The 57,671-nt window shown below is 70.1% G+C and carries 48 protein-coding genes (1 of these 48 running past the window's edge); 28 read left to right on the forward strand and 20 right to left on the reverse strand.

What is annotated here, in order from left to right; genetic code table 11:
• Nucleotides 1-252: 252 nt before the first annotated feature.
• Both Psi02_RS32275 and Psi02_RS32280 read right to left on the reverse strand, forming a co-directional pair.
• Complete coding sequence (locus Psi02_RS32275) at nucleotides 253-885, reverse strand: hypothetical protein (protein ID WP_239095347.1); 633 nt, start codon at nucleotides 883-885, stop codon at nucleotides 253-255.
• Nucleotides 886-1,128: 243 nt separating this feature from the next.
• A complete protein-coding gene (locus tag Psi02_RS32280) occupies nucleotides 1,129-1,908 on the reverse strand; it encodes an HAD-IIA family hydrolase (protein WP_203952009.1) in 780 nt (259 codons plus the stop codon).
• 151 nt (nucleotides 1,909-2,059) lie between these two features.
• Between Psi02_RS32280 and Psi02_RS32285 the strand changes: the two genes are divergently transcribed.
• Nucleotides 2,060-3,103, forward strand: a complete 1,044-nt coding sequence (locus Psi02_RS32285) for an LLM class flavin-dependent oxidoreductase (protein ID WP_203979629.1) — start codon at nucleotides 2,060-2,062, stop codon at nucleotides 3,101-3,103.
• Nucleotides 3,104-3,264: 161 nt separating this feature from the next.
• On the opposite strand, the gene Psi02_RS32290 is transcribed toward Psi02_RS32285, so the two are convergent.
• Nucleotides 3,265-4,161, reverse strand: a complete 897-nt coding sequence (locus Psi02_RS32290; RefSeq protein ID WP_203979630.1) for a TIGR03619 family F420-dependent LLM class oxidoreductase — start codon at nucleotides 4,159-4,161, stop codon at nucleotides 3,265-3,267.
• A 60-nt stretch (nucleotides 4,162-4,221) separates the two neighbouring features.
• On the opposite strand from Psi02_RS32290, the gene Psi02_RS32295 reads away from it, so the two are divergent.
• Nucleotides 4,222-5,199, forward strand: coding sequence for a phosphotransferase family protein (locus tag Psi02_RS32295; RefSeq protein ID WP_203979631.1), 978 nt, complete (start codon nucleotides 4,222-4,224; stop codon nucleotides 5,197-5,199).
• 23 nt (nucleotides 5,200-5,222) lie between these two features.
• Nucleotides 5,223-5,495 (forward strand): TFIIB-type zinc ribbon-containing protein, encoded by a 273-nt coding sequence (locus Psi02_RS32300; protein WP_203952013.1) that lies wholly within the window; start codon nucleotides 5,223-5,225, stop codon nucleotides 5,493-5,495.
• A gap of 184 nt (nucleotides 5,496-5,679) precedes the next feature.
• Here the strand turns inward: Psi02_RS32300 and Psi02_RS32305 are convergent, their stop codons facing one another.
• Nucleotides 5,680-6,654, reverse strand: coding sequence for a hypothetical protein (locus Psi02_RS32305; RefSeq protein ID WP_203979632.1), 975 nt, complete (start codon nucleotides 6,652-6,654; stop codon nucleotides 5,680-5,682).
• A 230-nt stretch (nucleotides 6,655-6,884) separates the two neighbouring features.
• On the opposite strand from Psi02_RS32305, the gene efeU reads away from it, so the two are divergent.
• The 7 genes from efeU (at nucleotide 6,885) to Psi02_RS32340 (ending at nucleotide 14,827) form a co-directional block, all read left to right on the forward strand.
• Complete coding sequence (gene efeU / locus Psi02_RS32310) at nucleotides 6,885-7,736, forward strand: iron uptake transporter permease EfeU (RefSeq protein ID WP_203979633.1); 852 nt, start codon at nucleotides 6,885-6,887, stop codon at nucleotides 7,734-7,736.
• A gap of 31 nt (nucleotides 7,737-7,767) precedes the next feature.
• Nucleotides 7,768-8,907 (forward strand): iron uptake system protein EfeO, encoded by a 1,140-nt coding sequence (gene efeO, locus Psi02_RS32315; RefSeq protein WP_203979634.1) that lies wholly within the window; start codon nucleotides 7,768-7,770, stop codon nucleotides 8,905-8,907.
• Nucleotides 8,904-10,160 (forward strand): iron uptake transporter deferrochelatase/peroxidase subunit, encoded by a 1,257-nt coding sequence (efeB, locus tag Psi02_RS32320; RefSeq protein WP_203979635.1) that lies wholly within the window; start codon nucleotides 8,904-8,906, stop codon nucleotides 10,158-10,160. Before efeO ends, efeB begins: the two co-directional genes overlap by 4 nt.
• 168 nt (nucleotides 10,161-10,328) lie before the next feature.
• Entirely contained in the window at nucleotides 10,329-11,444 is a 1,116-nt protein-coding gene (locus Psi02_RS32325) for a hypothetical protein (protein WP_203979636.1), read from the forward strand.
• Nucleotides 11,445-11,470: 26 nt separating this feature from the next.
• Nucleotides 11,471-12,637, forward strand: coding sequence for a toxic anion resistance protein (locus Psi02_RS32330; RefSeq protein ID WP_239095348.1), 1,167 nt, complete (start codon nucleotides 11,471-11,473; stop codon nucleotides 12,635-12,637).
• Nucleotides 12,634-14,220, forward strand: a complete 1,587-nt coding sequence (locus Psi02_RS32335; protein WP_203979637.1) for a VWA domain-containing protein — start codon at nucleotides 12,634-12,636, stop codon at nucleotides 14,218-14,220. The genes Psi02_RS32330 and Psi02_RS32335 overlap by 4 nt, the downstream gene beginning before the upstream one ends.
• Nucleotides 14,207-14,827, forward strand: a complete 621-nt coding sequence (locus Psi02_RS32340; protein ID WP_203979638.1) for a hypothetical protein — start codon at nucleotides 14,207-14,209, stop codon at nucleotides 14,825-14,827. The genes Psi02_RS32335 and Psi02_RS32340 overlap by 14 nt, the downstream gene beginning before the upstream one ends.
• Before the next feature lie 78 nt (nucleotides 14,828-14,905).
• Here Psi02_RS32340 and Psi02_RS32345 read toward each other — a convergent pair whose 3' ends face one another.
• The 5 genes from Psi02_RS32345 to Psi02_RS32365 all read right to left on the reverse strand — a co-directional run bounded on the left by Psi02_RS32345 (nucleotide 14,906) and on the right by Psi02_RS32365 (nucleotide 23,055).
• Nucleotides 14,906-16,936, reverse strand: a complete 2,031-nt coding sequence (locus tag Psi02_RS32345; RefSeq protein WP_203979639.1) for a CehA/McbA family metallohydrolase — start codon at nucleotides 16,934-16,936, stop codon at nucleotides 14,906-14,908.
• A 154-nt stretch (nucleotides 16,937-17,090) separates the two neighbouring features.
• Nucleotides 17,091-18,053 carry a methylmalonyl Co-A mutase-associated GTPase MeaB gene (gene meaB / locus Psi02_RS32350; protein WP_203979640.1) on the reverse strand — a complete coding sequence of 321 codons (963 nt, stop codon included), beginning with the start codon at nucleotides 18,051-18,053 and terminating at the stop codon, nucleotides 17,091-17,093.
• 20 nt (nucleotides 18,054-18,073) lie between these two features.
• The gene (gene scpA, locus Psi02_RS32355) at nucleotides 18,074-20,254 is read right to left on the reverse strand and encodes a methylmalonyl-CoA mutase (RefSeq protein WP_203979641.1); all 2,181 of its coding nucleotides are present in this window, start codon (nucleotides 20,252-20,254) and stop codon (nucleotides 18,074-18,076) included.
• A complete protein-coding gene (locus Psi02_RS32360; protein WP_203979642.1) occupies nucleotides 20,251-22,083 on the reverse strand; it encodes a methylmalonyl-CoA mutase family protein in 1,833 nt (610 codons plus the stop codon). The genes scpA and Psi02_RS32360 overlap by 4 nt, the downstream gene beginning before the upstream one ends.
• A gap of 189 nt (nucleotides 22,084-22,272) precedes the next feature.
• The gene (locus Psi02_RS32365; RefSeq protein WP_239095349.1) at nucleotides 22,273-23,055 is read right to left on the reverse strand and encodes a peptidoglycan recognition protein family protein; all 783 of its coding nucleotides are present in this window, start codon (nucleotides 23,053-23,055) and stop codon (nucleotides 22,273-22,275) included.
• Nucleotides 23,056-23,205: 150 nt separating this feature from the next.
• Between Psi02_RS32365 and Psi02_RS32370 the strand changes: the two genes are divergently transcribed.
• The 6 genes from Psi02_RS32370 (at nucleotide 23,206) to Psi02_RS32395 (ending at nucleotide 31,065) form a co-directional block, all read left to right on the forward strand.
• Nucleotides 23,206-24,366: a DUF5925 domain-containing protein gene (locus Psi02_RS32370; RefSeq protein ID WP_239095350.1), complete on the forward strand. Its 1,161-nt coding sequence runs from the start codon at nucleotides 23,206-23,208 to the stop codon at nucleotides 24,364-24,366.
• Between the two features lie 268 nt (nucleotides 24,367-24,634).
• Nucleotides 24,635-25,867, forward strand: a complete 1,233-nt coding sequence (gene tuf, locus Psi02_RS32375) for an elongation factor Tu (protein ID WP_203979643.1) — start codon at nucleotides 24,635-24,637, stop codon at nucleotides 25,865-25,867.
• A 264-nt stretch (nucleotides 25,868-26,131) separates the two neighbouring features.
• Nucleotides 26,132-27,256 (forward strand): C39 family peptidase, encoded by a 1,125-nt coding sequence (locus tag Psi02_RS32380; protein WP_239095351.1) that lies wholly within the window; start codon nucleotides 26,132-26,134, stop codon nucleotides 27,254-27,256.
• Nucleotides 27,257-27,372: 116 nt separating this feature from the next.
• Nucleotides 27,373-29,196: a dipeptidyl-peptidase 5 gene (locus tag Psi02_RS32385; protein ID WP_239095352.1), complete on the forward strand. Its 1,824-nt coding sequence runs from the start codon at nucleotides 27,373-27,375 to the stop codon at nucleotides 29,194-29,196.
• Complete coding sequence (locus Psi02_RS32390; RefSeq protein WP_203979645.1) at nucleotides 29,193-30,548, forward strand: M20/M25/M40 family metallo-hydrolase; 1,356 nt, start codon at nucleotides 29,193-29,195, stop codon at nucleotides 30,546-30,548. Before Psi02_RS32385 ends, Psi02_RS32390 begins: the two co-directional genes overlap by 4 nt.
• 22 nt (nucleotides 30,549-30,570) lie before the next feature.
• On the forward strand, nucleotides 30,571-31,065 hold the full coding sequence (locus tag Psi02_RS32395) for a hypothetical protein (RefSeq protein ID WP_203979646.1): 495 nt from the start codon (nucleotides 30,571-30,573) through the stop codon (nucleotides 31,063-31,065).
• Nucleotides 31,066-31,101: 36 nt separating this feature from the next.
• Here Psi02_RS32395 and Psi02_RS32400 read toward each other — a convergent pair whose 3' ends face one another.
• The 4 genes from Psi02_RS32400 to Psi02_RS40365 all read right to left on the reverse strand — a co-directional run bounded on the left by Psi02_RS32400 (nucleotide 31,102) and on the right by Psi02_RS40365 (nucleotide 35,293).
• The gene (locus Psi02_RS32400; protein WP_239095353.1) at nucleotides 31,102-31,941 is read right to left on the reverse strand and encodes an ABC transporter permease; all 840 of its coding nucleotides are present in this window, start codon (nucleotides 31,939-31,941) and stop codon (nucleotides 31,102-31,104) included.
• The gene (locus Psi02_RS32405; protein WP_239095354.1) at nucleotides 31,928-32,857 is read right to left on the reverse strand and encodes an ABC transporter permease; all 930 of its coding nucleotides are present in this window, start codon (nucleotides 32,855-32,857) and stop codon (nucleotides 31,928-31,930) included. The genes Psi02_RS32400 and Psi02_RS32405 overlap by 14 nt, the downstream gene beginning before the upstream one ends.
• Nucleotides 32,854-34,434, reverse strand: a complete 1,581-nt coding sequence (locus Psi02_RS32410; protein ID WP_203979647.1) for a peptide ABC transporter substrate-binding protein — start codon at nucleotides 34,432-34,434, stop codon at nucleotides 32,854-32,856. The genes Psi02_RS32405 and Psi02_RS32410 overlap by 4 nt, the downstream gene beginning before the upstream one ends.
• Nucleotides 34,435-34,921: 487 nt before the next feature.
• Nucleotides 34,922-35,293 carry a hypothetical protein gene (locus Psi02_RS40365; protein WP_239095355.1) on the reverse strand — a complete coding sequence of 124 codons (372 nt, stop codon included), beginning with the start codon at nucleotides 35,291-35,293 and terminating at the stop codon, nucleotides 34,922-34,924.
• Nucleotides 35,294-35,418: 125 nt separating this feature from the next.
• On the opposite strand from Psi02_RS40365, the gene Psi02_RS40370 reads away from it, so the two are divergent.
• From Psi02_RS40370 to Psi02_RS32425, 3 genes are all read left to right on the forward strand, one after another.
• Nucleotides 35,419-35,526 (forward strand): helix-turn-helix domain-containing protein, encoded by a 108-nt coding sequence (locus tag Psi02_RS40370; RefSeq protein WP_239095356.1) that lies wholly within the window; start codon nucleotides 35,419-35,421, stop codon nucleotides 35,524-35,526.
• A gap of 51 nt (nucleotides 35,527-35,577) precedes the next feature.
• A complete protein-coding gene (locus Psi02_RS32420) occupies nucleotides 35,578-36,390 on the forward strand; it encodes a DUF4253 domain-containing protein (protein ID WP_203979648.1) in 813 nt (270 codons plus the stop codon).
• A 76-nt stretch (nucleotides 36,391-36,466) separates the two neighbouring features.
• A complete protein-coding gene (locus Psi02_RS32425) occupies nucleotides 36,467-37,279 on the forward strand; it encodes an SAM-dependent methyltransferase (protein ID WP_203979649.1) in 813 nt (270 codons plus the stop codon).
• 48 nt (nucleotides 37,280-37,327) lie between these two features.
• Here Psi02_RS32425 and Psi02_RS32430 read toward each other — a convergent pair whose 3' ends face one another.
• From Psi02_RS32430 to Psi02_RS32440, 3 genes are all read right to left on the reverse strand, one after another.
• Complete coding sequence (locus Psi02_RS32430) at nucleotides 37,328-38,347, reverse strand: lactonase family protein (protein WP_203979650.1); 1,020 nt, start codon at nucleotides 38,345-38,347, stop codon at nucleotides 37,328-37,330.
• A gap of 183 nt (nucleotides 38,348-38,530) precedes the next feature.
• On the reverse strand, nucleotides 38,531-38,761 hold the full coding sequence (locus Psi02_RS32435; protein WP_203979651.1) for a hypothetical protein: 231 nt from the start codon (nucleotides 38,759-38,761) through the stop codon (nucleotides 38,531-38,533).
• An 88-nt stretch (nucleotides 38,762-38,849) separates the two neighbouring features.
• The gene (locus Psi02_RS32440; RefSeq protein ID WP_203979652.1) at nucleotides 38,850-39,503 is read right to left on the reverse strand and encodes a hypothetical protein; all 654 of its coding nucleotides are present in this window, start codon (nucleotides 39,501-39,503) and stop codon (nucleotides 38,850-38,852) included.
• 26 nt (nucleotides 39,504-39,529) lie between these two features.
• Here Psi02_RS32440 and Psi02_RS32445 point away from each other — a divergent pair, with 26 nt between their 5' ends.
• The gene (locus Psi02_RS32445; RefSeq protein ID WP_203952037.1) at nucleotides 39,530-39,688 is read left to right on the forward strand and encodes a hypothetical protein; all 159 of its coding nucleotides are present in this window, start codon (nucleotides 39,530-39,532) and stop codon (nucleotides 39,686-39,688) included.
• A gap of 45 nt (nucleotides 39,689-39,733) precedes the next feature.
• Here the strand turns inward: Psi02_RS32445 and Psi02_RS32450 are convergent, their stop codons facing one another.
• Nucleotides 39,734-40,480, reverse strand: a complete 747-nt coding sequence (locus tag Psi02_RS32450) for a sulfite exporter TauE/SafE family protein (RefSeq protein ID WP_203979653.1) — start codon at nucleotides 40,478-40,480, stop codon at nucleotides 39,734-39,736.
• Nucleotides 40,481-40,694: 214 nt separating this feature from the next.
• Nucleotides 40,695-41,159: a hypothetical protein gene (locus tag Psi02_RS32455; RefSeq protein ID WP_203979654.1), complete on the reverse strand. Its 465-nt coding sequence runs from the start codon at nucleotides 41,157-41,159 to the stop codon at nucleotides 40,695-40,697.
• A gap of 452 nt (nucleotides 41,160-41,611) precedes the next feature.
• On the opposite strand from Psi02_RS32455, the gene Psi02_RS32460 reads away from it, so the two are divergent.
• The 4 genes from Psi02_RS32460 to Psi02_RS32475 all read left to right on the forward strand — a co-directional run bounded on the left by Psi02_RS32460 (nucleotide 41,612) and on the right by Psi02_RS32475 (nucleotide 46,858).
• Nucleotides 41,612-41,905, forward strand: a complete 294-nt coding sequence (locus Psi02_RS32460; protein WP_203979655.1) for an RCC1 domain-containing protein — start codon at nucleotides 41,612-41,614, stop codon at nucleotides 41,903-41,905.
• Nucleotides 41,906-42,249: 344 nt separating this feature from the next.
• On the forward strand, nucleotides 42,250-43,443 hold the full coding sequence (locus Psi02_RS32465) for an RCC1 domain-containing protein (protein ID WP_203979656.1): 1,194 nt from the start codon (nucleotides 42,250-42,252) through the stop codon (nucleotides 43,441-43,443).
• Nucleotides 43,444-43,847: 404 nt separating this feature from the next.
• Nucleotides 43,848-45,008, forward strand: coding sequence for an RCC1 domain-containing protein (locus tag Psi02_RS32470; RefSeq protein ID WP_203979657.1), 1,161 nt, complete (start codon nucleotides 43,848-43,850; stop codon nucleotides 45,006-45,008).
• 599 nt (nucleotides 45,009-45,607) lie between these two features.
• Nucleotides 45,608-46,858 (forward strand): RCC1 domain-containing protein, encoded by a 1,251-nt coding sequence (locus tag Psi02_RS32475; protein ID WP_203979658.1) that lies wholly within the window; start codon nucleotides 45,608-45,610, stop codon nucleotides 46,856-46,858.
• A gap of 22 nt (nucleotides 46,859-46,880) precedes the next feature.
• Here the strand turns inward: Psi02_RS32475 and Psi02_RS32480 are convergent, their stop codons facing one another.
• A complete protein-coding gene (locus Psi02_RS32480; RefSeq protein ID WP_239095357.1) occupies nucleotides 46,881-50,417 on the reverse strand; it encodes a discoidin domain-containing protein in 3,537 nt (1,178 codons plus the stop codon).
• Between the two features lie 366 nt (nucleotides 50,418-50,783).
• Between Psi02_RS32480 and Psi02_RS32485 the strand changes: the two genes are divergently transcribed.
• The 3 genes from Psi02_RS32485 to Psi02_RS32495 all read left to right on the forward strand — a co-directional run bounded on the left by Psi02_RS32485 (nucleotide 50,784) and on the right by Psi02_RS32495 (nucleotide 56,153).
• Nucleotides 50,784-53,330 (forward strand): glycoside hydrolase family 3 C-terminal domain-containing protein, encoded by a 2,547-nt coding sequence (locus tag Psi02_RS32485; RefSeq protein WP_203979659.1) that lies wholly within the window; start codon nucleotides 50,784-50,786, stop codon nucleotides 53,328-53,330.
• 77 nt (nucleotides 53,331-53,407) lie between these two features.
• The gene (locus Psi02_RS32490) at nucleotides 53,408-54,460 is read left to right on the forward strand and encodes a LacI family DNA-binding transcriptional regulator (RefSeq protein WP_203979660.1); all 1,053 of its coding nucleotides are present in this window, start codon (nucleotides 53,408-53,410) and stop codon (nucleotides 54,458-54,460) included.
• Nucleotides 54,461-54,800: 340 nt separating this feature from the next.
• Complete coding sequence (locus Psi02_RS32495) at nucleotides 54,801-56,153, forward strand: DUF1996 domain-containing protein (protein ID WP_203979661.1); 1,353 nt, start codon at nucleotides 54,801-54,803, stop codon at nucleotides 56,151-56,153.
• 82 nt (nucleotides 56,154-56,235) lie between these two features.
• Here the strand turns inward: Psi02_RS32495 and Psi02_RS32500 are convergent, their stop codons facing one another.
• Complete coding sequence (locus Psi02_RS32500; RefSeq protein ID WP_203979662.1) at nucleotides 56,236-57,180, reverse strand: AraC family transcriptional regulator; 945 nt, start codon at nucleotides 57,178-57,180, stop codon at nucleotides 56,236-56,238.
• A 102-nt stretch (nucleotides 57,181-57,282) separates the two neighbouring features.
• On the opposite strand from Psi02_RS32500, the gene Psi02_RS32505 reads away from it, so the two are divergent.
• Nucleotides 57,283-57,671 carry the 5' portion of an MFS transporter gene (locus Psi02_RS32505; RefSeq protein ID WP_203979663.1) on the forward strand. Its footprint extends 1,090 nt past the window's final position, so only the first 389 of its 1,479 coding nucleotides appear in the window; its start codon is at nucleotides 57,283-57,285; the stop codon falls past the right edge of the window.

Here is a 57,671-nt window from a genome sequence, read left to right on the forward strand (position 1 = left end):
TAATCGACGCTGAGGCGGGCACATGAAGGAATCACCCGTGAGCGAATCCACTCGCGGGCGATCCCCGACCGCACCGATAGGCCGCCACCACGCCAAGGCGTCACAGAGGCCAGCGGATTCAGTGAGGTCATGGGCCAGCGGGATCGGCAGCGCGAGGCCACGCCGCCAACCGGTGCGCGGTCGATCCCGGGCTTCGATCCCGCCGATCCGACCAGTCCAACTGGTCCAACTGGCCCAACTGGCCCAGCAGCCTTAGACGGCCCGATCCTCCATCTCCCAGATGTGGTCGATGACATGCCAGGCGATGCGGCGTGCCGCGTAGCGGGCGGACCAGCCCTGCTCGACCATCAGACCTCCGGACGACGGCCGGCCGAGGACCTCGGCGATCTCCGCCCGCATGGCGGTGAGGGCGGCCCCGTCCTTCAACGGCTTGTGCCGTACGCCGATCTTCTTGGCGTACGCGCGCTCGGCCTCGACCACGTGGGAGACCATCTTGTCGCGGTCCCGGCCGCCTCCTCGCGGGCCCTTGCGCAGCTCCTCGGGCGAGACCGCGGCGACCTCCTCGAACACGGCCCAGGAGGCCTTGATCAGCGCGACGGCGCGAGCCGCCTCGTTCTCTGGGATCGGCTCCTGGTCGAGCTCGGGCATGGCGATGGGCGCGCCGAAGTCGGTGATCGCGTCGCCCTTGACCCGTTCGACCACGACGGGGTCGCCGGGATCGAAGTCCAGGCCGGCCCGTCCCGCGATGACGCGATATCTCTCGACGTAATGCATCAGATTCTCGAGGGCGGCCTCCTCGGACCTGCCGATCCTGCACCAGCCCGGCCAGTCGACCGAGCACGCGAAAACCTTCTTGGGGCCGAGTTCGAGATACACGCGGTTCATACCGCCCAGCATCACACGCGTACCTGCCAGGGCCTGGCAGGTTTCGGCACGGACCAAGGGCGAACCGATCTAAGCCATTTCGATTCAAGCCGGTTCAACAGACCAGCCCAAATCAGACCAGCTCAGACCAGGCCCCGCGCAGATCCGGGCCCAGCGCAGGTCCGGGCTCAGGCCATTCAGGCCGGCTCGGATCAGGCCCAGCCCAGGCCCAGCGCAGATCCGGGCCCAGGCCATTCAGGCCATTCAGACCAGATCGATGAGATCGGCCACCGAGGTGACCACCTGGGACGGCCGGAACGGGTAACGGTCGATCTGCTCCTTCTGGGTGACGCCGGTGAGCACGAGGAACGTGTGCAGGCCCGCCTCGATGCCGCACACGACGTCGGTGTCCATCCGGTCGCCGATCATGGCCGTGCTCTCGCTGTGCGCGTCGATCTGGTTGAGAGCGCTGCGCATCATCATCGGGTTGGGCTTGCCGATGAAGTACGGGTCCACCCCGGTGGCCTTGGTGATCATGGCGGCCACGGCGCCACAGGCGGGCAGCGAACCCTCGTTCGAGGGTCCCACGGCATCGGGGTTGGTCGCGATGAACCGGGCGCCGTTGTCGATCAGCCGGATGGCCCGGGTGATCGCGGTGAAGCTGTACGTCCGCGTCTCGCCCAGGACGACGTAGTCGGGATCGAGATCGGTCAGCACGTACCCCACCTCGTGCAACGCCGTGGTGAGACCCGCCTCGCCGATCACGTAGGCGGATCCCTCGGGCCGCTGAGCGGCCAGGAACTTGGCGGTGGCGAGCGCGGACGTCCAGATCGCCTCTGGCGGCACCTCCAGACCCGCCGCGCGCAGCCGTACGGACAGGTCCCTGGGGGTGTATATCGAGTTGTTCGTGAGAACGAGGAACCGCTTCCCCGACTCGCGCAGACGCTTGATGAACTCGTCGGCGCCCGGCACCGGCTGGCCCTCGTGAACCAGTACTCCGTCCATGTCGGACAGCCAGGATTCGATCGGCTTTCGCTCGCTCATGTGCCCAGCATGTCAGCTCAGCCGTTGTCCGGCATAACCGGAGATCGCCTCGGGAGGCCCGGGAGTGAGCCACCCCGAGAAACAGATGGAAACCGGCTGGAAAACCGGGACTCTCGGAAATAACCGGAGTCAGCCGCCGGTTAGCCCCTCCATGGGCAAGGACAACATCCGCGGTGTGCCGCACGGGTCGGCCGAGGTACCGCTGTCGATTCTGGAGCTCGCGACCGTCAGCGAGGGAAGCTCCCCGTCCGAGTCGCTCGCCGAGGCCACGGAGCTGGCCCGCAGCGCGGAAGAGTGGGGTTACCACCGGATCTGGGTCGCCGAGCACCACGGCATGCCGGGCATCGCGAGCTCGTCACCGGCCGTCGTCATCGCGCACCTCGCGGCGGCGACCCGCTCCATCCGCATCGGGTCCGGCGGGGTGATGTTGCCCAACCACGCTCCGCTGGTCATCGCCGAGCAGTTCGGAACCCTGCACGCGCTGCATCCCGAGCGCATCGACCTCGGGCTCGGCCGTGCCCCCGGCACCGACATGGCGACCGCCAACGCTCTGCGCCGCTCCGCCGAGGTCGATCCGGACGACTTCCCGCGCGCGCTGGCCGAGCTCACCGGCTTCCTCGACGGCTCCTTCCCCGCCGGGCACCCGTACGCGAAGATCCAGGCCGTGCCCGCCTCGTCCACCCGCCCGCCGATCTGGCTTCTCGGCTCGAGTGGCTTCAGCGCGCAACTGGCCGGGATCCTTGGCCTCCCGTTCGCTTTCGCTCACCATTTCAGCGCCGCCAACACCGAGCCCGCGCTGGACCTCTACCGGTCGACGTTCCAGCCGTCCGAGGTGCTCGACGAGCCGTACTCCATGATCGGAGTCGCCGCCATCGCGGCCGACACCGATGAGGAGGCCCTGCGCCAGGCCATGCCCGGCGCGCTGTCGTTCCTGCGCCTGCGGTCCGGCCGTCCGGGCCGGTTCCCGACACCCGAGGCCGCGCAGGAGTACCAGTACTCGCCTCTGGAGGCCGAGTTCGTCCGCGATCGCCTGTCCACCACGGTGTACGGCGACCCCGAGACCGTCAGGAACGGTCTGGAGGAGCTCCGCAAGCGCACCGGCGCCGACGAACTCATGATCACGACCATGGTCCACGGCGCGGCGGAGCGCCGGCGGTCCTACGAGCTCATCGCGAAGGCGTACGGCATGGCGTGAGGCGACACGACGCGAGGCGACACGACGTGAGGCGACACGACGCGAGGCGACACGACGCGAGAGGACATGCCGTACGCCGGCACGATGTGTGACGGGTGAGTGAGCAGGCCGGGTGAGCCGGGTGAGACGTCAGGACGAGAGCCCGGCGAGCACGGCGACACTTACGAAGCCGGGGCGAGTTCCTCCAGCGCCTCCTCCGCACGGCACATCGACTCCCGCGGATCGGCGTCGGGGTTGCCGATCTCGGGATTGAAGTTGAGGTCGTGGAACACCTCGGTCACGCCCTTGGCCGCGAGCATCTCGACGTCCTCACGGATCTTCGCGTACGGCCCGGCCAGCGGTCCCGCGGCGTCATTGCCCGGCTGAGTGACGCCGCGGACGATGAACCGGAGCGCAGCCGGGTCACGCCCGGCCTCGACGGCCGCGTCCTTCACGATGGAGATCTGCTCATCGATCTTCGACAGGTCGGCCCGGCTGGAGCTGATCCACCCTTCCGCCAGCCGCCCCACGCGCCGGAGAGCCACCGGAGCGGCTCCTCCCAGCAGGATCGCCGGCGGCGTGGACGGCCTGGGGGCCTGGTTCACCGGGGGCACCTCGTAGAACTCGCCCTCGTGCTGGACCAGGTCCTCGGTCCAGAACTTCCGGAGCAGCTCGATGGCCTCCTCTGACCGCTTTCCGCGCCGTTCGAGCAGAACGCCCGAGGCGATGAACTCCTCGGGGAGCCAGCCGAGGCCGAAACCCGCGTCCAGCCGGCCGCCGGAGACGATTTGCAGAGTGGCGAGTTGCTTGGCCAGCAGCGCCGGAGAGTAGAAGGGCAGATTCAGCACGGCGACGCCGAGCCGTATCCGCTCGGTGAGCCCGGCCAGGAACGAAAGGACGACGGTGGGGTCCTGCACGCTGCGGTAGGCCGGCGCCAGCGGGTTCTCGGCCGGGTGGAGCAGCCGCTGGAAGGTCCACAGCTCGTTGTAGCCGAGATCCTCGGCCCGGCGCGCGACCCTCTGCATGTTCTCCCGCGTGGACCACGAACCAGAGACCGGAACGGCGAAGCCAATCTTCATACCGGCACCCTAGGCTAGAGCGGTGAACGATCAGCCTCTCCGCGCCCCCACCGGCTGAGCATGTTGAAGGAGGACGCCGCCTCGGCGACGCTCATCGACGAACTCGTACGGCTCGCGCCCGGCGGCGGGGCCGTCACGGTGCTCAAGGAAACCCGCGTGCTGGTCGTGCGCGTCGGCGACGTGGTGATCAAGGCCCACCCGCCCGGAACCGTCGAGCGTGATCTGCGCAGCCGCCTGGACGCCGCCCGCGGGCTGCCGGGAGTGATGCTCGCGCCCCTCGCTCTGGAGCGCCTAGAAAACCTGGAGCGCCGCGAACGCCCGGAGCGCCGCGAGCACCCGGAGCACCCGGTCGGCCGGCTTGTCACGATCTGGCCCGCCGGCGAGGCCCTCTCCCCCGACGACCTCGCCGATGGGACGATGCCGGAGGACGCCTGGGAAGAGGGGGCCCGGCTACTCGCACGGTTGCACGCCACTCCTCCGCCTCGCGGGATGCCGCAGGCCGGCGGCCCCGAACGGCTGGGCAAGGCCATGGCCGAGCTCGCCCGGGTCGCCGACTCGGCGGACACGCGGCAGATCAGGCACGTCATGCGGATCCGGCAGGCGTACCAGACTCTTGCGGGACCGCTACGCGCCGCCGATCAGCGCCTTCTGTCGCCCGGCGCCCGGCTCGCGCTGACGCACGGCGACTGGCACCTCGGGCAACTCGTCCGCCATGAGGGCGCGTGGCTGCTCATCGACCCGGACGATCTGGGCGTGGGCGATCCCGCGTGGGATCTCGCGCGTCCCGCGGCGTGGTTCGCGTCCGGGCTGCTCGACCCCGACCTGTGGCACAGCTTCTTATCCGCATATATCGGTGCGGGTGGAACCGCCGTGTCACACGACGACCCCTGGCGGGAACTCGACCTGCCGGCCCGGGCGTTGACCGTCCAACTGGCCGCGACGGCCGTGGTTACGGCGATGAGGGCGGGAAGCGCCCCCGACGAGGTGGCCGTGGCCCTGGTGTCTTCCTGCGGAAGGATCGTCGCGGCGGCCGGCTAGAGACGAGAGGGAGAGGGTTAGTCATGGAGTGTCCCAAGTGCCGGGGCCACATGCGGATGTTCGACCGCAACGGGATCCACATCGAGCAGTGTGACAACTGCAAGGGGATCTTCCTCGACTACGGCGAGCTGGAGACGCTGACCCGGATGGAGACCCAGTGGGCGCAGCAGCAGTACGCGCCCCCGCCCGCCCCCGGTGGCCCCGCGTGGGGCGCGCCGCATGGCGGGCACGGCGGCCACTATGGCCACCACGGTCACCGCAACCGCAGCTGGGTGGGCATGCTCTTCTCCAGCTGAGCCCCCGAACTTCATGAGAAAGGCCGCGGTCTCCCGACCACGGCCTTTTCACATCCCGCCGCCTCAGATCCGGACCGTCGTCACATCCCGCTCGACGTCACACCCGGACCGTGGTCACATCCCGCCGGACCTCACACCCGGACGGACGTCACGCCCAAGCCCTCGACGGGCTGAGGCGAGCCGGTCAGGACGGGAAGTCGTCCGGGTTCACGGCGCTGGAGCGGGCGTTGCCCCCCTTCACCCGGTTGAGGGTGATCGTCCAGGTGCTCCAGCGGACCTGCGTGGCCGTATACGTCGTCCGGAACGGCAACGAGTCCTCGAACCGCTCGAAGGTGCAGTTGCGGGTGAAGGCGCGCGCCGCCCGGTCGTAGTCGGCCCCGGTGGTGAAGTAGACGCGGTAGCTGCCGTCCTTGATGTTGGAGACCCTGGCGGAGGACTTCTTCCGCACGTACACGCTGACGGCTTTCTGCTTCCCCTTGAGCAGGGTGACGACGCCGTCCTGCGTGCCGCCGTTCTTGATGGTCAAGCTTCCCCGTCCGCCGCGGATGCGCGAGCTCACCACGGTCCCGTTGCCGAGGCGGCGGCTCCGCTCCTTGGGCGGCTTGAGACCGATCTCAGCGCTGCTGTAGTTGCCGTCCTGGTCCGCGAGGGCGGCGCCGGCCTCTTTGAGGCCGGTGAACTCATCCGATTTGCCGAGCCGGGCGAGCACCGCCGCGGAGGTGCAGAGGGTCTGATCGCTGATCGCGTCGCGAATCGTGACCAGTTCGCCGTCCATCCGGCGCAGCGCCTCGACGTAGCCCTGGTGCTGCTGCCTGGTCTCCACGGGCGCCTGGAGGTCGCCGAGCCGGGCCGCGGCGCCGTCGACGGCGTCTTGTGCCTTCTGCATCCGCTGGTCGAGCGACTTGAACGTACGAGCCTTGGCGATGGCCGCGAACGCGGCGCCGACGGGCTTGCCCGCGGTGTCCAGATCGATCTGGTACGCCTCGGGCGTCATCCCCGCGGGGACCGGCGGCGATGAGGGCGGGGAGTCCTGCGAGGCCTGTGATGGAGCGCCTGAGGCCGCCGCCGAGCCGGAGTTGTCAGAGCCGTTGTCTCCGGTGCAGGCCGCCAAGGCGAGCACCGCGGCCAGGGAGACGACCGTGAGCCGAGAGGTGATCACCTACACCACTTTTTACGGATTGATCAGGATGTGTCAATGTACGCGAAGCGTCAATACGGGCACCTCTCGGCCGACATGCCGCACGGCGGCACAGGTGTCTGACGCCCGCGGGCCTCGGGCGACCCTTGAGGTGACAGGTGACTACCCCCGTCACATTCGCCACCGCCTCTTGCGAGTAAGGTAACCCTGACCTAATTTAGGTGAGGCTAACCCCACCCCCGGAGGGCCCTGTGTTCGCGAGCTACCTCATCGGCCTCCGAGAAGGCCTGGAGGCCACCCTTGTGGTCTCCATCTTGGTCGCCTTCCTGGTCAAGAGCGACCGTCGCGACAGGCTCCCCCTCGTGTGGGCGGGCGTCACCGCCGCCGTGGTGCTCTCCGTCGGCTTCGGCGCGCTGCTCACCTTCACCGCCGCGCATCTGGACTCGCGGCAACACGAGTTCTTCGACGCCGTGACGTCCCTGGCCGCCACGGTGTTCGTGACCTTCATGGTCTTCTGGATGCGCACGGCGGCACGCCGGATGTCCGGCGAGCTCCGCGAGAAGCTGAGCGAGGCGCTCCAGCTCGGCGCGGGCGCGGTCGTCGTCATGGCCTTCCTCACCGTCGCGCGTGAGGGGCTGGAGACCGCGCTCCTGTGGTTCGCCGCCGTGCAGGGCGCCACGACGACCGCCACTCCCCTGATCGGCATCAGCCTGGGTCTGCTCACGGCCGTCGCGCTCGGCTGGGGCATCTACCGCAGCGCGCTGCGGATCAACCTCACCAAGTTCTTCACCTGGACCGGCCTCCTGCTGATCCTCGTCGCCGCCGGCATCTTCAAGTACGGCGTGCACGATCTGCAGGAGGCGGGCGTCGTGGGCGGCCTCGCCACCCACGCCTTCGACATCAGCGGCGTCCTCGACCCGAGCGCGTGGTACTCGGCGCTCCTCAGCGGCATGTTCAATATCACCGCTCAGCCGACCGTCCTGGAGACCATCGCCTGGGTCGTCTACGCCGTGCCCGTCCTCGTCCTGTTCCTCCTTCCCGCGGGCCGGCGGCCGGCCAAGCCTGCGGCGAAGTCCCCCACTCCCCCCGTCACCGCCTCCTGAGATTCGTTTCCTTACTTTTCTGGAGTACCTGATGCGCACCACCCCCGCTGTCGCAGTCGCCATCGCTTCCCTTGGCCTTCTCGCCGCGGCGTGCTCCAGTGCTGACAGCCCCACCGCGGCGTCGAGCGGCCAGGCCAAGCCCGGCAAGATCACCGTCGCGGCCAGCGACACCGACTGCAAGGTCGCCTCGACCCAGCTCCCCGCCGGCACCTCGACGTTCACCATCACCAACGGCGGCAGCAAGGTCACCGAGTTCTACGTGTACGCCGCCGGCGACCGCGTGATGGGCGAGGTCGAGAACATCGTCCCCGGCCTCACCCGCGACGTCATCGTCGAGTTGCCCGCGGGCACGTACGAGACCGCCTGCAAGCCCGGGATGATCGGCAACGGCATCCGCAACCCGCTCACGGTGACCGGCGAGCACAAGCCGCTGACCGACGACGCGAAGCTGGCCGACGCCACCGCCAGCTACAAGCGGTACGTGCAGACCCAGTCCGAGGCCCTGCTCACCAAGACGCAGGAGTTCGTGGACGCCGTCAAGGCCGGCGACATCGACAAGGCCAAGGCGCTCTTCCCGGTCGCCAGGACCTACTGGGAGCGCATCGAGCCGGTCGCCGAGGTGTTCGGCGACCTCGACCCGGCCATCGACGCCCGTGAGAACGACGTCGAGAAGGGCCAGGAGTGGACCGGCTTCCACAAGATCGAGAAGGATCTGTGGGTCGAGAAGGACATCAGCAAGGACGGCCCGCTGGCCGACAAGCTGATCGCCGACGTCACGACGATCACGCAGAAGGCGAACGCCGCGACGCTCTCCCCCGTGCAGCTCGGCAACGGCGCGAAGGAACTCCTCGACGAGGTCGCCACCGGCAAGATCACCGGCGAGGAGGACCGCTACTCGCACACCGACCTGTGGGACTTCGACGCCAACCTCCAGGGCTCCCAGGCGTCCGTCCAGGCGCTGCGGCCTGTCCTCGAGGAGCGCGACCCCGCGCTCGTGAAGACGCTCGACGAGAAGTTCGCCGCGGCTGAGGCCGCTCTCGAGGTCCACCGCCAGGGTGACGGGTGGAAGTTGCACAACGAGCTGACCAAGGACGACCTGAAGAAGCTCTCCGACACCATCAACGCCCTGGCCGAGCCGATCAGCAAGGTCGCGGCGGTGATCGCCCAGTGACCCGGATCAGCCGCCGCGGGCTGCTCGGCCTGGGGGCCGCCGGTGTCGCGGGCGTGGCCGCCGCCGGCGCCGGCGCCGTGGTGACCCGCTCGCTGCTCGACGAGCCCACGGCCCACGCCGCGTCGACGGCCGACCCGTTCCCGTTCTACGGCGCTCACCAGGCGGGCATCATCACCCCGGCCCAGGACCGGTTACACTTCGTCGCGTTCGACGTGATCACCTCGGACCGCGCCGAGCTTCTCGACCTGCTCCAGGACTGGACGTCCGCGGCCGCGCGGATGACCCAGGGGAAGGACGCGGGGACGTTCGGCGCGGTCGGCGGGTCTCCCGAGGCGCCGCCGGACGACACGGGCGAGGCCCTCGGCCTGCCCGCGTCGGGCCTGACCCTGACCGTCGGCTTCGGCCCGTCGCTGTTCGACAAGCGGTTCGGGCTGGCCGATCGCCGGCCCCCCGCGCTGGCCGACCTGCCGTCGTTCCCCGGGGAGAAGCTCTCGGCCGACATCTCCGGTGGAGACATCTGCGTGCAGGCCTGCGCGCACGATCCGCAGGTGGCCGTGCACGCGATCCGCAACCTGGCCAGGATCGGGTTCGGCAGAGTGTCGGTCCGCTACTCGCAGCTGGGTTTCGGCCGCACCTCCTCGACCTCCAGGGCGCAGGCGACTCCGCGCAACCTCATGGGGTTCAAGGACGGGACGGAGAACATCAAGCTCGAGGACACCTCGATGCTGACCGACCACGTCTGGGCGGCCTCCGGCGACGGACCCGCGTGGATGGACGGCGGAAGCTACCTCGTCACCCGCAAGATCCGCATGCACATCGAGACCTGGGACCGCACGTCGCTCAGCGAGCAGGAGGCGATCTTCGGGCGGGACAAGGGCAAGGGCGCCCCGCTCACCGGCAAGAACGAGTTCGACCAGCCCGACTTCGCGAAGACCGGCCCGGACGGCCTGCCCGTCATCGCCGCCGACGCCCACGTACGGCTGGCGCACCCGTCGATCCACGGCGGGGCCCGCCTGCTGCGGCGCGGTTACAACTTCGTCGACGGGTCCGACGGCCTGGGACGGCTCGACGCCGGGTTGTTCTTCATGGCCTACCAGCGTGACCCGCGCAACCAGTTCGTCCCGATCCAGACGGAGCTCGCCGCCAAGGATTCGCTGAACGAATACATCCAGCACGTCTCCAGCGGCCTGTTCGCGTGCCCGCCGGGTGTTACGGACGGCGGTGATTTCTGGGGCCGCACGCTATTCGCGTGAAAATTCATATGAAGATTCGGTGAACGATCACTGAATTCTCACGACGCCGTCTTTTCCTCGCGCACCATTAATTTCAGTTTCACCGCGTGATCTCACGCCGACTATGCGAGTGCTGCATAATTCGGGATGCGGGCCGTTCGGCCTACGGGAGTGCACGAAGGAAAACGAATGAAGCGATGGATCGGCGTCGGACTGGCGCTGCTCCTCGGCGGGGCCGTCGTCGTGGCCATCGTCCTGGGCGGCGGGGGAAACGGGGACGAGGGCGACGCGAAGGGTCTCACGACGGTCCGCGGGGTCATCGGATCGGAGAAGAAGCCCTTCTTCGACGATCCGCAGGTCCAGGCGGCGTTCGCCAAGCACGGATTGCGGGTCGAGGTCGACACCGCCGGGTCGCGGCAGATCGCCACCTCGGTCGACCTCGGTAAATACGACTTCGCATTCCCCTCCAGCGTCCCGGCCGCGGAGAAGATCAAGCAGGATCGCAAGGCCGCGCGCACGTTCTCGCCCTTCTACTCGCCGATGGCGATCGCCACTTTCGAGCCGATCGCGGACGTGCTGACCAAGGCGGGCGTGGTCCACGACTCGGGGTCCGGCTACCAGGTGCTCGACGTCAAGAAATATCTGGACATGGTCGGCAAGGGCACCCGATGGGACTCCCTGCCGGGCAACACGGCCTATCCGGCACGTAAGCGCGTCCTGCTCACCACCACCGACGTGCGGACGTCCAACTCGGCCGCCATGTACCTGGCCATCACCAGCTACGTCGCGAACGGCGACGACGTCGTCAACTCCTCGGCGCAGACCGCGAAGGTCGCCGAGACGATCTCCCCGCTGTTCCTCGACCAGGGCTACTCGGAGTCGTCGAGCGAGGCCCCCTTCGAGGACTACCTCGCGATGGGCGCGGGGAAGACGCCGATGGTCGTCATCTACGAGGCGCAGTACGCCTCCCATCTCTTCGCCGGCGACGGGGCCATCCGGCCGGACATGCGGCTGCTGTACCCGTCCCCGACCGTGTTGAGCAAGCACACGCTCGTGCCGTTCAACGACAACGCCGCCGAGGTCGGCAGGCTGCTGCAGGAGGATCCGGAGTTCGCGCGGCTGGAGACGCGGTACGGCTTCCGCACCGCGGACCCGAAGGTCTTCGCCGGCCTGGTGGCCTCGTCCAAGGCCGGGATTCCCGGCAGTCTGGTCGACGTGGTCGAGCCGCCCACCTACGAACACCTGGAGCGGCTGATCTCCACCATCGAGCAGCGCTACCTGGCCAGCGGCAAGCCCTCCTCGTGAACCACCCCCCTAAGGAGAACCGAACAGTGTCCAACGACCTGGTGCTGACTCCGCCCGCTCCCGTGGCGGCGGTGCCGGCTGAGAAGGCGGCCACGATGTTGCCGCTGCCGGACGAGCGCGGCGCCGAACTGGCCCAGAAGGCGGCGGGATTCGCCGAGGAACTCGCCACGATCGACCCGCGGTCGCCGGAGTTCACCAAGAAGGTGCATGACATCTCCTCCATGGGCGACTCGGAGATCAGGGCGTCCTCGCAGGTCGCCAACCGCATGCTGAAGCGCCCGGTCGCCGCGCTCGCCTCGGCGAAGGGCGAGGGCGCCGACGGCCAGGTCCAGGTGGCCAACCAGCTCGTCGCGCTGCGCCGTACGATCGTGGACCTCGACCCCAAGCAGGCCGCCAGCGGGACGAAACGCCTGCTCGGCCTCATCCCCTTCGGCGACAGGCTGCGTGACTACTTCGCGAAGTACCAGAGCGCGCAAAAGCACATCGACGACATCATCCGCGCCCTCAAGTCGGGGCAGGACGAGCTGCTCAAGGACAACGCCGCGATCGAGGGCGAGAAGGCGAACCTCTGGGAGTCGATGACCAAGCTGCAGGAGTACGCGGTGCTCGCGGCGGCGCTCGACTCGGCCCTGGAGCAGAAGATCAACGAGATCGAGCTGACCGACCAGGAGAGGGCGACGGCTCTGCGCTCGGACGCCCTGTTCGGTGTCCGGCAGAAGCACCAGGACCTGCTCACCCAGCTCGCCGTCTCCGCGCAGGGATACCTGGCGCTCGATCTGATCCGCAAGAACAACCTCGAGCTCATCAAGGGTGTGGACCGCGCCACGACCACGACCGTCTCGGCGCTGCGCACCGCCGTCACCGTCGCCCAGGCGCTTGCCAACCAGAAGCTCGTGCTCGACCAGATCTCCGCGCTGAACGCCACGACCTCGGACCTGATCCTCGCCACCAGCGAGATGTTGAAGACCCAGGCCGGGCAGATCCAGACGCAGGCGGCCTCCACCTCGGTGGACATGGACGCGCTGCGCAAGGCGTTCGACAACATCTACTCGACCATGGACATGATCGACACGTTCAAGGCCAAGGCCGTGGAGAGCATGGCGGTCACGGTCGACAGCCTGACCCTGGAGATCGACCACGCCAAGACCTACCTGGAGCGGGCCCGCCGCGGCGACGAGGCGATCGGTTCATGATCCGGTTCACGGGCAGGCGGATCGCCGCCGCCCTCCTCACCGTGCTGGTCGCCACGACCGCGGCGGCCTGCTCGGGCGACGACGGGCAGCCGGTGGCGCAGGACGGGCCGGACGTCCTGCGCGTCCTCGCCGGCAGCGAGGTCAAGGACCTGGAACCACTGCTGAAGGAGGCCGCCGGGGCCGTCGGCGTCCAGGTGGCGCTGACCTACACCGGGACCCTCGACGGCGCCGAGATGGTCGCGAGCGGCGGCGCCGACGGCCACTACGACGCCACGTGGTTCTCCTCCAACCGTTACCTCTCGCTGATCGACGGGGCGCCCGCCCGGCTGTCGACGCAGACCAAGGTCATGGTCTCCCCCGTCCTGCTGGGGCTGAAGTCGAGCAAGGCCCACGCCCTCGGCTGGGACACCAAGCAGGTCACGTGGGCGGACATCGCGGCGGCGGCCAGGGAGAAGAAGTTCACCTTCGGCATGACCAACCCGGCGTCGTCCAACTCGGGCTTCTCCGCCCTGGTCGGGGTGACCGCCGCCCTCTCCGACGCGGGCGAGGCCCTGGACAAGACGCAGATCGCGGCGGCGACACCGAAGCTCAAGGAGTTCTTCTCCGCGCAGACCCTCACCGCGGGCTCGTCGGGCTGGCTGGCCGACGCGTACGCGAAGCAGGAGTCGGTCGACGGCCTGATCAACTACGAGTCGGTGCTGCTCGGCCTGGAGGGCAGGGTCAAGGAGCCGCTCACGATCATCTACCCGAGCGACGGCGTGGTGACCGCCGACTATCCGCTCACGCTCCTCGCCTCCTCCGCCAAGAAGGACCTGTACGGCAAGCTCGCCACCTGGCTGCGCACGCCGGACATCCAGCGGAAGATCATGACGACGACCTTCCGGCGGCCGATCGTGCCCGAAGTCCGGCCCGACCAGAGGTTCGGCTCGGCCCAGCTCGTGGAGCTGCCCTTCCCCAACCGGCGCAGCGCCGCCGACGAGCTGATCAGCGCGTACCTCAACCAGGTCCGCCGCCCCTCGCGGACGCTCTTCGTCCTCGACACCTCCGGCTCGATGGGGGGTGACCGGATCGCGTCGCTCAAGCAGGCGCTCAGCACGCTGACCGGTGCGGACACCTCCGCGTCCGGGCAGTTCTCCCGGTTCCGCGACCGCGAGACCGTCACACTGCTGCCGTTCAGCTCACACCCCGGAGTCCCGCGGACGTTCACCGTGCCGGAGACGAGTCCCGACCCGGTCCTGCGCGAGATCAGATCGTACGGCGACAGCCTCGTCGCCGAGGGCGGCACCGCGATCTACGACAGCCTCCGGGCCGCCTACGACACGGTGGCGCTGCAACCGAGCGACGGCGACTTCACCTCGATCGTTCTGATGACCGACGGCGAGAACACCGACGGCTCGTCCTACGACGACTTCGCCGCGTACTACGGCACGACACCGAAGAACGTCCGGACCTTCGTGGTCCTGTTCGGCGACAGCGACGTGGAGGAGATGGGCAAGGTGGCGGCCCTCACCGGCGGAGCCACCTTCGACGCCCGTGAAGGCTCCCTCTCGTCGGCGTTCAAGGAGATCCGTGGCTACCAGTGACCGGATCCTCGGCTACCTCGGGTCGACGAAGAACATCGTCGGCTCGGGTCTGGCCATCGTCGGCCTCGTCCTGCACTTCCTCGGTCTGGCGGGCTCCCTGTGGCCCATCGTCGTCGGCGGGCTGTACGGGATCGGCGCGCTGCTGGCGCCGCCCGACCGGGTGCGGCTGACGATCTCCCACGCGGAGGTCGAGACGAAACAGCTCCGGGCCGACCTCGACGCGCTCGTGTCCAAGGTGTCGGGCGCCAGATTCCCCGAGGACGTCGTGGCCAGGGTGGACGGGCTGGCCGGGATCCTGCGGGACATCCTGGCCAGGGCCGAGGCGCTCACCTCCTCCCCCGACCAGCTCCACGTGGTGTCCCAGGCGATCCGCGACTACCTCCCGACGAGCCTGGAGGCTTACGCGAACCTGCCCAGGTCGTACGCCCTGACCCGCCGGGGCGAACGCGAGCGAAGTGCGCACGAGGAGCTGATCTCCCAGCTCGACCTGCTGGAGAAGGGGCTCGCCACCATCGCGGACGCCGTCTACAAGGGCGACGAGCAGGCGCTCAGGGACCAGGGCAGGTTCCTGCGGGACCGGTTCGGGGGCTCCCAGCTCGACCTGTGACACGCTGTTACCGGCTCTGGCAAGAGCCCTGGCCGGCTGTGACCGCCCGTGAATCAGAGCGCTGATCACGGGCACCGGTCAGGACGTGATCGCCAGGCGCGCCGCGTAGACCGTGCGGGCCTTCTCGATGAGATCGAGGTGGTCGTCGAGTTGCGCGGCGTCCTCCAGCCGGGCGTGACCGCTCACGAGGTCCTCCAGCAGGTCCAGCCACCTCATGCACCAGCGGACGTCCTCGGGCCGGGCGACGTGCCTGCACGCGACGTCGAGATAGACGGGGCTGGAGTGGGCGAACGTCTCCCCGTTCGCCGCCACCGGGTGGCCGTGGCCCGTCGCCACAGCCACCACGTAGGTGGGGGCGTCCACGACCAGGGAGGTGACGAGCTCGCCTCCCGGACCGGCGGCGAGCACGCCGTCGGCCGTCCGGAGCGCCAGGCGTTCCACCCCGTGTCCGGCCGCCCGTGCCCTGATCGTCACGTGGTCGCCCGGGGACAGGTCGAGCGTCTCCCCCGGTTCCCTGCCGTCCACCGTCAGCTCGAGCCACGGGCCGTTGGTGGCGAAGGTCCTGCCCTGCCGTACGGCACGGGCGAACGACTCGGCCGACAGGGGGCCGTCCGTGCGGGCGTAGACCCGTTCCCAGCCGGGCGGGTTGGAGACCGTCTCCTGGCGGGTGAAGGAGAGCATCGTGTCGGTGCCCGCGAGCGCGGCGAGCCGGTTGCCGGCGCCGATCAGCCTCCGGTAGACCTCCACGGTGCCGGACAGCTCGGAGAAATGCAGGAGCTCCATGCCGTCCATCAGGCCGAGCGCGGCGTCGACGACGAGCGCCCGGCCCGAGCAGTTCCGCCGCCCGCCGGCGATGACGTCCTCCGGCGAGGCGACGGGCCCGTGAAACGGGTGGGCGTAACCCAGCACCGCGTTCAGCTCGCGCAGCTCGCCGCACGCCGTGGCGTTGGGCGGCCAGTCGGGGGCGTCGGAGAAACCGGTGTGATAGGTCGACGGCGGTGCGGCCAGGCCGAAGGCGTGGACGTGCCCGAGCAGGTCGTTGCGGTATTCGACGCCCATGCGCGCGATGTGGGCGGCGTCCGACCACGGCAGATCGCGGCCGGCCCAGTGCTGGAGCGCCTCCCGGTCGTAGACGCGCTCGCCTGAGACGTTGCCCGCGACGAGGTTGAGCACGTGCAGGTCCTCGCCGTGCTGCGCCGCCGCCGCGTCGGCGGGGCCCGCGACCAGGTCGCCCGCCCAGTTGAGGTGGACGTGGAGGTCGGCGCCGTACCACCCGCGCGCGGCGGCGTCGAAGATCCGCTCAGGCGTCAGCTCGACGAGCGTCTCGCGCCATGCCTGGGGGGTCACGGTCACCTCCTCCGTGCCGTACTCCATGCCGCGGCCGACGCGGACGGTCAGCGGCTCGGCGGCCGGGACGTCGAGCACGAGGTCGTCACCATGGAAGAAGGGGATGCCGTGGTAGTCCCGCCGGCGGGGCGCCCCCTTCGGGTACCACCCCTGCCCGCCCTCCGAGACCACGGTCCAGCGGCACGGGAACCCGGCGCGCAGCCGCACCCTCGCGGGAACGGCCGCGCGCGTCATGGCCGCCAGGTCCACCGCCTCACCGCCGACGGTCACGGTGGAAGAGCTCGTGGCCTCGAGCAACCTGGCGCCGCGCGGCCGGATCTCGTACGGCACGGCGTCGACGGTCACCACGGCCCCGGTGTCCAGCGCGGAGTCGACGAGCAGGATGAGGGGCACGGGGTCCGCGGACAGGACGGCGCTCACGACAGAGGCCTCGAGCCGGTGCCCGTGCGCGGACAGCCTGAGCACGGTCAGCCCGCTGGGCACGCCGCCGTCGAGCACCTGGCGGAACGCCTCACCGAGCTCGCCGGGCTCATCGGGCTCATCGGGCTCACCTGGCTCACCGGGGTCGCCGGGCTCACCTCGCTCGCCGGGCCCGTCCGGGGCGTCCATTCTCCCGGCTTCCTTGGGGAAGCGGAGAAAGGGCATCAACCGCACGTAGGACAGCGGCGGCTCACCCCAGGTGAGCCCGTGCTCGGCCAGGAGCGCCCGGTACTCCTCCAGAGCCCGCGCGACCGGTGGCGGCGTCATCGGATCCTGATGCATCGTGCCTCCCCGCTTCGACGACACCGCGATCGTCTCCGCAGGCGTTCTACCTCGGCAAATATGCAATCGTGCATTAAGGGGCACGCGGGTAGGCATCTATACGACCGGGGAGTAAAGGTGATACCCCGAACGTCAGTCGGTCCCCGCCGGGCGGCTATCCGGAGGGCGTTTCCCGCTCCGGCAGGAACGCCTCAAGGATGCGGTCGGCGGCCAGGGACGGCGTGAGGGCGCCGTCGAGCACCTGCCGCTCGATCGCCGGCGCGATGGGGGCGGCCTTCTCCCCCAACCGGGCGAGGAGCCGATCACGGACGAGCGCCCAGGTCCACTCCACCTGCTGGCGGCTGCGCTTGGCCGCCAGGTCGACGCCCTCCTGATGACGCACGACCTGGATCCACAACTCCTCGAGCCCGGCGCCGGTCATGCCGCTGCACGTGAGGACGGGCGTGGACGAGCGCAGCAGCCGCAGGGCCCCGGCCAGCTCACTGGCCGCCTTGCGCGCGGCCTGCTCGTGCTCGCCGTCCGCCTTGTTGACCGCGATCACGTCGGCCAGTTCCAGGACGCCCTTCTTGATGCCCTGCAGCTGGTCCCCCGTACGGGCGAGGGTGAGCAGGAGGAACGTGTCCACCATGTCGGCCACCGCGGTCTCGGACTGGCCGACGCCGACGGTCTCGACGAGCACGATGTCGTACCCGGCCGCCTCGACGACGACCATCGCCTCTCGGGTGGCCGTGGCGACGCCGCCGAGGGTGCCGGCCGTCGGTGACGGGCGGATGAACGCGTTCCGGTCGGCCGAGAGCCTCGCCATGCGGGTCTTGTCGCCGAGGATGCTGCCGCCCGAGCGTTTGGAGGACGGGTCGACCGCGAGCACGGCGACCCGGTGCCCCCGCGCGGTGAGGGAGGTGCCGAGCGCCTCGATGAAGGTGGACTTGCCGACGCCGGGCACACCGGAGACTCCCACCCTGCGGGCCTTCCCCGCGTGCGGCGTCAGCTCGACCAGGAGCCGCTGGGCGAGCTCCCGATGGTCGGGCCTGGTCGACTCCACCAGGGTGATCGCCCGGGCGATCCCGCGCCTGTCGCCCTTCAGCACGCCCCTGAGGTAGTCGTCGTGCGTGGTCACGGAGGTCGTCCCAGGGGTCGTCACGGAGAGGAGGGGTGGCGGCCGGTGGACAGGTCCTTGAGGAGCTCGAGGGCGGCGTCCGCGATCACCGTGCCGGGCAGGAAGATGGCGGCGGCGCCCGCGGCCCTCAGCTCGTCGATGTCACCCGGCGGGATCACGCCACCGACCACGATCATGATGTCGTCCGCCCCCAGCTCGCCCAGGGCCCGCTTCAGCTCGGGCACCAGGGTCAGGTGCCCCGCGGCCAGCGACGAGACGCCGACGACGTGCACGTCCGCCTCGACGGCCTGGCGCGCCACCTCCTCGGGCGTCTGGAACAGCGGGCCGACGTCCACGTCGAAGCCCAGGTCGGCGAAGCCGCTCGCGATCACCTTCTGGCCGCGGTCGTGGCCGTCCTGGCCCATCTTGGCGACCAGGATCCGGGGCCTGCGGCCCTCGGCCTTCTCGAACTCGGCGCACGCCGCGCGGACCTCGTCCACCGCGTCGCCGGCCTCCTGGCGGTACACACCGGAGATCGTACGGATCTCCGCGGCGTGCCGTCCGAAGACCTTCTCCAGCGCGTCCGAGATCTCACCGACGGTGGCCTTGGCGCGGGCGGCGGCCACCGCCGGCTCCAGCAGGTTTCCGCCACCGGCCGCCGCCTTCGTCAGCGCCTCCAGCGCCTCGGCCACCGCGGCGGGCGAACGCTCCTCGCGGAGCCTGCGCAGCTTCTCGATCTGCTGGTTCCGCACGGCCGTGTTGTCGACCTTCAGCACCTCGATGGGCTCGTCCGCCTCGGGGCGGAACGTGTTGACCCCGATGACCGGCTGGCGGCCGGAGTCGATCCGGGCCTGGGTCCTGGCGGCGGCCTCCTCGATGCGCAGCTTGGGCAGCCCCTCGCCGATGGCGCGGGCCATGCCGCCCGCCTTCTCGACCTCCTGGATGTGGCCCCACGCCTTGCGCGCGAGCTCGTAGGTCAGCCGCTCCACGTAGTAGGAGCCGCCCCAGGGGTCGATCACCCTGCCGGTCCCCGACTCCTGCTGGAGGAGCAGTTGGGTGTTTCGGGCGATCCTGGCCGAGAAGTCGGTCGGCAGCGCGAGCGCCTCGTCCAGCGCGTTCGTGTGGAGGGACTGCGTGTGCCCCTGGGTGGCGGCCATCGCCTCGACGCAGGTGCGGACCACGTTGTTGAACACGTCGTGCGCGGTCAGCGACCAGCCGGAGGTCTGGCTGTGCGTCCGCAGCGACAACGACTTGGGGTTCTTCGCGCCGAACCCCTTCACGAGGGTCGCCCAGAGCAGGCGGGCTGCGCGGAGCTTGGCGACCTCCATGAAGAAGTTCATGCCGATGCACCAGAAGAACGACAGGCGCGGCGCGAACGCGTCGACGTCCAGCCCGGCCCCCACGCCCGCGCGGAGGTACTCCACCCCGTCGGCGAGCGTGTAGGCGAGCTCCAGGTCGAGCGTCGCCCCCGCCTCCTGGAGGTGGTAGCCGGAGATCGAGATCGAGTTGAACTTCGGCATGTTCCGCGAGGCGTACTCGAAGATGTCGGAGATGATCCGCATCGACGGGCCCGGCGGGTAGATGTAGGTGTTGCGGACCATGAACTCCTTGAGGATGTCGTTCTGGATGGTCCCCGCGAGCCGGTCGGGCGTCACCCCCTGCTCCTCGGCCGCCACGATGTACAGCGCGAGGATCGGCAGCACCGCGCCGTTCATGGTCATCGACACGCTCATCCGGTCGAGGGGGATCCCGTCGAACAGTTGCCGCATGTCGTAGATGGAGTCGATGGCCACGCCCGCCATCCCCACGTCGCCCGCGACCCGGGGGTGGTCGGAGTCGTAGCCCCGGTGGGTCGCGAGGTCGAAGGCGACGGACAGCCCCTTCTGCCCGGCGGCGAGGTTGCGCCGGTAGAAGGCGTTCGAGTCCTCCGCCGTGGAGAACCCGGCGTACTGGCGGATCGTCCACGGCTGGGTGGCGTACATGGTCGGGTACGGCCCGCGCAGGAACGGCGCGATGCCCGGATAGGTCGGCAGGTAATCCAGCCCGTCGAGGTCGGCGGCTGTGTACAACGGCCTGACCGCGATCCCCTCGGGCGTCTCCCACGCCTGTTCGCCGGAGCCGGGCGCACCGGAATCAGGCACGCCGGCGCCGGGCAGGGCACCGAGATCCGGTACGGCTTCCGCCTCCGGCCTCAGCCCAATTGCCGAGAAATCCGGAATCATCGGCTCACTCCCAGGTCGTCGAAGGTCGTGCGGAGCACGTCGAGCACGTCGCATCCGGCGTGGAGCGTGGCGTCCACACCCTCATAGTGGCCCTTTCCCGCCAGCCAGATCGTGGCGGCCCCGGCCTCCCTGAGCGCACCCGCCACGGCCGCCGCGTGCTCGCCGTACAGGCGGTCGCTGGAGCACAGGCACGCGATGGAGGTGCCCGAGTCGCGGAAGGCCTCGGCCATGGCCGCAGGGTCGGTGCCCGGCCCGCTGGTCACGGTCGCGATCCCTCCGGCCGCGAAGAGGTTGGCCGCGAACGAGGCCCGTGCGGTGTGGACGGCCACGGGGCCGATGGTGGCGAGGAACACGGTGGGGCGGGCCTCCTGCGCATCGGCCAGATCGCGCAGCGCCTCGAACTCCTCGGCGTACCGCACGGCGGGAAGGCCTCCGTGCACGGCCCGCCGCGCGAGCCCGTGACCGCCCTTCCGGGTGACCGGGCGTTCCTTCAGGTCGGGGAACTCGCTGACGCCCGTGATGGGATCGCGCCTGTGCGCGATGTTCGCGGCCCGGCTCGCCCGGGTGGCCGCCAGGCGTTCGGGGACGAGCCGCTCCAGCGCGTCGGCCATCCCGCCCGCGCGCTCGATCTCCTGGAACCACTCCCACGCCTTGCCTGCCAGGTCGGCCGTGAGCCGCTCGACGTACCAGGAACCGCCCGCCGGGTCGATCACCCGGGCGACGTTCGACTCCTCCATCAGCAGGGACTGGGTGTTGCGGGCGATCCGCCTGGCGAACCCGTCCGGCAGGCCCAGGCACGCGTCGAACGGCTGGACGGTCACCGCGTCGGCCCCGCCCACGCCCGCGCCGAAGCACGCGAGGGTGGTGCGCAACATGTTCACCCAGGGGTCGCGGACGGTCATCATGGCCGAGGAGGTCACGGCGTGCTGGCGCTGCTCCGCCGAGCCGCCGACCACCTGGACCACGCGCGCCCACATCCTCCGGGCCGCCCTGAGCTTGGCGATCGTGAGGAACTGGTCCGCGCCGGCCGCGTACCGGAACTCCAGCTGTTCGAGCGCCCTCTCCACGGGCATCCCCGCGTCCGTCAGCGTGCGCAGGTAGGCCACCCCCGTCGCGACCGAGCAGCCGAGTTCCTCCACGTCGCCGCCGCCCGCGTCGTGATACGGGAGCGCGTCGACGGTGATCGCGCGCAGGCCGGGATGGTCGTCCGCGCAACGACGGGCCAGCGACACCGCCCCTCCCATGTCACCGGCGGGCACGCCCGACCGTGCGGCGAGACCGATCGGATCCGCGCCCAGGTTGCCTCCCGCCAGTGCGGTCCCCGCCGCGAGGTCGAGGAAGATCTCCGCGGCCTCGCCCGTACGGCTGCCCGCGTCGAGGATCACGGGGGCGAGGTCGAGGTAGACGTTCTGGAGCACGTCGGGAAGCGCCGTGGGGTCCAGGGCGGTGAGGTCGAGCCAGATCGACGTGGCGCCGTTCTCCAGATCGGCGTGGATCGCCGCCCGGGTGACGTCGGGATCGGGATCCGCGTGCCGCTGCCGTACGTCCCACCGGCCGGTCGAGCGGACGACGCGCGGCCCTTCCGGGAGGTCGGACGGGTCGTGGAGCGCCGCGATCCGGACGTCGTCATAGGTCGTGGTGGACAGGGCCGCCTCCACTCCGGCGGCGTCGCCGGAGCCGCCTGAGCCGGCGGCCTCGCCCGGCGTGTCAGCCGGAACGGCGAGCCCGGACTTCCTCAGCACGCCCAGGGCGAGGTCCCGCCACTGCTCCCGGGAGGCGGGCGGGAAGTCCGAGACGAGGTCGGCGAGATCGTGAGGCGGCACCGTCATGCACCGGATGCTAAGCCGAGCCCGGGGCGATCAACGCCATGGGCCCCCGCTTAGCGTGTCGCGGCCGTTCCGGCCGGCCGCGTCCCGCTCTGGCGGGGTGTACGGCCGGCCTGGCCGAACCTGCGTCTTCCGCCGTCCTGATCAGTCGTCCGATCACACAACTGATCACGCGGCTGATCACGCGGCTGATCACTTGGCGGCGAAGGACGCCTTCCATGTGATCGGGCCGACGATCCCGTCCGCCTCCAGCCGCTCTTCCTTCTGGAACTTGACGCACACCGCCTTGGACTTGGGCCCGTAGTAGCCGTCCGCGACGATGTCGTAGCCGATCTTCTTCATCTGGGCCTGCCACTTGCGGACGTCGTCGCCCTGCATGATCGGCGGGTACCTCAGCAGGCGGCCGGGGTACTTGGGCGCCTGCGTCGAGGGCGGAGGGTTCTGGGTGCCGCCGCCGGGCCGGGGGGCGCCCTTCTTGACCCAGGCGTAGAGCTGGTCGCCCGGGCAGTCGGTCGAGTACCCGTCGCGGTGCCCCTTGATCTCCTTGCCCGCGTTCCCCTTGTCGCGGAGGTACTCGATCGCGTCGAGGATCGCGAGAAGCTGGGTGTCGCTCGGCTTGACGAGCCCGGAGTTGCCCACGAGGGCGAGGACGGCGTAGTGGCCGGAGTTGAGCCCGGCCCCGTTGGCGGCGGGCAGGTGCTTGGGCCCGCGCCCGACGAAGACCTTCCGGTGCGGGCACGCGACCATCGAGTAGCCGATGTCGAGCCAGCCGTTGCCGTCCATGTGGAAGTTCTGGATCGACTTCACCATGGCGACGCACTTCTTGTGGTCGTCCACGATCGCGGGGTCTACCCGCCCGCCGGTGTAGTGGACCTTGACGCCCTTCGTGGAGGCGAGTGAGGAGTAGGAACCTTTGGGGGCGCGGGCTCCCCATTCGGCACGGGTCACGAGATCGATGGCCACAGCGTTCTCCACCAGGGGGATTAAATTTGCGGGTTGATCGTAATCGGGATCGGTCCAACAGGTATGCCCTTTTACCGATATCCGCCTGCCTAAACACTCGGTAATGCCGACGACTCCGGTAAATCAATCGACATCGGGATCCCTGCCGGAGATCATGGAAACATGTCCGTTCTTAAGGAGGTTCACTTCTCCCCCAGCTCAGAGCCGGTTCCGGCGTCCGCGCCACAGCGTCCGGTGCCCGAATCCCTGCCGATGCGGGTGTGGCTGGACGACGGCGACAGCCCGGCCGACGTCATCGACGCCCTGGCCCTGTCGCCCTTCGCGACCGGCGCCCAGCCGTGGTCGCGCACCGCCAACCTCGACCGCGTGCGCTCCGACGCCCTGCTCACCGCCGCGGGCGGGCGGGTGCTGCGTGTCGCCCAGCACGTGGACGGCCTCGAGTCCAAGCTCATCGAGGGTGACGGCTGGATGCTCCGCGTGGTCCGCCACGGCAACCGGTCGGCCACCGTCACGGTCACCGCCGTCAGCGAGGACCTGGTCTTCTCGGTCCTCGAAGAGGCGATCCGCGACGCCGAGGAACCGGCGCCCGACGACGACGATCACGTCGAGATGGGCTTTTGGTGGATGTCCGCCCACGGGCCGCGCCGTTCCAACAAGCCGATCAGCACGCCCACATGGGAGTCGGTGCGCCGGAACTACTCGCGGGCGGCCGCCGACCGGCTCGACGGTCTCATGGCCGTCACTCCGGACGACATCTCCGGCCGGCTCCTCCTGCTGCACGGCCCGCCGGGCACGGGGAAGACGACGCTGCTGCGCAGCCTCGCGCGCGAGTGGGCGTCATGGTGCCAGGTCGACTGCGTCCTGGACCCGGAACTGCTCTTCGGCAGTCCCGGCTACCTGATGAGCGTGGCGGTCGGCCATGACGGGCCCGACCAGGAGGGGACCCGCTGGCGGCTGCTCGTCCTGGAGGACTGCGACGAGCTGATCCGCACCGAGGCCAAGCAGTCGACGGGCCAGGGCCTGTCGCGTCTGCTCAACCTGACCGACGGCCTGCTCGGGCAGGGCAGGGACGTGCTCGTCGCCATCACCACGAACGAGGAGTTCAACCGGCTGCACCCCGCGGTCGTACGGCCCGGCAGGTGTCTCGCCCAGATCGAGGTCGGCAAGCTGGACGCCGAGCAGGCCGCGACCTGGCTCGGTGGCCGCGAGGGCATCGGGGCGGACGGCGCCACGCTGGCCGAGCTCTTCGCCCTCCGCGAGGGGCGGGTGCCCGAGCCCACCGCGGTTCCCGCCGGTTCCCCGGAAACGGGGCTCTACCTCTGAGCCGGTCCCGCGGAAACGGGGCTCTACCTCTGAGCCGGTCCCGCGGAAAACCGGTTGCCCCGCCTCCGGGTGCCACGAGATCATGAACACATGTTCCGGCACGCCCTCCTCGTGACGCCCGCCACCGCGGGCGCACCGGCGCGTGCCTCGATGCCGCTCGACGGCGCGGAGCGCTGACCCTTTCCCGTTCGTCCTCAGTGACCCGGCGGGGAGGGGTCGACCATCCGCGCGGGTCACGATCTCAGACGAGCATCGAAGGAACAGGGACATGGCCACCAACACGGCCAAGCAGGCCTACGTACGGGCCAAGCCACACATCAACATCGGCACGATGGGGCACGTCGACCACGGCAAGACGACGCTGACGGCGGCCATCACCAAGGTTCTCAGCGAGCGGGGCGGCGCGAAGTACGTGCCGTTCGACCGGATCGACCGGGCTCCTGAGGAGGCCCTGCGGGGGATCACCATCAACATCTCCCACGTCGAGTACGAGACGGCCACCCGGCACTACGCCCACGTCGACATGCCGGGCCACGCCGACTACGTGAAGAACATGATCACGGGGGCGGCTCAGCTCGACGGTGCGATCCTCGTGGTGTCCGCCCTGGACGGGATCATGCCGCAGACCCGGGAGCACGTGCTGCTCGCCCACCGCGTGGGGGTGGAGCACGTCGTCGTCGCGCTCAACAAGGCCGACGGCGCCGACCCCGAACTGGCCGACCTGGTCGAGCTGGAGTTGCGGGACCTGCTCGCCGAGCACGGTTACCACGACGTCCCGGTCGTGCGGGTGTCCGGGCTGCGGGCGCTCGAGGGCGACCCGGAGTGGGAGGCGTCCATCGTTGCCCTGCTGGAGGCCGTCGACGACACCGTCCCGGTGCCGGTCCGCTACACGGACGCGCCCTTCCTGCTGCCGGTGGAGAACGTCATCACCGTCACCGGCCGCGGGACGGTCGTCACCGGGGCGATCGAGCGCGGCACGGTCGAGGTCGGCGACACCGTTCAGGCGGTCGGGATCGGCGAGGGCGTCACCGCCGTGGTCACCGGGGTGGAGACCTTCGGCAAGACCATGGAGAGGGGCGAGGCCGGCGACAACGCCGCCCTGCTGCTCCGCGGTGTCCGCCGCGAGCAGGTGCGGCGCGGCCAGGTGCTGGCGGCCCCCGGCAGCCAGACCGCTCACCGGCGGTTCACGGCCCGGGTGTACCTGCTCACGGCCGCCGAGGGCGGGCGCCACACGGCCGTCGTCAGCGGTTACCGCCCGCAGTTCTTCCTCAGGACGGCGGACATGCCCGGCCGGATGGAACTGACCGGACCAGGAGACGGCACGGGCCTCGGCACGGAGCCCGGGACGGAGCCCGGCACGGTCGTGGCGCTGCCGGGCGACACGGTCGAAGTGACCGTCGAGCTGGGCAGGCCGGTGGCGATCGAGGCGGGCCTCGGCTTCGCCATCCGTGAAGGCGGCAGGACCGTCGGCGCGGGGACGGTCGTCGCGCCGCTCGACTGAGCGCCCTCGACTGAGCGCCCTCGACTGAGCGGCAGGGCGCTGTCCGAACGCGGGCCGCGAGACGACGGAGGGGTTCCCCGGGGAGCCCCTCCGCCGTTCCGTCCGAGGGAGCCCCCACGCCGTTCCGTCCACCCTGCGTCGCACCCCCGCCGCCCGGCGTCGTCCTCCCGTCTGACGGTGGACGGTCACCGTGAGCCACCGCCAGGGCAGCCCTGTAACGTTCCATATGACGGATACGTAAACCATCCGATGTGCCCCATCAGGGTGGAAACAACAATCGGCGAGGTGGTCACCCTGCTGCCGGCCGGACTGAGCCGCGTCGTCCTTCACCGGTGGGCCGTCGAACCGCGGGAGAGCGGGGTGGCGACATACACCGACCCTTTCGGGGCCGGGAGGACCACGGCCTGGCCGTACATCCGATGGACCTCCGAGGAGCGGGAGATCGGCTTCCCCGCGACCGCCCTGGTGCCTTCATGGATCGCGCGGACGCCCCCCGGCACGTGGCTGGAGATCGAGTTGCGGGCCCGCACGACGAGCGGCGCGCTCACCAAGTGGTACGTGATGGCCCGCTGGGCGGAGGGCGACACCGACATCCACCGCACGTCCCTGCCCGGCCAGGGCGACGAGGACGGCGACGTCGCGGTGGACACCTTCGTGGCCGCCCGGCCCGTCACGGCCTACCGGATCCGGGTCACCCTGTACGGCGAGGGCGCCCGCGTGGGCTCGATCGGCGTGATGGCGTCGGCCGTACGGCCGGGGAGCCGGGCGAGCGCGCCGGGAACCGGGGGCGTCGAGCTGGACGTGCCGCCGAGGTCGCAGAAGAGCCATGCGGGGCACTACCCGGAATGGGACGGGGGCGGGGACGCGTGGTGCGGACCCGCCTCGCTCGCCATGGTGCTGAGCTACTGGGGGCGGGGGCCCGCACCGGCCGAGCTGAGCTGGGTCCGGCCGGACGATCCGTGCCCTTCGGTCGACCACGCCGCCCGTGACGTGTACGACCACAGCTATCAGGGCACCGGCAACTGGCCCTTCTGCGTCGCGTATGCGGGCCGGTACGGGCTCGATGGGTTCGTGACCCGGTTGCGCTCGCTGAATGAGCTGGAGAAGTTCATCTCGTCCGCCATCCCGGTCATCACCTCGCAGTCCTTCCGGGATCACGAACTGCCCGGCTCGGGATACTCGACGAGCGGCAACCTCATGGTGGTCGTCGGCTTCACCCCGGGAGGCGACGTGGTCGTCAACGACCCCGCGGCGCCGACGGACGACGCCGTGCGGAGGATCTACCCGCGCGCCGCCTTCGAGGGGGTCTGGCAGCGAGGCAGCGGGGGCATCGTCCATGTGGTGCATCCGCCCGGTATTCCACTTCCAGACTCCGAGGGAAACTGGTGAGAATTCACGCCTCCGACGTCGCTCGTACGGATGACCACCCACTATGGGTCGAAATATCAGGCGATGAGGCCTGGTGGGATGAGTCGCGGCCGCACGAAGGCGGCCGCCGCTGCGTCGTGCGGAGGACGGCGAGCGGGACGGTCGAGGACGTGCTCCCGCAAGGCTGGAACGCCAGGAACAGGGTCATCGAGTACGGCGGGCGATCATGGCGATCGCACCGGGGCCGGCTGATCTTCACCAACTGGGACGACGGGCGGATCTACGTGTGCGCCCCCGGCGAGGAGCCCGTCCCGCTCACTCCGGAGGGCCCGGCGCGCTACGGCGACCTCGTCGTCCACGAAAACAGGCACGGACCCGGCGACGGGGAGAGCGGGGGCCAGGGCGGCGAGATCCTGTGCGTCCGCGAGATCGGCGGCGGTCGCGAGGTCACGAGGGAGATCGTGGCGGTTCCCCTCGACGGCGTCTCCCCGATACGCAGCCTAATCAAGTCCCATCATTTCCTGATGAATCCACGCATTTCGCCCGACGGGCAGCACATCGCGTGGATCGGTTGGAATCACCCGGACATGCCGTGGGACGCCACAGAGCTCTGCGTCGCGCCCGCCGAGGGCGGCCCGTACCGGGTCCTCATGGGCGGCGAGGACGGCCGCATGTCGATCGTGCAGGCCGAATGGCGCGACTCCGGCAGCCTCTACGCGGTGGCCGACCCGACCGGATGGTGGAACATCCACCTCGTCGGCATGGACGGCACGAGCCGCAATCTGACCCCGATGGACCAGGAGTTCGGGGACGCCTCCTGGAGGATCGGGAACACCTTCTTCGCCCTCGCCGGACACAGGATCGTCGCCATGCACGGGACGGCGGACGAGCGCCGCCTCGGCGTGATCGACGACCCCGAGGCGGGCACCCCGATCAGGGACATCGGCGGCTCCTACGCGTTCTGGAGCCCGACGGTGTCCGCCGACAGCCGGTACGTGCTCGGCGTGGGCGCGTCGCCGTACAGGCCGCATGAGGTGGTCCGCATCGATGTGGAGACCGGTGCGCCGACCGTGTTGTCGGCGGCCAAGACGCTGCCGCCGGCCGAGTTGCTGCCCACGCCTGAGCCGGTGACGATCGAAGGTGTGCACGTCCACCTCTACGCGCCGCGCGCCGCCGCGGGGGCCCCCGGCGCGCGGCCTGACGGACGCGCGCCGTACGTGGTCTTCGTCCACGGCGGCCCGACCAGTTCGGCCGCCCCGATCCTCGATCTGACCGTCGCCTACTTCACGAGCAGGGGCATCGGCGTCGCGGAGGTGAACTACGGCGGCTCCTCCGGGTACGGCAGGGCCTACCGCGAGCGGCTCAGACACAACTGGGGGGTCGTGGACGTCCGCGACAGTGAGACCGTGGCACGGTGGCTGATCACGTCGGGGCGGGCCGAGAAGGTGGCGATCCGGGGCGGCAGCGCCGGCGGATGGACCTCGCTGGCCGCCCTCGTGCACAGCGACGTGTTCTGCGGCGCGGTCTCGCACTACGGCATCTCCGACCCCGAGGGCTGGGCGGCCGAGACGCACGACTTCGAGTCGCGGTACCTGGACGGGCTGATCGGACCGCTTCCCGAGACCGGCCGGCGGTACGCCGACCGCTCCCCCGTGCTGCACGCCGGCCGGGCGTCCGGTCCGGCTCTGCTCATGCACGGCATGGAGGACGCGGTCGTCGACCCGTCGCAGTCCGAGCGGTTCGTCGCGGCCCTGGCGCGGCACGGGGGCCGGTGGGCGTACCGCGCCTTCCCCGGGGAACAGCACGGATGGCGGCGCGAGGAGACGATCGTCAGCGTCCTGGAGACAGAACTCGCCTTCTATGGCCTGATCTTCGGTTTTCCGACGCCGGAGGTTCCCCCCCTCACCCTGGAAGGCACAGGCGCCCCCGACACGGGCGGACGAGGTGAGGAGACGACATGACCGACGTGGCGACGATCTGTTCGGACCTGCTGCGGATCGACACCACCAACGACGGCACGGGCGACGGGCCGGGTGAGCGGCGGGCCGCGGAGTACGTCGCGGGGCTGCTCGACGAGGCCGGTATCGAGCCGATCGTGTTCGAGTCGGCGCCGCGGCGGACGAGCGTCGTCGCGCGGATCCCCGGTGACAGCGACGACGCGCTGCTGATCCACGGGCACCTCGACGTGGTTCCCGCCGACACGTCCGAGTGGCGGATCCACCCCTTCTCCGGGGAGGTGCTGGACGGGTGCGTGCACGGCCGGGGCGCCGTCGACATGAAGGGCACGCTGGCCATGACGCTCGCCTGGGCGAGACAGGGCAGGCGACCCAAGCGCGACCTCGTGCTGGCCTTCCTCGCCGACGAGGAGGCGACCGGCGAGTACGGCGCGGGCCACGCGGTCGAGCGGCATAGCGAACTGTTCGAGGGCTGTTCCGAGGCCATCAGCGAGTCGGGCGGCTTCAGCTGGCACGACGGAGGCACCCGGATCTATCCGATCGCCGTCGGCGAGCGCGGCACGGCGTGGATGCGGCTCACCGCGCGGGGAGTGGCCGGGCACGGCTCCAAGCCCGCGGTGGACAACCCGGTCGCGGAGCTCGCCCGGGCGGTCGCCAGGATCGCCGACCACCGGTGGCCCGTACGGCTCACGCCGGAAGTGGCGCGGCTGATCGACGAGTTGTCCCAGGCTCTGGGCACGCCGATCGACCTCGAACGGCTGGACGAGGAGATCGAGCGGCTGCCCCGTGCGGGCATCCTGTTCAAGGGCGTGCTGCGCAACTCCGCCAACCCGACGATGCTCGACGCGGGATACAAGGTCAACGTCATCCCGGGCACGGCCGAGGCCCACGTCGACGGCAGGTTCCTGCCGGGCCTGCGCGAGGAGTTCCTGGCGACGATCGACCGGCTGCTCGGGCCCAAGGTCACCCGGGAGTTCGTCAGCTTCGAGGAGGGCGTGTCCTCCCCCGCCGACGGGCTCTTCGACGACCTGGCCGCCGCCCTGCTCGCGGAGGACCCCACGGGCAGGCCCGTGCCGTACGTCATGACGGGCGGGACCGACGCCAAGTCGTTCGCCAGGATCGGGATCAAGGGGTACGGCTTCGCTCCCCTCCTGCTGCCGCCCGGCCTCGACTACTTCGGCATGTTCCACGGCGTGGACGAGCGGGTCCCCGTCGAGGGCCTGGAGTTCGGCGTCCGCGTGCTCGACCGGCTGCTCGCCGCGGAGCCTGCCACGGAACCGGACGCGCGATCAGGCACGCGGCCGGCGGCGGATTCCTCCACGGAATCCGCGGGCGCGGGCGGCCTCACGAGCGGGTAGAAACGTTCATGGGAGGTGGACCATGGGCGAAGGGCTGCGTGTGGCGGTCACCGGCCACCGTGACCTGACCCCCGCGACCACCGACCTGGTGGGCTCCGCGATGCGGCGGGAGCTCGCCGAGCACGCTCCCGCCATCGTCGGGGTTTCGTGCCTGGCGCCCGGCGCCGACCAGATCTTCGCGGACCTGGTGCTGCGCCTCGGAGGGACGCTGGAGGCGATCGTCCCCGCCCGAGACTACGGCGGCTGCCTGCCCGCCCGTGACCGCGCGGCGTTCGAGCGACTGCTCGGGCTGGCGCGCAGGGTCCTCCACCTGCCGTACGACGCCCCCACTCCGGCGACCTACCACGCGGCGAACACGGCCCTGCTCGTGGACGTCGACCTGCTGATCGCGGTGTGGGACGGCCGGCCGGCGCAGGGGCAGGGCGGCACGGCCGAGGTCGTCAGCGCGGCGCGGCGGCGCTCGATCGAGGTCAGGATCCTCTGGCCGGAGGGCGCCACCCGCACCGGCGCCCCGTGAGCCCATCCTCGGAGACGGCGTGCCGGCGCCTGCCTGTCAGCGCAGGCGGGGGTCCAGGGCGTCGCGGACGACGTCGCCGAGCATGAGGAAGCTCAGCACGGTCGCGGTGAGGAACAACGCGGGGAACATCAGCAGGTGGGGGTACTCGGCGAAGAACGACTGGGCCACGTTGAGCTGCAGACCCCATGACACGTCGGGGTACTGCAGGCCGACGCCCAGGTAGTCGAGGGTCGCCTCGCCGGCGATGACGTTGCCGACGTTGAGCATGGCCACCACGAAGACCGGTGCGATCGCGTTCGGGAGGATGTGCCGGAACATGATCCGCCGGTCGCTCGCGCCAAGCATGCGGGCCGCCTCGATGAAGTCCATGTTCCGGACGGCGATGACCTGGCCGCGCATCAGGCGGGTCATCGTGGTCCATCCGAGCAGGACGAGCACCAGCGTCATCGCCCAGATGCCGTGGTCGGGGAAGGCCACCAGGACGACCGTCGCGCCCAGCACGAAGGGAATGCCGAAGAACACGTCGGTCACCCGCGAGATGAGCGCGTCGAGGAGTCCTCCGTAGAACCCACCGAGCAGGCCGAGCACGATCGCGATGGCCAGGGCGGCGACCGTGACCGCGATGCCGATCATGATCGACGCCCGCGTGCCGTGGACGATCTGCGACCAGTAGTCGCATCCCTGGAGGTCGTAGCCGAAGGCCGCGCCGGACGCGGGGCCCTTCTTGGACATGCGCAGGTCGCAACCGTCGTTGGGGCCCATGGCCGCGAAGACGCCGGGGACGGCCGCCATCGCGACGGCGACGGCCAGGACGACCGCGGACAGCCAGAACACCGCCCGGCCGCGCATCTCCCGCCAGGCGTCACGCGCGAGCACGGCGGATCCTCGGGTCGAGCAGGCCGTACAGGAGGTCGACGGCCAGGTTGGCCACGATGAAGATCATGACGAGCACGGTGGTGACGCCGACGACGACGGGCCCCTCCTGGAGCTGGATCGACTGGAACACCTGCTGGCCGATCCCCGGCAGGTTGAAGATGCCCTCGGTGACGACCGCCCCCGCCATCAGGTTGCCGAAGTCGACGCCGAGGAAGGTCACCACCGGGATCAGCGAGTTGCGCAGGGCGTGCAGACCGACCACCCGTCTTCTGCGCAGGCCCTTCGCCGTGGCGGTGCGGACGTAGTCGGACCGGAGGTTCTCCACCAGGGCGGTCCGCGTGAGGCGGGCGACGTAGGCGAGCCCGAACGAGCCGAGGACCATTCCGGGCAGCAGGTAGCTGCCCGGCCAGCCCTCGTCGGTCCCCGCCGTCGGGAACAGCCCCAGGTTGAGCCCGAGCACGATCTGGGCCGTGTAGCCGACGACGAACACCGGCGCCGCGATGACGAACGTCGTCCCGGCGAGGACGGCGGTGTCGGCGATCCCGCCCTTCCGCACCCCGGCGACGACGCCGAGGCCGACGCCGACGGCCAGTTCGAAGATCCATGCGGTCGTCGCGAGCTGGGCGGTCACCCCCCAGCGGTCCTGGAGGAGCTCACTCACCGGCTGGCCGGTGAACGTCTCTCCGAGGTCGCCGTGCAGCAGGCCGAGCATGTAGCGGCCGTACTGGACCAGGAGCGGGTCGCCGAGGTGATAGTGCTCCCGCATGACGTCCAGGACCTGGTCCGGCACCGGCTTGTCGCCGGCGAGCGCGAGGATCGGGTCGCCGGGGAGCACGAACACCATCGCGTAGATCACGAAGGTGGTCGCGAAGAACACCGGCACGGCCTGGGCCAGGCGGTGCGCGGCGTACCTCACTGCCGCTTGACCGTGATCTTGTCGAGGTTGGCGCTGTAGGGGGTGATCTGGACGTCGCCGAGCCGGGAGGAGTAGCCGATCTGGTCCTGCCAGTTCCACAGCGGCATCATCGGCATCTCGGCGAGCGCGATGTCCTCGGCCTGCTGGTAGATCGGCAGGCTGGCGTCGAAGCTCGGCGCCGCGTTCGCCTGTTTGATCAGGTCGTCGAACTCCTTGTTCTCCCAGCCCATCCGGTTGCCCGCGCCCCACATGTACTCGAGGTAGTCCTGCGGGCTCGGGTAGTCCATCACCCAGTTGTTGCGGTACGGACCGTCCTGCTTGTGCGCCCGGAGCGTCGGGAGGTAGTCGGCGGCCGGGAGCTTCTTGAACGTGATGTCCTGGATGCCGAGGTTCTGCTTGAGCTGGTTGGCGACGGCCGTCATCCACTGCTCGTAGCTGGGATCGGCGTTGGAGAAGTAGAGGTTCAGGGTGCCGCTGAATCCGCCCGCCTGGTCGAAGAGCTGTTTGGCCTTCGCGGGGTCGTAGACGCAGGCCTCGCCGCAGGCGTCCGCCCGGTACCCGGGGACCAGCGGCGCGAGTAGCGACGACATGGGCTGGAACGCCCCGTTGAAGACGGCGTCCACGATCGCCTTCCTGTCGACGGCCATCGAGAACGCCCGGCGCAGATCCGCGCTGGCGAACCGCTTGTCGAACAGCGGGAAGCCGAGGTAGTCCATCGTGCCGCCGGGTGTCGCGAGGAACCGGTCGCCGAGCAGCCGTTTCGCCTCGGACGCACTCGCCGGCGGGATGGTCTGCAGCAGGTCGACCCGATCGGCCCGCAGGTCGGTGTACGCGGTGTCGCGACTGGCGTAGATCTTGAAGAGGACGCCGTCGGAACGCGCCGGGCGCTCACCGGTGTACGTCGGGGATTTCTTGATCTTGATCTGCCGGTTGTGCTGCCACGCTCCGTCGAGGACGAAGGGGCCGTTGCCGATGGGCGCCTGGTCGTAGGCCTTGAGGTCCGTGAACGCGGCCTTCGGCATCGGGACGAACGCCATCCACGCCAGCGTCACGGGGAACTGGCTGAACGGCCCGGTGAGCGTGACCTCCAGCGTGTTCGGATCGACCACCTTGAGCCCGGTCATGGTGTCGGCCGCCGGGTCGCCCTGTTCGGGGTTGAGCGCGTCGTAGCCCTCGATGTTGGCGAAGTAGTAGTTGTTGGTCCAGCCGTTCGGGGCGTAGGCCGCGGCGTTCCACGAGTCGGCGAAGCTCTGGGCGGTGACCGGCTCGCCGTTGCCGAACTTCCGGCCCGGCTTGATCTTGATCGTCCAGACCTTCTGATCAGTGCTGGTCACCGACTCGGCGGCCCGCATCTGCGGCTTGCCCTGCGCGTCGATGTAGACCAGCGTGTCGAAGAGCGCGTCGATCACGGTCTGGGAGTAACTGCTCGAGGTGTTGCCGGGAGTGAGATGGTCGGGTTCGGTCAGCGCGACCGAGAACTCGCTCGTCGCCGGCGCCTCCGGGGACCCCCCGCACGCGCCGCCGAACATGACCGCCGCCACCGCGAGGGCGGCGGTCCCTCTTCCGCTGATTCTCATCGGCCCCCGCCTCTCCGTCGTGTTGCCGGTGAGGGTAGATAACGGGCCAGTCCACTACATCGGAAGCTTTACGTATTCCTTTGCAGTTTGTGGTGCGGGAGGCTGACCATGGAGGTCCCATGGAACGGATCAGCCTGAGCGCGCGCCACCTCCAGGCCTTCGCGGAGCTGGGATTCCAGGTGGCCCGGCAGGGGGCGCACGGTGCGATGGCCGCGCTGCGCGAGGTCATCCCGGTGGAGGCCTATGAGTTCGTCGGGTTCGACCCGGCGACCGGCCGCCACCGCTCTTTGGTGTGCGAGGGGTACGGGCGGGTGGACGACGACGCCGCCGAGGAGTACGCGCGCCTGGCGCCCTATCGCAGGGCCATGGACCTCAGGGAGCCGCTCGCCATGGGCTCCCCCGGCACCGAGCGCTACTTCCGCCGCCATCTCGAGCCGTACGGCTGGCGTGCCGGGATCACCGCACCGCTGTTCCTGAGCGAGGGCCGCTACACCGGGTTGCTCCATCTCGGCTCGCGCGAGGACCTCCCGCCGGAGACGGGCGCGGTGGTCGCCGCCGTCTCGCCCGCGCTCGCCCACCTCACCGACCTGACCCGGTGCGTCATCGACCCGCTCGGGCTGCCGCCGGGCTTCCGCGCGGCCGCCTTCGAGCGCGGCGGGCGACGCAGGGACGTCGCCGGCCGGCCCCCGTCGGAGGTGCTCGCGTCCGAGCCCGCCATGGCGGAGCTGGCCAGGTCCTTCATCGACTCACGTGAGCTGTCCCGCCGGGGGCTCTGGCTGGACGGGGACGGCCGGTGGCGGGAGGTGCGGATCCATCGGGCCGGCGTCGGGTTCCTCGGCGCGATCCAGGGCGCCGTCATCGCGGAGCGCCCGTGCGAGCTCCCCTACGACCTGACGGTCAGGGAGGTCGAGGTGCTCACCCGGGGTCGCCCAAGGCGACTCCAACCCGCAGATCGCCGCCGCGCTCGTGCTCAGCGTGCGGACGGTGACGACCCATCTGGAGCACATCTTCGCCAAACTGGGCTGCGACAGCCGTACACGTCTGACCACGAAGGTCATCGCCGAGGGGCTCTGCCGGCTCGACTTGGCATAGGGAGTCGGCCCTCGCCGGGCATCTCCGCACAAGGTCCGACATTATTGACGCATGGCGGATCACGAGCTACAGCAGCTTCCGCTCGACCTGGAGTTGCTGTTCGGCGACGGAGGCGACGGGCGGGCGTTCGGCGTCGACCTCCCGTCCGGCTCCCTCGTGTGGCCGGATCCCGAGTACGACACGTTGCGGACGCATCACCGGCCGTCGTTCTGGCTCAGCGACGCACCGGTTCAGGCCGGGTTGTGGGCCCTGCTGCGGAGCGAGCACCAACGGTCGGGACTGTGGCCGGTGCTGCTGGAGGACGGCGTGCAGCCCTGGTCGGCCGGGCAGATCGCCCCCGACTCCGTCACGGAGATCGGCCACTACACGGCCGCGGGGTTCATGGCCGAGACATGGGGCGACCTCACCAACAGAGAGGTGGACCTGGCGCCGTTCGGAGACGACTGCCCGGGACTGGCGGAACCCGGCGAGGCGGTCGCGCACCCGGACGTCGTCGCCGACTGGTACGCCGGGGTCGTGGCCGAGCGCAGGACTCCCCTCGGCCTGGCGGCGGTGGACCGGGGGGCGGACGCGCTCGTCGCCATCGGCTGGCAGGGCGCGCTGCACCACAACGAGTGGACGGTGCCGCTCGCCGCCGTCGTGCGCAGCTGGGAGGAACGGTTCGGGGCGCGCGTGGTCGGCCTCGGCTTCAACACGCTGGACCTGAGCATCGCGGCTCCCCCGGCGACCCTCGACCACGCGCTCCGCGTCGCGGCGGAGCACTGGACCTTCTGCCCGGACAGCCTCCTGCAGGGCCCGGGAACGCTCGTGGACTACGCCGAAGAGATCGTCGGACAGAACGCATGGTCGTTCTGGTGGGATTAACCAGCGTTATGTGGGCACAAAACGATATTTGTTAAGCAATAATCGTCAAGGCACAGTCAACGGCAAGGAGGCTGCTGTGGGTGGCGCGGAGCGGCGCGGTGTGGCGGGTTTCGACACGAGCACGGCCAACATCGCCCGCATGAGCGACTATCTGCTCGGCGGCAAGGACAACTTCGCCGCCGACCGGGAGCTCGCCGAGCGGCTGCTCACGATCGCGCCCGAGATCAGACTCATGGCCACCGAGGTCAGGGACTTCCTGGAACGTGCGGTGCACTACCTCGTCGACCAGGGGATCAAGCAGTTCGTCAACGTGGCCTCCGGTCTGCCGACGCAGCGCAACACCCACGAGGTCGCCCAGTCCCTGATCCCCGACGCCCGGGTCGTGTACGTCGACGACGACCCCGTCGTCCTGACGCACGGACGCGCGATACTCGCGACCAACCCCAACACCGGCGTCGTGAAGGGCAACATCCTCCAGCCGGCCGAGATGCTCGACAACCCCGACATCCGCCGCCTGATCGACTTCGACAAGCCGGTCGGGCTGCTGATCCCCGCCCGCCTGCAGTACCTCCCGGACGTGAGCGACCCGTACAAGTGCGTCGCCTACCTGCGCGACCACGTCGCGCGGGGAAGCCACCTCGCCATCGGCCACGCCGTCTTCGACGCCCGTCCCGACCTGGTGGGCCCGATCGTCGAGGCGTTCCGCCGCATCGTGCCCAACGCGGACGACGCGCCGCGCAAGCGCGAGGACGTGATGCGTTTCTTCGACGGCACCGAACTGGTCGACCCCGGCCTCGTCTACATCCGGCAGTGGCGGCCCGACAGCACCGTCGCCGCCTCGCGGCCCGACAAGGCCTGGATCGTCGGAGGCGTCGCGCTCATCCCCTGAGGCGCGCCGGGACACGCGGCGACGCGCCGGGACACCCGGTGGCCTCCTTCAGCGCATGAGGACGCAGGAGGGGCTGCCGGCTTCGAGGGTCGTACCGCTCGGTGTGGGGATCCCATCCTCCAGCGTGAGGACGGCGATCGCATCCGACCGCTGGTTGGCCACGTAGAGCCGGTCGCCGTCGAGGGCGAAGTGACGCGGCCAGACCCCGCCCCCCGGCACCTCGGCGACGCGGACCGGCAGCGCGCCGTCGAACGCGAAGGTCGTCACGGTGTCCGGCCCCCGGTTGGCGACGTAGAGATGGCGGCCGTCCTCGGAGACCGCGATGTGCGAGGGATGGTCGCCTGTGCCGCTCTCGCTGGCGGGCACCCGGGCGACCTCGTGCCAGTCGCCGTCGTAGACCCCGACCATCCCGTCCAGCTCTCCGGCGACGTACCAGTGGCCCTCGTGATGGAGGAAGTGCCGCGGCCCGCTCCCGGGAGTCAGCCGCACGGGACCGGCGGGGTGGGGGGTCATGTCGGGCAGGAAGCGCCGGATCTCGTCGGTGCCGAGGTCGCTCACGTGGAGCACGCCGTCCGGGCCGAAGACGGCCTGGTGGGCGTGTGGTCCCTCCTGCCGCTCCGGGTCGGGGCCGTGTCCCTCGTTGGGGAACAGCAGGGGCTCGGGCTCGGGCATGCCGTCCGCCGCGAGCCGGAAGACCGCGACGGTCCCGTCACCGTAGTTGGCCACGGCGAGCCAGGCCCCGGCCGGGTCCGTGGCGACATGGCAGGGGAAGGAGCCGCCGCTGGAGTGCTCGGCGAGCAGTCGGGGGCCGTCGGGGTCGTCAGCGAACACCGCCACGCCGCCCGCCTCCCGCTCGAGCACCGCGTAGAGCAGGGGCAGCCGGGGATGCGCGGTGACGAACGAAGGACCGGGCACGGCCGTCCGTGCGACGGCCTCCATCCGGCCCGCCGCGTCCACGCGCACACGGGTCAGCCCGGGCCCCGAGCCGCCGGTGTCCGGTGTGTATCCGCCGATGACGAGGTTCCGGAGTTCCGCGTGGCCGTTCGCGCCGGGAAGGGGTCGCGTCATCGTCGCTCCATCGGGTAGCCGTCCGTTCCGCCGCCGATGTTATCGGCGAACCGCTCCCGCTGATCTTTTCATCGGGCTCCCTCCGCAGGGCGCCGCATACCGGTTCGCGGGCCTCGGCAGGCCGAGGAGCCCGCGCAGGGTCACCGCGTGATACCGGATCCGGAAGGCGGCGAGCGACGTCCGCTACGGCGCGGGCCGTTCGTACAGCCGGGCCAGGTCGCTCTCCATCTTGGAGATGACCCGCTGGTAGCCCTCCCATCCGTACAGCCGGACCAGTTCGGATTTCATCCGGAGCGTCTCCTCCTCCACCGCTTCCGGGCCCTGGCGGCGCACCGCGTCGAGCGCACGGCGGGCCCGCAGGCCCTGTTCGGGGAGACCGTCGAGGCCATCGCCTCGGAAATCAGGAGTAGGCATGGGCCCTGCCATCTTGCGTCTGTACGAACGATGCCTAGTCCTGACGCACTACACGGGCGGAAGGTTGACCGCTTCCGTGAAATCTTGGCTAGGGCGTGATGGAGGCGGCCGGGGAGGCCGGAGCGGGCGGGATCTCGACCGCGATCTCACCGCCGAGCCGCGCTCCCCCGAGCAGGTCGAGGTCGTCGCCGCTCCAGAACCGGCCGGGGTCGTACCAGTTCGGGCGGCGACCGCTGGGAAGCAGTCCCATGGCCTCATAGGTGAGCGCGACGACCTCGGCGCAGTACGCCGTCTCGAGGGCGGTGTCACCGCGCAGGAAGTTGGGCAGCCGCCCGCGCAGCCATCTGCCGGCGAGCTGGGCCGTCGAGGGGAAGGGCGTGCCGTCCAGCCGGGCGATCACGCGCAGCGCCGCGTCCTCCATCGACCGCGACGCGGGCGGCTCGAGTTGACGCAGCCACGCCCGCTGGCCGTATCTGTCGGCCCACACGCGGACGGCCTCCCGCATGTCGTGGAGCTGCACACCTCGTTGGTGGGTGCCCGACCACATGTCGGGCAGCGAGCGGCCGAGTTCCGCATGCCACATGAGCGGCGGCATGTCCTCGATGACGACGGCCATGCCCACGTGGTTGACGGGGCTGTTGGTCGTCATCTGGATGGCCCGGTCCGGCACCGTGCGTCCGCGGAAGACCCAGACGTCTCCCGTACGGCTGAGCTCCACGGCCTCATCGAGACTTATCCGCATATCCGGCACAGCAGTAGCCTAGGCACATGCGGTGGTGGAAGGTGCTCGGACTCGCGGCCTTCGCGGGCGTGGCGGCAACCGGTGTCGTGGTCGTCCGGGCGGAACGGCGGCGGCGGGCCTACACACCCGAGGAGGTCCGGGACCGTCTGCGCGCACGCGTGGCCGAGGCCGGCGAGCCGGGATAGGCGGCCTCGCGTCGCCGAGGCCGGCGAGCCGGGGTGGCCGGCCGCTCAGACGGTGAACGCGTCGAAGGCGAGCTTGGCGGCGACTCCGAGACCGCAGAGGGCGGCGACGATCCTGAGCGCCTGCCCGGGAAGGCGCCGCGCGATCGCCGGGCCGAGCCAGCCCCCGATGAGGAAGCCCAGCGCGAGCGGCGCGACCGCCGTCCACCGCACAGGTCCGAACAGCGCGAATCCGATCGCGGCGACGCCGTTCGCGAGGGCGGACACGATGTTCTTCACGGCGTTGACCCGTGCGGGTACCTGGTCGAGTGCCGCGCCGAGCACCGCCAGCATGAGGATCCCGCCCGCGGCTCCGAAATACCCGAGATAGACCGCCACCGCGAACAGGGCGACGCGCAACGCGCGGCCGTTCTCCCCGCCGAGCCGTACGTGCCCCGGCCGCCAGCGGCGGAGCAGCAGCAGGACGGACGCACCCGCGATCAGGAACGGTGCGATCGCCTCGAACGTCTCCGCCGGCGTCGCGAGCAGGAGCGCCGCCCCGGCCGCACCCCCGAGTGCGGTGACCCATCCCAGGCGCAGGACCAGACGGCCCTGCCCGGCGAGCTCGGGCCGTGACCCCGCGGCCGCGCCCAGACCGGTGAACATCAGCGCGACGGTGTTGGTGACGTTCGCACTGAGCGGCGGAATGCCGAAGGCCAGCAACGCCGGATAGGAGACGATCGACGCCAGGCTCACCACCGTGCTGACCACTCCGGCCGCCAGGCCCACGGCGATCAGTCCGAGCGTTTCCCCCATCACAGGGACGACCCAACCACACGCCCCCCGAGCGGCCGAGACCGGCTTGGTCTCAGCCGCAGCGCTCCTTGGAACCCCGAATCGAATCGTGCACGTGGCCTGCATCGGCGAGGCCACGTGCACGATGACTGACATCCAGCCCAATTGACGATCGGCTCCGCAAGCCAGGACAGACGGCTCGAGGTGCGGCGTCGTCATTCCCTCGATTCGGGCATCAGGGGGTGCTGGAAGGCATGGCCGCCCATGCGCTGCAGTTGGTCAAGGATCCCGCCGTGGGGAACACCGTATTCATGCCGACGGCCGCGATGCCGCACGTGGTGGAGAAGAGACCGGAACCGGTTCGCGCGGTGATCTTCAGAGACTGGGTCGTCCCGACCACGGGAGACAGCGAGTTGTCGCCCTGGGCGACGGAGATGTTGATGACGTTGCCGCCCTGGCTGCCCGGAACCCTTCGAAGGTTCTGCCACCTCGGCTGCCCCGACGGCTCCCGCGGGTCGTAGACCCACGGGACGCCGCCGTTGGTCGTCACAGTGAAGACCACCGGGTTGAGGGCGAACGGCGCCGGCAGACCGGCTACGCCATACGTGTCGAGCCACGGTTCCCCGTCCTGCTGACCGGCGGGGGCGGCCTTCGTCATGGCGGTGTCGGCGTCGGCGGCCATCGAACCTGACAGGCCCACGGCTCCACAGGCCACCGTCGTCGCGACGGCCCACATCAGCAGGCGGCCGGTGGTACGCGGGTCCGAAGTCGACCGACTCCTACGAGAAATCAATTGATTTCCCTCCAAAGTGAGAATGGGATTTCCGGGTTCACCGCAGTGAGCGATGCGGTCAGGGGATACCCGCCCGAGAAACGTAAACACCCGAGGGCATATTCAATGACGGCAAATAGATGCTACGCCGACACAAAAGTCGAACGCTTAATTCCGACCTTTCCCGATCTTGTCATATTTGGACATGCCTATGGCATTTCGGGTTGATTTTCAACGCCCCCCAATGCCGATTTGCCGGAGTTGCCAGAGCGGCAATTCGCCCGTCTCGAATTTAATATGACCATTGGTGGCGCTGATCTCCGGCAACCGTGGCGCAACCCGCGTCTGCGGCAAGGGGCGAACAGGCCCAGGCGCTTCGGATGAAGTCCTGGGGTCTCAACGGTTCGGGCCAGCTCGGCGACGCCACGACCACTGATCGGCACACGCCGGTAACGGTCGCTGGAGAGACGGGCGCCTCCGTTCAGGTCTCCGGGGGCGGGTTCCACAGCCTTGCCCTGCTCAACAACGGAACCGCCAGAGCCTGGGGGCTCAACATCGACGGCCAGCTCGGCGACGGCACCACCACCATGCGGACCGTGCCCACCGGCATCCGAACCGGGCGTATCGGAATCACCTCCATCTCCGCCGACTTCGGCCACAGCCTCATCGTGTGAGTCTCAGGCTCTCCCGCGTGCTCTCGCCCGCATGGAGGCGGGAGCACGCGCTGTTTGGCCGAAAATAATGCGATTTCGCGCCACAAACAGCTTTCTAACACTATCCGCCAGTTTAATTGGTTCTATTTAGCACAAATAAATCGTTCATCTTATTTATATCTGCCGCGACACGACTATCGGTAAGTGGGCCGGTCCTCCGACTTCGTGTCCACATCTTGGTAGCGTGCCAGTCGCCGTCCAATTCCATCGGGAGTGACGGAAAAGGTGTCACCGATCCAGTAATATATCTTTTCAGGGAAAAAATTATGCTTTTGTTTCCGACCACAAAACGTGCCCTGACAGCAATGGCGGCGGGGGTGACGTTCGCGGCCCTGATTGTGGGCACCTCGCCGTCGACCGCGTCGGCGGCACAGGCGATCCGGGTCAAGTCCTGGGGCGACAACCCATTTGGACAGCTGGGCGACGCCACGGCCACTGACCGGCACACACCCGTGACGGCGGCCGGGGTGACGGCGGCAGAAGTCACCGCGGTCTCCGGCGGCTTCAACCACAGCCTGGCCCTGCTGGCCAATGGAACCATCGAGGCCTGGGGCCACAACGCCGACGGTCAGCTCGGCGACGGCACCACCACCGACCACCCGACGTCCGGCACCGTGGCCGGCCTGCTCAGCGTCCGCTCCATCGCCGCAGGCGACGACTTCAGCCTGGCGAGGCTGGGCGACGGCACCGTCCAGGCCTGGGGAGACAACGACTTCGGTCAGCTCGGCAACGGCACCGTGGGCCCGGACAATCCGCTGCCCGCACCGGTCACCGGTCTGTCCGGAGTGGTGGCCATCGCGGCCGGCCAGGACCACGGCCTGGCACTGCTGGCCAACGGCACCGTCAAGGCCTGGGGCAGCAACAGCACCGGCCAGCTCGGCAACGGCAGCGTCGGCGGCAACAGCCCCGTCCCGGTCACAGTGCTCGGAGTCGGCGGCGTCGGCGTGCTCAGCAACGTCAAGGCCATCGCCGCCGGCGACAACTCCAGCATCGCCCTGCTCAACGACGGCACCGTCCGAACCTGGGGAAGAAACACCGAAGGTGAGCTCGGCAACGGTGTCCTGAGCCCCAACAGCCCCACCCCGGTCACCGTCGTCGGCGTCGGCGGAGTCGGCGTGCTCGGCAACGTCAAGGCGATCACCGGCGGCGGCCGCCATGCTCTCGCGCTGCTGAACAACGGCACCGTCCGCGCGTGGGGCAACAACGGATCAGGGCAACTCGGCAACGGCATCACCGGCCCCGACAGCCCCACCCCGGTCATCGTCCTGGGAGTCGGCGGAACCGGCGTCCTGAGCGACGTCGCACTCATCGCCGCCGGCGACATCCACAGCATCGCCTACCTGACGAACGGCCCCGTCAACACCTGGGGCAGCAACGCCTCAGGGCAACTCGGCGACGGCACCACCACCGACCGCAACACACCCATCGGCATCCGGACCGGCCTCATCGGCATCACATCCATCGCCGGCGGCGGCAACCACAGTCTCGCCGCCGCCTAGCCGGAAAGCTCACCTTCTGATCCACCGCAGCCCCGCCCCATCAGGGGCGGGGCTGCGTGTTCCAATCCCTGCCCCCGGTGCCATGTACCGCGGCTGACGCGTCAGGACTGACACTGATTCACGCACTCCCGTCACCAACCGGACGGGAGCGCTCGCGTTTTGAACAGTAATAATCTATCTTCAGCTGAAAACAACTTATGTGCGCCATAGATGGGAGCCAAGGAGCTTTTGTGGCCCTTGAATTATTCGCACTATTCGTGCCTCGGCGGCACGACTATCGGTAGTGGTTGGTTCTCCGGCATCGTGTCCACATCCTGATAGCGTGCGGTTCACCGTCCAATTCCATCACCAGCGACGGGAAAGGCGTCGCCGATGCAGTCATATGTCTTTCGGGGGAAAACAATATGCTTTCATTTCCGACCAAAAAGCGCGGGCTCACGGTCACCGCGGCGGCGGTGACGCTGGCGGCCCTGCTCGCCGGCGCCGCCTCGCAGCCCGCGTCCGCCCAGGCGACCCGGCTGAAGACCTGGGGCTTGAACGCCTCCGGCCAGCTCGGTGACGCCACGCTCCTGGAGCGGCACACGCCGGTCACCGCGGCGGGCGCGACCGACGCGGAGGTCACACAGGTCTCCGGAGGAGGCGGCCACAGCCTGACCCGGCTGTCCAACGGAACGGTCGAGGCCTGGGGCAGCAACAGCGACGGCCAGCTCGGCGACGGCACCCTCATCAATCACTCGACACCGGGCACCGTCGCCAACCTGCTCGGCGTGACCGCGGTCGCGGCCGGGGGGCTGCACAGCCTGGCCCTGCTGAGCAACGGCACCGTCTGGGCCTGGGGCGACAACCAGTTCGGCCAGCTCGGCGACGGCACCATCACCGACCGGTCCATTCCGGTCCAGGTGGTCGGCCTGACCAATGTGGTCGCGATCTCGGCCGGCACATTCCACAGCCTGGCTCTGCTGAGCGACGGCACCGTACGGGCCTGGGGCCAGAACGCCTTCGGTCAGCTCGGCAACGGCACCGGCGTGGACAGCCCGGTCCCGGTCACCGTCCTCGGACTGACCGGAGTCTCGGACATCGCGGCGGGCGGCCAGCACAGTCTGGCCCTGCTCAGCACCGGCGCCGGCCGCGCATGGGGCGACAACTCCCAAGGCCAGCTCGGCAACGGCACTCTCATGGGCAGCTCGACCCCGGTCGTCGTCTCCGGCCTGGCCGGAGCCACGTCCATCGCCGCCGGCAGCTTCCACAGTCTGGCCCAGCTCAACACCGGCACCGTCAGGTCCTGGGGCGACAACTCGAGCGGCCAGCTCGGCGACGGCACCACCACCGACAGGCTCACTCCGGTGGCCGTCCTGGCCCTGACCAACGTCAACCTCATCGCCGCGGGCGGCAACCACAGCCTGGCCTACCCGGGCGCCGGTCCGGTCACGACGTGGGGAGACAACACCAACGGCCAGCTCGGCGACGGCAGCGTCATCGACCGGCTCGTGCCCACCGGCATCAGGACCGGCCGGATCGGAATCACCTCCATCGACGGCGGCGACTACCACAGCCTCATCGTGTGACCTTCACACGCTGACGTCCTGACGTGCGCTCCCGCCCCTCCGGGCGGGAGCGCACGTGCTTTTCTCGTATTTCCCTTCCGCACCGGCGCGATTTCCGTCCTCCGCCCAGTGCCGCATCGGGCCCACGACGAACCCTCCTCACCCGCGCGGGCGATCCGCCCGTGAGCGGAACACGTGAAATCGCTTCGTGTAGCTGGAGCATTGACGAGGACATTCGGCGACGCATATCTTGGGCCAAGAATAGGGATGGCTTCTCCCGCTCGAATACAGAAGGCGTATTCCGACAGGTGCGGTCGGTTACCCGGTATGGTGCGCCCATTCTGATGGCGTCCCGCTCATCTTCGAATCCACGATTGGCGGGAAAGGCGCCGCAAGCGGCATATGCAATGTCTTTCTGAGGGATAGAATGCGCATATTCCGGCAATAGGTGCGGAATGGGACTGGTTTCGTCCGGCTCGACGGAGCGACGCGTGTATCACTCCGGTGTTCTGTTCTCGGGCGTGGTCGATCATTCTGATAACGTCCCGATCATCTTCCAATCCGCAAGCGGCGGGAAATGCGCCGTCGACGGCCTGTTCGATGTCTTTCGGGGATGAGTAATGAATTCACTTTCGGGTGCGATTCCGGGGAATCGGCGTCGCGCGGCGGCTGCGGCGGCTGCGGCGGTCGGGGTCGCGTTGACGGCTCTGATGGTCGGCGCGGGGGCGCTGCCTTCCGCTGCGGCACAACCGCTACGGGTCAAGACCTGGGGCGACAACGACAACGGCCAGCTCGGCGATGCCACGACCACTGACCGGCACACGCCCGTGACGGCGGCCGGGGTGACGGCGGCAGACGTCACCGCCGTCGCCGGCGGCCTCAACCACAGCCTGGCCCTGCTGGCCAACGGCACCGTCGAGGCCTGGGGAGACAACAACAACGGCCAGCTCGGCGACGGCACCACCATCGACCACCCGACGCCCGGCACCGTGACCGGCCTGCTCAGCGTCCGCTCCATCGCCGCAGGCGACGACTTCAACCTCGCGAGGCTGGGCGACGGCACCGTCCAGGCCTGGGGAGACAACGACTTCGGCCAGCTCGGCAACGGCATGGTCGACCCGGACAACCCGCTGCCCGCACCGGTCACCGGCCTGACCGGCGTGGTCGCCGTCGCCGCCGGGCAGGACCACGGCCTGGCGCTGCTGGCCAACGGCACCGTCAAGGCCTGGGGGGACAACAGCTCCGGCCAGCTCGGCAACGGCGTCACCGGCGGCAACAGCCCCGTACCGGTCACCGTGCTCGGTCCAGGCGGCGTCGGCGTGCTCAGCAACGTCAAGGCCATCGCCGCCGGCGACAACCACAGCGTCGCCTTGCTCAACGACGGCACGGTAAGGACGTGGGGTGACAATGCCGAGGGTCAGCTCGGCAACGGCAGCGTGAGTCCCGGCAGCCCCACCCCGGTCACCGTGGTCGGAGTCGGCGGCGTCGGCGTGCTCAGCGGCGTCAAGTCCGTCGCGGGAGGCGGCGATCACACACTGGCGCTGCTCATCAGCGGCGCCGTCCGAGCCTGGGGCAACAACAGCTTCGGCCAGCTCGGCAACGGCGTCACCGGCGTCGACAGCCCCACCCCGGTCACCGTGCTCGGTCCAGGCGGCGTCGGCGTCCTGAGCGATGTCGCGCTCATCGCCGCCGGCGACAACTACAGCATCGCCTATCTGACCAACGGCCCCGTCAACACCTGGGGACTCAACTCGGTCGGCCAGCTCGGCGACGGCAGCACCACCGACCGCAACACTCCTGCCGGCATCCGGACCGGTCTCATCGGCATCACGTCCATCGCCGGCGGCGGCCTCTTCGGCCTCGCCGCCTGAGCCAGGCCACCTGCTCTGATCTTCAATAGTGATCCCCGGCCGCCGCCTGCCCGATGAGATACCGGCGGCCGGGGATCACGTCTGTTCTCTCGCGTGCTACTTGTAAACCCCGAATTCCCAGAGCGAGTAGCCGTACGCCGTCCCGCGCTGGGTGAGGTTGAGCCGGACGTACCTGGCCGAGGCGGTCAGGTCGAGATCGTCGAACCCGCCGTCGCCTGTCGTGGTCGAGTAGACGCGTGGTCCAGTCGACACCGTTGGCCGAGGTCTGGATCTGGTACGCCCTGCCGTACGCGGACTCCCAGCCGAGCTGGACGTGCTTGATCGCCGTCGTCTGCCCGAGGTCGACCTGCAGCCACTGCGGGTCGCTCCACTCACTCGCCCAGCGGGACGTGAAGCTGCCGTCGGTGGCCCTGCCGGGATCGAACGGCCCGCCGTCGCCGGTCGCCTGGTAGGTCGACGCGGTGGTGGGCCTGCCGACGGCCGCGTTGGTGCCGGCGACCTGCGGGGGCACGACGCGGAACGACTTCTGCTCGATGCCGACGTTCCCCTGCCCGTCGTAGGCGTAGACGTACACCTTCCACACGCCCATCTGCTGCGGCGCCGTCACCGAGAACTGACCGGGGCCGGTCTGGGTGAACCGGACGTGCCGGAAGCCGGTGCCGCCGCTGATGTGCTTGTCGCTCATCATCAGGTTGTAGCGGATCGCGTCCCCCTGCGGATCGGCGGCCGACACGCTGACGGTGAACTGCCCGCCCGCTGGGACGGCGGTCTGCGAGCCCACGGTCATGGCGGTGATCTCCGGCGGCGTGTTGGGAGCCGGCTGACCGGTGTAGGCCTGCCTGAGCGCGTAGTAGCCCAGGCGCCGCCATCCGCCGGTGAAGGTGTTCAGCCAGACGCCGCCGAAGTCGTTCTCCAGGCCGTAGTGGAACTCGGTCGCGCCGAGGGCCACTCCCGGATGCGCCTTGATGGCATTCCAGCTCGCGGTGTAACCGGTTCGTTTCTGCAGGTCGGTCGGCTCGGTCGGTGCTCCGTTGACGTCCGCGGGCACCTCCCACTCCCCCGCCGGGCCGCCCTCGGTCAGGATGTAGGGCTTGGTGTACCCGCCGTCGATCCAGGCCTGCTTGACGCCGCCGATCGCGCCGTAGGAGTTCACCGCGAGCAGGTCGAGCGCCGGGGCGTACGCCTTGTAGTAGGGCCAGGCACCGGTCCAGGCGTCGGTGGAGGTCACGGGATGGTTGGGGTCGGCGGCGTGGATCGCCACGGCCACCTCGTTCACGAACTTCGCGTACGCGACGCGGCGCGCCTCGACCTCGGCGGCCGGCAGGCCGTGGTCCTGCATGGTGAGGATGACCTCGTTGCCGACGTCCCACAGGAGAACGCCCTGGTACCCCTTGAGCGTGTTGACCCGCGCGACGATCTCGTTCTTCACGCTCGTCTTGTACGCGGTGTCGTTGACGTAGTCGGCGCCCTGGTTGAGCCAGTGCCCGACGATCACCTTGATGCCCTGCTGGGCGGCCCTGTTCAGCAACGTCGGCGTGGCCGCGTCATCGACCCCCCAGGTGCGGATCGTGTTGACGCCCATGGACTTCAGGTCGCGCATGTATCCGTCCGCCGCCGCCTGCGGCGGGCCGTAGGTCAGACCCCGGATCTCGTACGGCTGGCCGTTCACCGACAACTGCCAGTTGCCCTGGCCGCCGGTGACCCGGACGTTGCTCGGTCCCGCGGGCGTGGCCGGATCGGTCATGGCGGCCGGCGCGGAACCGGTCTTCTTCGACACCGAGACCGACTCGACGCTCAGGACGCCGCCGGAGGTCGTGGTGGCGGTGGGCGTGGTGAAGCCCGCGAGGGCGTTCGGCAGCGAACCGCCGATCGCCAGGTCGAACCTGAGGTAGAAGCCGTGGTGGACCGCCGCCTGCCACGCGGTGACGCCGACCTGGCTCTCGCGGACGACCCACGTCTGCACGCCGTCGAGGGAGAAGCGGATCTGCTCGTCGGTGGTGCTGCGGTCGATCACCTGGGTGTATTCGTGGTAGCCCGTCTGGCATCCCGCACAGGTCGCGAACCCGCTGGTCCTGCCGTCGTACTCGTTGCACGCGCCGCCGGGGGCGGTGCCGCAGTGCAAGGTGTTGGACAGTTGGCTGCGGCCGTTGACGTCGGTCATGATGTCGGTCTCGCCGACGCCGGGCCAGTTCGTGTAGACACCGCGGTAGGCCGCCCCCGTGGCGCGGAAGCCCGGCCAGTAGCCCATCGCGTCGGCGACGTCGGGCTGCTTCAGCCTCGCGGTGAACCTGACCTGCTCGCCGGGTTGTGCGGCGAAGTCGGTGCGCTGGGTCTCCACGCGCCCCGACGTCCAGTTGCCGGCGCCGTCCTTGATCGCCTTGATGTTGAGCCGTCCGGCGCCGTCGAGGAAGACGTTGGCGGTCGACGCGGTGGCCGTCTCGACCTCACCGGTCCCCCACTTCTCCGCGCCGCCCGGGAACTGCGTTCCGGTACGGAGGATCCAGTTGGCGGCCGACGGAGACGTGCCGGCCGGGCCGTCGAAGTCGTCCTTCCACACCTCGGTCCAGTCACCGGTGCCGGGGCCGGTGCCGCCGCCCGTGCCGGTGTTCACCACGACCTCCCAGAGGGAGTAGCCGTAGCCGGTGGCCCTGGCGGTGCCGTATACGCGCAGGTAGCGGCCGGTGCCCGACACGTCGAGGGACTGGGTGCCGCCGGTGCCGCTCGTCGTCGAGTAGGCGTCGGTCCAGGTCGATCCGTCGGCGGAGGTCTGGATTTTGAACGCGGTCGCGTAGGCGGTCTCCCAGGTCAGGACGATCCGGCAGATCTGCTGGGACGAGCCCAGGTCGACCTGGAGCCACTGCGGGTCGCTGTACGCGCTGGCCCAGCGGGTGCCGGTCGCGTTGCCGTCGAAGGCGGCCGAGGCGGGAGTGCCCGCGCCCTCGGTCGAGGACGCCGTCGCCGGCCGTCCGAGGGCCGCGTTCGCGGAATCGCATCCGGCGGAGGGACTCGCGGAGGGACTCGGTGAAGGCGTCGGGGAGGGGGGCGTCGTCCCGCTCGTGCCGTAGATCTGGAACTCCCAGAGGGAGTAGCCGTAGCCGGTGGCTCGGGTGGTGCCGTACAGGCGGACGTAGCGGCCGGTGGCGGTGAGGTTGAGGGTTTGGGTTCCGCCGGTGCCGGTGGTGGTGGAGTAGGCGTCGGTCCAGGTCGTGCCGTTGGGTGAGGTCTGGATTTTGAACGCGGTGGCGTAGGCGGATTCCCAGGTGAGGACCACCTGGCTGATCGTGGCGGTGGCTCCCAGGTCGACCTGCAGCCATTGCGGGTCGCTGAAGGTGCTCGCCCAGCGGGTGCCCGGGTTCCCGTCCACGGCGAACGCGGCGGAGTAGCCGGCGCCCTCGCTCGACGACGCGGTCACCGACTTCCCCTGCGACAACAACGCGTCCGCCGCGAAGGCCGGGCCCACGAGCGCGGAGGCGACCCCGATCACGGCGGCCAGCACGGCGGCCAGCGTGGCGATGACCAGGCCTGACCGCGGACGGCCTGGACTACGAGATGGAAGCACGACCTCTCCTCACTACCGGGGGGTGCCTGCCGTACCCGTGCGAGGACATGGCAGGAGATGGGAGAGCGCTCTCCAGTGGAGAGTGGACCGATGACAGACACCTGTCAAGTCCCTTCCCGTCCGCCCGAAACCCTCCGCTGACATTCCGGAAACGACTGCGGCATCACGGGACGGGCACCCGGAGCCCCGATCCGCACCGGCATCCCGGGCAGACGGCAACGATTACCGGAACCGGGTCGGCCGGCGTGGCATGTCGCCCCAGGCCACGCCTCGGTCTCCACCATTGACAGGCCGCCACCGCCGCGTCGACGCTGTAACGATGGAGAGCGCTCTCCTACAACGCTCCGAAGAGACGAAGGGGTTCGCGTGACCGACGACGAGCTCGACCACCTGGTGGAAAAGCTGGACCTCGACCAGAAGGTGCGGCTGCTCACCGGCGCGACCGTATGGCGGACGGGCGCGGAACCGGACATCGGGCTGCGTTCCATGGCGACCTCGGACGGCCCCGCCGGTGTGCGCGGCGAGGGCTGGGACGAGCGCGACACGTCGTTGACGCTCCCATCCGCCACGGCACTGGCCGCCACCTGGGACGACGACCTCGTCACGCGGCTCGGCGCGCTGCTGGCCGGCGAGGCGCGGCGCAAGGGTGTCGACGTCCTGCTCGCGCCCACGCTGAACCTGCACCGATCCGCACTCGGCGGGCGCCACTTCGAATGCTTCTCGGAGGACCCGCTGCTGACGGGGCGGATCGGCGCGGCCTTCGTGCGCGGCGTGCAGTCAGGGGGCGTGGCCGCGACGGCCAAGCACTACGTCGCCAACGACTCCGAGACCGAGCGGCTCACCCTCGACGCCCACGTGGACGAGCGGACCCTCCGCGAGGTGTACCTCGCACCGTTCGAGACCGCGGTCGACGCGGGGGTGTGGGTGGTGATGTCGGCCTACAACGGAGTGAACGGCGCGACGATGTCGGAGAACGCCCTGCTGGCCGAGCCCCTCAAGGGCGAGTGGGGCTTCGACGGGGTGGTGGTGTCCGACTGGGGGGCGGTGCGGTCCACGGTGGCGTCCGCACTGGCCGCCCAGGATCTCGCCATGCCGGGCCCCAACGAGCACTGGGGCGACGCGCTCGCGTCCGCCGTCCGGTCCGGCGACGTGCCGGAGCCGGTGATCGACGACAAGGTGCGCCGCCTGCTGCGACTCGCCGTCCGGGTCGGCGCGCTCGCCGATGGCGCCGCTTCGGCCGGCTCGCCCGCTTCCGGCTCCGCCTCGCTCGGCGCGCTCGCCGAAGGCGCGCCCGGAGAGACCCGCCCGGAGGAGCAGGCCGGCCGTACGCTGCTGCGCCGTGCCGTGAGTGCGGGCACGGTGCTGCTCCGCAACGAGGGCGGCCTTCTTCCGCTCGACGCGGGGCGGCTGCGCAGGGTCGCGGTGCTCGGGCCGAACGCGGCCGTCGCCCGCATCCAGGGCGGCGGCAGCGCGGGGGTGTACCCGGCTTCGGCCATATCCCCGCTGGAAGGTGTCCGCGCCGCACTGGCAGGCAGAGCCGAGGTGACCCACGCGGCAGGGGCGCATCCGAGCGATCTCCCGACGCCCGTGGGAACCGCCGGCACCCGCGACCCGAGGAGCGGCGAGCCCGGCGTGCTGGTGCGGCTGCTCGACGCCTCAGGTGACGAACTCCACGCCGAGCGCAGGCTCACCGGGAAAATCCTCGAATCCGCGCCCGTCCGCGGGGCCCGCACCGTCGAGATACGCGCTCTCGTGCGCCCGGACGTCGGCGGGCGGTGGAGCGTCGCCGTCGGAGGGTGGGGCCATGTCTCGCTCGCCGTGGACGGGCGTCTCGTCGTCGACGCCGACGTTGCGCTCGACACCGCCGATCCGGCGACCGTCCACCTGTCCCCTCCCTACCGGCGCGCGGAGGTGGACCTCGAACCGGGCCGCGAGGTCGAGTTGGTCGCGCGGCGACGGCTCGACCGCGGCACCGGGCGCGCCTCGGCGCTCGCCATGGACCCGCCCCGTCTGAGCGACGACGACGAACTCGCCGCCGCCGTGGCGCTCGCGCGTGACAGCGACGTCGCGGTGGTCGTCGTCGGCACCGACGAGGCGGTCGAGAGCGAGGGACGCGACCGCGAGTCCCTCGACCTGCCCGGCAGGCAGGGCGATCTCGTCCGCGCCGTGGCGGAGGCCAACCCGAACACCATCGTGATCGTGAACTCCGGCGGGCCGGTCGCCCTGCCGTGGCGGGAGCAGGTCCCCGCCGTCCTGCTGAGCTGGTTCCCCGGGCAGGAGGGCGGGGACGGGCTGGCCGACGTCCTCCTCGGCACGGCGGAGCCTGGCGGCCGCCTGCCCACGACCTGGGCCGATGAGGCCGTCGCCGGCACGACGCCGGTGGACGGCGTGCTCCGTTACGCCGAGGGCCCGCACATCGGTCACCGGGCGTGGGCGCGCACGAACGACGCCCCGGCCTACTGGTTCGGCCACGGGCTCGGCTACACGTCCTGGTCGTACGAGGCCCTGGGCGCGCCGGCGGAGGTCGAGCCCGGGCGGCCGTTCACCGTCACCGTACGGCTGCGCAACACCGGCGACCGGGCGGGGCGCGAGGTGGTGCAGGTCTACCTTTCCCGGCCCGGGAGCGAGGTGGAACGGCCCGCGCGGTGGCTGGCCGGATACGCCGTCGCCGAGGCCGGGCCGGGCGAGGAGACCGAGGTCGCGGTCCCCGTCCAGGCGCGCGCCGTCCAGCACTGGTCCGTCGAGGATCGGGCCTGGCGCACCGAGCCGGGGGCCTTCCGTGTTCTCGCGGGCCGATCCGCCGGGGACCTCCCCCTCAGCGCCACGACGGCGACAGTGACGGACACAACGACGCTCACCGCGACGGGCCCCACGTCGGACACCGTGTCGGGCACCGGAGAGGCTCGCCCGTAGCCGCTCCCGTACCCGGGCGGGCACGGGTACGGGAGCACGGACGGAGAGCGCTCTCCACCTCGTGTTATAAAGACCCTATGAGTACGGATCTCCCGCCGGCGCAGGGAACTCCGACGCTGGAGGACGTGGCCCGGGTGGCGGGAGTCTCCCGGGCCACGGTGTCCCGTGTGATCAACGGCATCCGCAACGTCGCGCCGGAAATCCAGGAGACCGTCCAGCAGGCCATCGCGACCACCGGATACGTGCCGAACCGTGCGGCCCGCTCCCTCGTCACACGGCGGACCGGCTCGGTGGCGCTCGTCGTCTCGGGGGCCGGCGGCGACGCGGGCGGGGAACCGTTCGAGAGCCAGGTCTTCGCCGATCCGTTCTTCGGGCGGGTGGCCGGCGGCGCCGTGGCCTTCCTCCGCCCTCGGGGGATCCACCCCGTCCTGATGTTCGCCGAGACGGCCCACGCCCGCGACCAGGTGATCGGCTACCTGCGACAGGGCAGCGCGGACGGCGCACTGCTCGTGTCCACCCACGGCGAGGACCCCCTGCCGCGGCTCATCGTGGAGGCGGGACTCCCCGCGGTGTTGTGGGCGCGGCCGGCCAGACCCACGCCGATCAGCTACGTCGACCTGTCCCACCGGGCGGGGGCCGAACTGGCCGCCGACCGCCTGGTGGCGCGCGGCTGCCGGCGCGTGGCGACGATCTCCGGCCCCTTCGACGTGCGCGCGAGCCAGGACCGGCTGTCCGGCTTCCAGGACGCCATGGCCAGATACGGTCATCCGTACATCCCGGGTGTCGAGGGCAACTTCACCCATGACAGCGGCGAGGCGGGCATGCACCGGCTGCTCGCGGAGCATCCCGACATCGACGGGGTGTTCGCGGCCAACGACCTGATGGCGCAGGGGGCGCTCCTGGCGCTCCGCGAACGCGGCCGCGTGGTGCCCGACGACGTCGCGGTGATCGGCTTCGACGACAGCAGCGCCGCGACGGCCTCCCGTCCGCAGTTGACCACGGTCCGCCAGCCCGTGGAGGACATGGCGGGAGAGATGGCCCGGCTGCTGCTGGCCCATATCGAGGACTCCGACTTCCAGGTGACCTCGGTCATCTTCCCGCCCTCCCTGGTGGTCCGTCAGTCCGCCTGAGCGTCGCGGACGGCCCCGGACACCCACGGCGAGAGCCTCGACGAGGACCGCCCCGCCTGCGCGGAGTCAGCTGGAGAGCGTTCTCCAATGAGGCCCCCGCCGGCGGCGGAGACTCCGCGCACGGGCTGGTTCCGCGGGCTCGCGGACACCACGGCCGACGGCGTCAGGATGCCAATCTTGCCCGTTTTCCCGGTTTCGAGCGGATTAACTGGAAATTTCACCGAGTTGAAACGGGCTCCTTGACAACCCCTGACAACCAGGTCCACTCTCGTGGAGAGCGCTCTCCCACCTCCCTTCGCCGTCGCCATGCGGCCGGCACCCCCCGTAGTGAGGAGAGAACATGCACCAACCCCGCAGTCCCGGCCGGTTACGGCTCGGGCTGGTCATCGCCGCCGTGGCCGCGACGGTCGCGGCCCTCATCGCGATCGTCAGCCCCGCGGTCGCCGCCGACTCCCTGCTGTCGCAGGGCAGGCAGGCGACCGCGTCGTCCAGCGAAGGAGGGGCCTACGCCGCCTACCTCGCCGTGGACGGGAACCCGGGCACCCGCTGGGCGAGCACCTTCAGCGACCCGCAATGGCTGCAGGTCGACCTGGGAGCCACCGCCACGATCAGCCAGGTGGTCCTCACCTGGGAATCCGCCTACGCCACCGCGTTCAAAATCCAGACCTCACCCAACGGCACGACCTGGACCGACGCCTACTCCACCACCACCGGCACCGGCGGAACCCAAACCCTCAACCTCACCGCCACCGGCCGCTACATCCGCCTGTACGGCACCACCCGAGCCACCGGCTACGGCTACTCCCTCTGGGAGTTCAAGGTCTACGGGACCGGCGGCACCCCGGCGCCGACCCCCTCGCCCACGGACACCTCTCTGGTCACCCATCACGAGTTCCAGGCGAACTGCAGCGTGACCCAGAGCCGTCCTGACGACCCGATCGTCTACCCCGGTCTGCCGGGCGCGTCGCACATGCACACGTTCGTCGGCAACGTGACGACCACCGCGAGCTCGACGCTGGCGTCGCTCCTCGCGGGAGGGACGTCGTGCGTCGTCCCCGCCGACAAGTCGAGCTACTGGTTCCCGCCGGTCTACAAGGGTGACCAGCTCATCGTGCCGGTCGGCCCGCAGGTGCTCTACTACAAGTCCGGCGTGCTCGACTACACCTCCGTGCGCCCGTTCCCCCAGGGCCTCCGGTACGTGGTCGGCAGCCCCACCGCGACCCAGGCCGACTTCCAGCGCGCCCCCGGCGCGGTCGAAGGCTGGGAGTGCGGGGAGAGCTTCCACAACTGGGACTTCCCGGCCTCCTGCCCCGCCGGAAGCCAGCTCAACATCCGCTACCAGGCGCCGAGCTGCTGGGACGGCGTGCACCTCGACAGCGCCGACCACAAGAGCCACATGGCCTACCCCGTCAACGGCGAGTGCCCGACGACGCACCCGGTCGCGGTGCCGATGCTCGAATACAAGATCGCTTTCCCGGCCGACGGCGACATGTCGCAGGTGAGGCTGTCCAGCGGTCGCGGCTATACCTGGCACTACGACTTCTTCAACGCCTGGGACCCCGCCACGCTGGCCGCCCTGGTCACCCACTGCATCAACGGCGGCCTGCAGTGCAACGCCCGCGGCTACGACCTCTACAAGCCCGAGCGCGGCGCGGCACTCGATGAGAACTACCGGTTGCCCGGACACCCGTGAGGTCTCCGAGCCTGATGACTCCCGGGTCCCCGCCGTGCCGTACACGGCGGGGGCCCGGGGTGTCAGCCGACCCCGGCCGCGGTCATTCCCTGACCTGGCGCCGATACCTTCCGGGGGCGATGCCGTACCGGCGTTTGAACGCGTTGGCGAACGCGAACTCCGAGGTGTAGCCCACCTGCCTGCCCACGGCGCCGAGTGGAGCGTCGGAGTCGCGCAGAAGCCGTCCCGCGACAGTCATCCGCCACCAGGTCAGGTAGGCGAGCGGCGGCCTGCCCACCAGCGAGGTGAACCGCTTGGCGAAGGCGGCGCGCGACAGCCCGGCCTGCTCCCCGAGGGACTCGACCGTCCACGGGCGTGCCGGTTCGCCGTGGATGCCGTGCAGCGCGGCACTGACCGCCGGGTCGTTGAGCGCGGCGGCCCAGCCGGTGACCACGCCGCGGGCCGGCTGCTCCGCGAACCAGGCGCGCAGGATGTAGAGGAGCAGCATGTCGAGCAGGGCGGGCACGAGGGCGTCCGCGCCGAGCCGGGGCCGGCCCAGTTCGGCGCCGAGGAGATCGACCGCCGCGCGGATCTCCGGGTGGTGTCCCGGCATGGCCGGCAGGTGGACGATCTCCGGCAGATCGCTCAGGAGCGGATGCGCCCGGGCGGGATCGAGCTGGTAGGCCCCGCAGAGCGTCACCGTGAGCGCCCCCGGCCCGTCGTCCGTCCCGCCTTCCGCGACCGGTGAGGCGTACCGCCGCTCGTGCCGCTGGTCGTACGGATCGCAGGCGGGCCCGGCAGGCGGGGTGGCCGGGCTGTCGGCGAGCACGTGTCCCCGCCCGTTGACGAGGAAGACCACGTCTCCCACTCCGAGCGTGACGGGCGCACCTTCCGCGGGGAGCAGTGAGCACGACCCCTGCAGGACCACCTGGAAACCCACGCCGGGCACCGGCGGGTAGCTCTGGCCCCAGGGAGCCCGCCAGCGGATCAGCGCCGAGCGCGGCTCTCCGGTCCTCATCGTGGCGATCACGTCACTGAGGACATCCATGCGGACACCGTATCCCCGGAACCTCCGCGGGAGGACGAACACGTATGAAATCAAGATCAATAAGCATGGGGCGTCTCCCGGCGTCGCCGTACGGTCAGGCACATGACCGACACGCCCCCACCGGGCCACACCGCGCGCTGGTCGTCGTTCGCCGTCCTCAGCGCCGTCCAACTGATGATCATCATTGACGGGGGCGTCGTGAACATCGCGTTGCCGTCCGTCCAGGGCGACCTCGGTTTCACCCAGGCCGGCCTGGCCTGGGTGGTCAACGCGTACATGATCGCCTTCGCCGGCCTGCTGCTCCTGTCGGGCCGACTCGGCGACCTCGTCGGCCGCAGGCACATGTTCGTGGCCGGTCTTCTGACCTTCGTCGCGGCCTCCCTGATCTGCGGCCTGTCCCCCACCTCGGAGATCCTCGTGGCCGGAAGGTTCCTTCAGGGGGCGGGTGGGGCCATGGCCGCCGCCGTCGCCATGGGGATCACCATGACGCT

Source organism: Planotetraspora silvatica (genome assembly GCF_016863315.1).
In the GTDB taxonomy this organism is placed as follows: Bacteria; Actinomycetota; Actinomycetes; order Streptosporangiales; family Streptosporangiaceae; genus Planotetraspora; species Planotetraspora silvatica.

Excerpts from the sequence above, each read along its gene's own strand:
- Psi02_RS32465 (WP_203979656.1), top strand. The coding sequence starts at position 42,250 with ATGGCGGCGGGGGTGACGTTCGCGGCCCTGATTGTGGGCACCTCGCCG.
- Psi02_RS32490 (WP_203979660.1), top strand. The coding sequence starts at position 53,408 with ATGAGTACGGATCTCCCGCCGGCGCAGGGAACTCCGACGCTGGAGGAC.
- Psi02_RS32430 (WP_203979650.1), bottom strand. The coding sequence starts at position 38,347 with ATGACGCGACCCCTTCCCGGCGCGAACGGCCACGCGGAACTCCGGAAC.
- Psi02_RS32445 (WP_203952037.1), top strand. The coding sequence starts at position 39,530 with ATGCGGTGGTGGAAGGTGCTCGGACTCGCGGCCTTCGCGGGCGTGGCG.
- Psi02_RS32440 (WP_203979652.1), bottom strand. The coding sequence starts at position 39,503 with ATGCGGATAAGTCTCGATGAGGCCGTGGAGCTCAGCCGTACGGGAGAC.
- Psi02_RS32280 (WP_203952009.1), bottom strand. The coding sequence starts at position 1,908 with ATGAGCGAGCGAAAGCCGATCGAATCCTGGCTGTCCGACATGGACGGA.
- Psi02_RS32275 (WP_239095347.1), bottom strand. The coding sequence starts at position 885 with ATGAACCGCGTGTATCTCGAACTCGGCCCCAAGAAGGTTTTCGCGTGC.
- Psi02_RS32395 (WP_203979646.1), top strand. The coding sequence starts at position 30,571 with ATGGGCGAAGGGCTGCGTGTGGCGGTCACCGGCCACCGTGACCTGACC.
- Psi02_RS32450 (WP_203979653.1), bottom strand. The coding sequence starts at position 40,480 with ATGGGGGAAACGCTCGGACTGATCGCCGTGGGCCTGGCGGCCGGAGTG.
- Psi02_RS32460 (WP_203979655.1), top strand. The coding sequence starts at position 41,612 with ATGAAGTCCTGGGGTCTCAACGGTTCGGGCCAGCTCGGCGACGCCACG.
- Psi02_RS32325 (WP_203979636.1), top strand. The coding sequence starts at position 10,329 with ATGAAGCGATGGATCGGCGTCGGACTGGCGCTGCTCCTCGGCGGGGCC.
- efeO (WP_203979634.1), top strand. The coding sequence starts at position 7,768 with ATGCGCACCACCCCCGCTGTCGCAGTCGCCATCGCTTCCCTTGGCCTT.
- Psi02_RS32295 (WP_203979631.1), top strand. The coding sequence starts at position 4,222 with ATGTTGAAGGAGGACGCCGCCTCGGCGACGCTCATCGACGAACTCGTA.
- Psi02_RS32345 (WP_203979639.1), bottom strand. The coding sequence starts at position 16,936 with ATGCATCAGGATCCGATGACGCCGCCACCGGTCGCGCGGGCTCTGGAG.
- tuf (WP_203979643.1), top strand. The coding sequence starts at position 24,635 with ATGGCCACCAACACGGCCAAGCAGGCCTACGTACGGGCCAAGCCACAC.
- Psi02_RS32495 (WP_203979661.1), top strand. The coding sequence starts at position 54,801 with ATGCACCAACCCCGCAGTCCCGGCCGGTTACGGCTCGGGCTGGTCATC.
- Psi02_RS32285 (WP_203979629.1), top strand. The coding sequence starts at position 2,060 with ATGGGCAAGGACAACATCCGCGGTGTGCCGCACGGGTCGGCCGAGGTA.
- Psi02_RS32290 (WP_203979630.1), bottom strand. The coding sequence starts at position 4,161 with ATGAAGATTGGCTTCGCCGTTCCGGTCTCTGGTTCGTGGTCCACGCGG.
- Psi02_RS40365 (WP_239095355.1), bottom strand. The coding sequence starts at position 35,293 with ATGACGGCGCCCTGGATCGCGCCGAGGAACCCGACGCCGGCCCGATGG.
- Psi02_RS32435 (WP_203979651.1), bottom strand. The coding sequence starts at position 38,761 with ATGCCTACTCCTGATTTCCGAGGCGATGGCCTCGACGGTCTCCCCGAA.
- Psi02_RS32500 (WP_203979662.1), bottom strand. The coding sequence starts at position 57,180 with ATGGATGTCCTCAGTGACGTGATCGCCACGATGAGGACCGGAGAGCCG.
- Psi02_RS32410 (WP_203979647.1), bottom strand. The coding sequence starts at position 34,434 with ATGAGAATCAGCGGAAGAGGGACCGCCGCCCTCGCGGTGGCGGCGGTC.
- Psi02_RS32475 (WP_203979658.1), top strand. The coding sequence starts at position 45,608 with ATGAATTCACTTTCGGGTGCGATTCCGGGGAATCGGCGTCGCGCGGCG.
- Psi02_RS32370 (WP_239095350.1), top strand. The coding sequence starts at position 23,206 with ATGTCCGTTCTTAAGGAGGTTCACTTCTCCCCCAGCTCAGAGCCGGTT.
- Psi02_RS32360 (WP_203979642.1), bottom strand. The coding sequence starts at position 22,083 with ATGACGGTGCCGCCTCACGATCTCGCCGACCTCGTCTCGGACTTCCCG.
- Psi02_RS32390 (WP_203979645.1), top strand. The coding sequence starts at position 29,193 with ATGACCGACGTGGCGACGATCTGTTCGGACCTGCTGCGGATCGACACC.
- scpA (WP_203979641.1), bottom strand. The coding sequence starts at position 20,254 with ATGATTCCGGATTTCTCGGCAATTGGGCTGAGGCCGGAGGCGGAAGCC.
- Psi02_RS32470 (WP_203979657.1), top strand. The coding sequence starts at position 43,848 with ATGCTTTCATTTCCGACCAAAAAGCGCGGGCTCACGGTCACCGCGGCG.
- Psi02_RS32335 (WP_203979637.1), top strand. The coding sequence starts at position 12,634 with ATGATCCGGTTCACGGGCAGGCGGATCGCCGCCGCCCTCCTCACCGTG.
- Psi02_RS32420 (WP_203979648.1), top strand. The coding sequence starts at position 35,578 with ATGGCGGATCACGAGCTACAGCAGCTTCCGCTCGACCTGGAGTTGCTG.
- Psi02_RS32300 (WP_203952013.1), top strand. The coding sequence starts at position 5,223 with ATGGAGTGTCCCAAGTGCCGGGGCCACATGCGGATGTTCGACCGCAAC.